The sequence below is a fragment of the Pseudacidovorax intermedius genome, from assembly GCF_001476815.1.
Lineage (GTDB): Bacteria > Pseudomonadota > Gammaproteobacteria > Burkholderiales > Burkholderiaceae_C > Xenophilus > Xenophilus intermedius_A.
This window is the reverse complement of sequence record NZ_LDSL01000056.1, coordinates 1-56,100: the sequence shown is the minus strand read 5'-3', so window position 1 is coordinate 56,100 and position 56,100 is coordinate 1. Positions and strand designations below refer to the sequence as shown.

The 56,100-nt window shown below is 70.2% G+C and carries 50 protein-coding genes, 3 tRNA genes and 1 pseudogene (1 of these 54 only partly in view); 16 read left to right on the top strand and 38 right to left on the bottom strand.

The genetic code is table 11. From position 1 onward, the window contains the following. On the bottom strand, positions 1-534 hold the 5' portion of the coding sequence (locus NS331_RS09585; protein WP_242873706.1) for a tannase/feruloyl esterase family alpha/beta hydrolase. The gene continues 2,283 nt to the left of window position 1, outside the view; the window shows 534 of its 2,817 coding nt (coding positions 1-534); it begins with the start codon at positions 532-534; its stop codon lies beyond the left edge, outside the window. Positions 535-656: 122 nt separating this feature from the next. Here NS331_RS09585 and NS331_RS09580 point away from each other — a divergent pair, with 122 nt between their 5' ends. Both NS331_RS09580 and NS331_RS09575 read left to right on the top strand, forming a co-directional pair. Further along, positions 657-1,658, top strand: coding sequence for a LysR family transcriptional regulator (locus NS331_RS09580; protein ID WP_058641771.1), 1,002 nt, complete (start codon positions 657-659; stop codon positions 1,656-1,658). Next, entirely contained in the window at positions 1,655-2,707 is a 1,053-nt protein-coding gene (locus NS331_RS09575; RefSeq protein WP_242873705.1) for a Bug family tripartite tricarboxylate transporter substrate binding protein, read from the top strand. The genes NS331_RS09580 and NS331_RS09575 overlap by 4 nt, the downstream gene beginning before the upstream one ends. An 83-nt stretch (positions 2,708-2,790) precedes the next feature. Here NS331_RS09575 and NS331_RS09570 read toward each other — a convergent pair whose 3' ends face one another. Next, the gene (locus NS331_RS09570) at positions 2,791-3,156 is read right to left on the bottom strand and encodes a type II toxin-antitoxin system HicB family antitoxin (protein WP_153012795.1); all 366 of its coding nucleotides are present in this window, start codon (positions 3,154-3,156) and stop codon (positions 2,791-2,793) included. Continuing rightward, positions 3,153-3,416 (bottom strand): type II toxin-antitoxin system HicA family toxin, encoded by a 264-nt coding sequence (locus tag NS331_RS09565; RefSeq protein ID WP_242873704.1) that lies wholly within the window; start codon positions 3,414-3,416, stop codon positions 3,153-3,155. Before NS331_RS09565 ends, NS331_RS09570 begins: the two co-directional genes overlap by 4 nt. A gap of 110 nt (positions 3,417-3,526) precedes the next feature. On the opposite strand from NS331_RS09565, the gene dinB reads away from it, so the two are divergent. Together dinB and NS331_RS09555 are read left to right on the top strand one after the other, a co-directional pair. Next, positions 3,527-4,789, top strand: coding sequence for a DNA polymerase IV (gene dinB, locus NS331_RS09560; protein ID WP_440589377.1), 1,263 nt, complete (start codon positions 3,527-3,529; stop codon positions 4,787-4,789). A 132-nt stretch (positions 4,790-4,921) separates the two neighbouring features. Then, positions 4,922-6,100, top strand: coding sequence for a DNA topoisomerase IB (locus NS331_RS09555; protein WP_058641767.1), 1,179 nt, complete (start codon positions 4,922-4,924; stop codon positions 6,098-6,100). Here NS331_RS09555 and NS331_RS09550 read toward each other — a convergent pair. The 6 genes from NS331_RS09550 to yaaA all read right to left on the bottom strand — a co-directional run bounded on the left by NS331_RS09550 (position 6,054) and on the right by yaaA (position 10,727). After that, a complete protein-coding gene (locus NS331_RS09550) occupies positions 6,054-6,737 on the bottom strand; it encodes a hypothetical protein (RefSeq protein WP_058641766.1) in 684 nt (227 codons plus the stop codon). The genes NS331_RS09555 and NS331_RS09550 overlap by 47 nt on opposite strands. After that, the gene (locus NS331_RS09545; RefSeq protein WP_082702360.1) at positions 6,734-7,096 is read right to left on the bottom strand and encodes a response regulator; all 363 of its coding nucleotides are present in this window, start codon (positions 7,094-7,096) and stop codon (positions 6,734-6,736) included. The genes NS331_RS09550 and NS331_RS09545 overlap by 4 nt, the downstream gene beginning before the upstream one ends. 181 nt (positions 7,097-7,277) lie before the next feature. After that, on the bottom strand, positions 7,278-8,135 hold the full coding sequence (queF, locus tag NS331_RS09540) for an NADPH-dependent 7-cyano-7-deazaguanine reductase QueF (protein ID WP_058641764.1): 858 nt from the start codon (positions 8,133-8,135) through the stop codon (positions 7,278-7,280). Then, positions 8,132-9,055: an alpha/beta fold hydrolase gene (locus NS331_RS09535; RefSeq protein ID WP_058641763.1), complete on the bottom strand. Its 924-nt coding sequence runs from the start codon at positions 9,053-9,055 to the stop codon at positions 8,132-8,134. Before NS331_RS09535 ends, queF begins: the two co-directional genes overlap by 4 nt. Before the next feature lie 16 nt (positions 9,056-9,071). Continuing rightward, a complete protein-coding gene (locus tag NS331_RS09530; protein WP_058641762.1) occupies positions 9,072-9,902 on the bottom strand; it encodes a 2OG-Fe(II) oxygenase in 831 nt (276 codons plus the stop codon). 45 nt (positions 9,903-9,947) lie between these two features. Next, entirely contained in the window at positions 9,948-10,727 is a 780-nt protein-coding gene (gene yaaA, locus NS331_RS09525) for a peroxide stress protein YaaA (protein WP_058641761.1), read from the bottom strand. A 299-nt stretch (positions 10,728-11,026) separates the two neighbouring features. Here yaaA and NS331_RS09520 point away from each other — a divergent pair, with 299 nt between their 5' ends. Together NS331_RS09520 and galU are read left to right on the top strand one after the other, a co-directional pair. Beyond that, on the top strand, positions 11,027-13,912 hold the full coding sequence (locus NS331_RS09520) for a valine--tRNA ligase (protein ID WP_058641760.1): 2,886 nt from the start codon (positions 11,027-11,029) through the stop codon (positions 13,910-13,912). A 66-nt stretch (positions 13,913-13,978) separates the two neighbouring features. Then, positions 13,979-14,866, top strand: coding sequence for a UTP--glucose-1-phosphate uridylyltransferase GalU (galU, locus tag NS331_RS09515; RefSeq protein WP_058641759.1), 888 nt, complete (start codon positions 13,979-13,981; stop codon positions 14,864-14,866). A gap of 72 nt (positions 14,867-14,938) precedes the next feature. Here the strand turns inward: galU and NS331_RS09510 are convergent, their stop codons facing one another. Genes NS331_RS09510 through cysM form a run of 3 tightly spaced genes read right to left on the bottom strand, consistent with a single transcriptional unit; the run spans position 14,939 to position 16,714 of the window. Beyond that, entirely contained in the window at positions 14,939-15,175 is a 237-nt protein-coding gene (locus NS331_RS09510; RefSeq protein WP_440589376.1) for a sulfurtransferase TusA family protein, read from the bottom strand. Between the two features lie 23 nt (positions 15,176-15,198). Beyond that, positions 15,199-15,753, bottom strand: coding sequence for an NUDIX domain-containing protein (locus tag NS331_RS09505; RefSeq protein WP_058641758.1), 555 nt, complete (start codon positions 15,751-15,753; stop codon positions 15,199-15,201). Positions 15,754-15,811: 58 nt separating this feature from the next. Next, the gene (gene cysM, locus NS331_RS09500; RefSeq protein WP_058641783.1) at positions 15,812-16,714 is read right to left on the bottom strand and encodes a cysteine synthase CysM; all 903 of its coding nucleotides are present in this window, start codon (positions 16,712-16,714) and stop codon (positions 15,812-15,814) included. 94 nt (positions 16,715-16,808) lie between these two features. Between cysM and NS331_RS09495 the strand changes: the two genes are divergently transcribed. Together NS331_RS09495 and NS331_RS26105 are read left to right on the top strand one after the other, a co-directional pair. Beyond that, positions 16,809-16,893, top strand: a tRNA-Leu gene (locus NS331_RS09495). A gap of 195 nt (positions 16,894-17,088) precedes the next feature. Further along, positions 17,089-17,292, top strand: coding sequence for a hypothetical protein (locus tag NS331_RS26105; protein ID WP_153012794.1), 204 nt, complete (start codon positions 17,089-17,091; stop codon positions 17,290-17,292). A 22-nt stretch (positions 17,293-17,314) separates the two neighbouring features. Here the strand turns inward: NS331_RS26105 and NS331_RS26610 are convergent, their stop codons facing one another. The 12 genes from NS331_RS26610 to NS331_RS09435 form a co-directional block, all read right to left on the bottom strand. Continuing rightward, complete coding sequence (locus NS331_RS26610; RefSeq protein ID WP_193758068.1) at positions 17,315-18,493, bottom strand: CMD domain-containing protein; 1,179 nt, start codon at positions 18,491-18,493, stop codon at positions 17,315-17,317. Beyond that, positions 18,490-19,800, bottom strand: a complete 1,311-nt coding sequence (locus NS331_RS26605; RefSeq protein WP_058641757.1) for an acyl-CoA thioester hydrolase/BAAT C-terminal domain-containing protein — start codon at positions 19,798-19,800, stop codon at positions 18,490-18,492. Before NS331_RS26605 ends, NS331_RS26610 begins: the two co-directional genes overlap by 4 nt. A 3-nt stretch (positions 19,801-19,803) precedes the next feature. Next, complete coding sequence (locus tag NS331_RS09480; RefSeq protein WP_058641756.1) at positions 19,804-21,378, bottom strand: ABC transporter substrate-binding protein; 1,575 nt, start codon at positions 21,376-21,378, stop codon at positions 19,804-19,806. A 37-nt stretch (positions 21,379-21,415) separates the two neighbouring features. Then, a complete protein-coding gene (locus NS331_RS09475; protein ID WP_058641755.1) occupies positions 21,416-22,459 on the bottom strand; it encodes an ABC transporter ATP-binding protein in 1,044 nt (347 codons plus the stop codon). Between the two features lie 53 nt (positions 22,460-22,512). Beyond that, positions 22,513-23,505, bottom strand: coding sequence for an ABC transporter ATP-binding protein (locus tag NS331_RS09470; protein ID WP_058641754.1), 993 nt, complete (start codon positions 23,503-23,505; stop codon positions 22,513-22,515). Then, positions 23,502-24,422, bottom strand: coding sequence for an ABC transporter permease (locus tag NS331_RS09465; RefSeq protein ID WP_082702359.1), 921 nt, complete (start codon positions 24,420-24,422; stop codon positions 23,502-23,504). Before NS331_RS09465 ends, NS331_RS09470 begins: the two co-directional genes overlap by 4 nt. After that, positions 24,419-25,393: an ABC transporter permease gene (locus NS331_RS09460; protein WP_058641753.1), complete on the bottom strand. Its 975-nt coding sequence runs from the start codon at positions 25,391-25,393 to the stop codon at positions 24,419-24,421. Before NS331_RS09460 ends, NS331_RS09465 begins: the two co-directional genes overlap by 4 nt. Further along, positions 25,390-26,898, bottom strand: a complete 1,509-nt coding sequence (locus NS331_RS09455; protein ID WP_058641752.1) for a SidA/IucD/PvdA family monooxygenase — start codon at positions 26,896-26,898, stop codon at positions 25,390-25,392. The genes NS331_RS09460 and NS331_RS09455 overlap by 4 nt, the downstream gene beginning before the upstream one ends. Before the next feature lie 13 nt (positions 26,899-26,911). Next, positions 26,912-27,916: a LysR family transcriptional regulator gene (locus tag NS331_RS09450; RefSeq protein ID WP_058641751.1), complete on the bottom strand. Its 1,005-nt coding sequence runs from the start codon at positions 27,914-27,916 to the stop codon at positions 26,912-26,914. Positions 27,917-28,029: 113 nt separating this feature from the next. After that, positions 28,030-30,396, bottom strand: a complete 2,367-nt coding sequence (locus tag NS331_RS09445; protein WP_058641750.1) for an ATP-binding response regulator — start codon at positions 30,394-30,396, stop codon at positions 28,030-28,032. After that, the gene (locus tag NS331_RS09440) at positions 30,393-30,977 is read right to left on the bottom strand and encodes a hypothetical protein (RefSeq protein WP_058641749.1); all 585 of its coding nucleotides are present in this window, start codon (positions 30,975-30,977) and stop codon (positions 30,393-30,395) included. Before NS331_RS09440 ends, NS331_RS09445 begins: the two co-directional genes overlap by 4 nt. 69 nt (positions 30,978-31,046) lie before the next feature. Then, positions 31,047-31,766, bottom strand: coding sequence for a response regulator transcription factor (locus NS331_RS09435; protein WP_058641748.1), 720 nt, complete (start codon positions 31,764-31,766; stop codon positions 31,047-31,049). A 1,177-nt stretch (positions 31,767-32,943) separates the two neighbouring features. Between NS331_RS09435 and NS331_RS09430 the strand changes: the two genes are divergently transcribed. Continuing rightward, on the top strand, positions 32,944-33,567 hold the full coding sequence (locus NS331_RS09430; RefSeq protein ID WP_058641747.1) for a hypothetical protein: 624 nt from the start codon (positions 32,944-32,946) through the stop codon (positions 33,565-33,567). Here NS331_RS09430 and NS331_RS09425 read toward each other — a convergent pair. From NS331_RS09425 to uvrC, 7 genes are all read right to left on the bottom strand, one after another. Beyond that, positions 33,555-35,693, bottom strand: coding sequence for a PAS domain-containing protein (locus tag NS331_RS09425; RefSeq protein ID WP_058641746.1), 2,139 nt, complete (start codon positions 35,691-35,693; stop codon positions 33,555-33,557). The genes NS331_RS09430 and NS331_RS09425 overlap by 13 nt on opposite strands. Before the next feature lie 307 nt (positions 35,694-36,000). Continuing rightward, positions 36,001-36,076: transfer RNA gene (locus NS331_RS09420), tRNA-His, on the bottom strand. Positions 36,077-36,134: 58 nt separating this feature from the next. After that, positions 36,135-38,063, bottom strand: coding sequence for a peptidyl-prolyl cis-trans isomerase (locus tag NS331_RS09415; RefSeq protein ID WP_058641745.1), 1,929 nt, complete (start codon positions 38,061-38,063; stop codon positions 36,135-36,137). Between the two features lie 377 nt (positions 38,064-38,440). Further along, positions 38,441-38,516: transfer RNA gene (locus NS331_RS09410), tRNA-Val, on the bottom strand. A 12-nt stretch (positions 38,517-38,528) separates the two neighbouring features. After that, positions 38,529-38,801, bottom strand: a complete 273-nt coding sequence (locus NS331_RS09405; protein WP_058641744.1) for an HU family DNA-binding protein — start codon at positions 38,799-38,801, stop codon at positions 38,529-38,531. Between the two features lie 258 nt (positions 38,802-39,059). Continuing rightward, positions 39,060-39,635: a CDP-diacylglycerol--glycerol-3-phosphate 3-phosphatidyltransferase gene (gene pgsA, locus NS331_RS09400; RefSeq protein WP_058641743.1), complete on the bottom strand. Its 576-nt coding sequence runs from the start codon at positions 39,633-39,635 to the stop codon at positions 39,060-39,062. Positions 39,636-39,713: 78 nt separating this feature from the next. Continuing rightward, entirely contained in the window at positions 39,714-41,783 is a 2,070-nt protein-coding gene (uvrC, locus tag NS331_RS09395) for an excinuclease ABC subunit UvrC (protein WP_058641780.1), read from the bottom strand. Positions 41,784-41,918: 135 nt separating this feature from the next. Here uvrC and NS331_RS09390 point away from each other — a divergent pair, with 135 nt between their 5' ends. Beyond that, positions 41,919-43,934, top strand: coding sequence for a gamma-glutamyltransferase family protein (locus NS331_RS09390; protein WP_058641779.1), 2,016 nt, complete (start codon positions 41,919-41,921; stop codon positions 43,932-43,934). Between the two features lie 111 nt (positions 43,935-44,045). Here NS331_RS09390 and NS331_RS09385 read toward each other — a convergent pair. The 4 genes and pseudogenes from NS331_RS09385 to NS331_RS09370 form a co-directional block, all read right to left on the bottom strand. Then, positions 44,046-45,026: pseudogene (locus tag NS331_RS09385) on the bottom strand (Bug family tripartite tricarboxylate transporter substrate binding protein). 44 nt (positions 45,027-45,070) lie between these two features. Next, positions 45,071-46,069, bottom strand: coding sequence for a tripartite tricarboxylate transporter substrate binding protein (locus tag NS331_RS09380; RefSeq protein ID WP_058641742.1), 999 nt, complete (start codon positions 46,067-46,069; stop codon positions 45,071-45,073). A gap of 43 nt (positions 46,070-46,112) precedes the next feature. Then, complete coding sequence (locus NS331_RS09375) at positions 46,113-47,096, bottom strand: hydroxymethylglutaryl-CoA lyase (RefSeq protein WP_058641741.1); 984 nt, start codon at positions 47,094-47,096, stop codon at positions 46,113-46,115. Then, positions 47,093-48,316, bottom strand: a complete 1,224-nt coding sequence (locus NS331_RS09370; protein WP_058641740.1) for a CaiB/BaiF CoA transferase family protein — start codon at positions 48,314-48,316, stop codon at positions 47,093-47,095. The genes NS331_RS09375 and NS331_RS09370 overlap by 4 nt, the downstream gene beginning before the upstream one ends. Positions 48,317-48,445: 129 nt before the next feature. On the opposite strand from NS331_RS09370, the gene NS331_RS09365 reads away from it, so the two are divergent. From NS331_RS09365 to NS331_RS09340, 6 genes are all read left to right on the top strand, one after another. After that, a complete protein-coding gene (locus tag NS331_RS09365) occupies positions 48,446-49,339 on the top strand; it encodes a LysR family transcriptional regulator (protein WP_058641739.1) in 894 nt (297 codons plus the stop codon). After that, on the top strand, positions 49,336-50,412 hold the full coding sequence (gene earP / locus NS331_RS09360; RefSeq protein ID WP_058641738.1) for an elongation factor P maturation arginine rhamnosyltransferase EarP: 1,077 nt from the start codon (positions 49,336-49,338) through the stop codon (positions 50,410-50,412). The genes NS331_RS09365 and earP overlap by 4 nt, the downstream gene beginning before the upstream one ends. 164 nt (positions 50,413-50,576) lie before the next feature. After that, the gene (gene efp, locus NS331_RS09355; protein ID WP_058641737.1) at positions 50,577-51,131 is read left to right on the top strand and encodes an elongation factor P; all 555 of its coding nucleotides are present in this window, start codon (positions 50,577-50,579) and stop codon (positions 51,129-51,131) included. Between the two features lie 99 nt (positions 51,132-51,230). Continuing rightward, entirely contained in the window at positions 51,231-51,800 is a 570-nt protein-coding gene (locus NS331_RS09350; RefSeq protein WP_058641736.1) for a nucleotidyltransferase domain-containing protein, read from the top strand. Continuing rightward, positions 51,784-52,236, top strand: coding sequence for a hypothetical protein (locus tag NS331_RS09345; protein ID WP_058641735.1), 453 nt, complete (start codon positions 51,784-51,786; stop codon positions 52,234-52,236). The genes NS331_RS09350 and NS331_RS09345 overlap by 17 nt, the downstream gene beginning before the upstream one ends. Before the next feature lie 67 nt (positions 52,237-52,303). Continuing rightward, positions 52,304-53,179: an LOG family protein gene (locus NS331_RS09340; protein WP_058641734.1), complete on the top strand. Its 876-nt coding sequence runs from the start codon at positions 52,304-52,306 to the stop codon at positions 53,177-53,179. A 245-nt stretch (positions 53,180-53,424) separates the two neighbouring features. Here NS331_RS09340 and NS331_RS09335 read toward each other — a convergent pair whose 3' ends face one another. From NS331_RS09335 to NS331_RS09325, 3 genes are all read right to left on the bottom strand, one after another. Then, a complete protein-coding gene (locus NS331_RS09335) occupies positions 53,425-54,147 on the bottom strand; it encodes a GntR family transcriptional regulator (RefSeq protein ID WP_058641733.1) in 723 nt (240 codons plus the stop codon). An 85-nt stretch (positions 54,148-54,232) separates the two neighbouring features. Then, the gene (locus NS331_RS09330) at positions 54,233-54,934 is read right to left on the bottom strand and encodes a maleate cis-trans isomerase family protein (protein ID WP_058641778.1); all 702 of its coding nucleotides are present in this window, start codon (positions 54,932-54,934) and stop codon (positions 54,233-54,235) included. Positions 54,935-55,008: 74 nt separating this feature from the next. Next, on the bottom strand, positions 55,009-56,064 hold the full coding sequence (locus tag NS331_RS09325) for an ABC transporter substrate-binding protein (protein WP_058641732.1): 1,056 nt from the start codon (positions 56,062-56,064) through the stop codon (positions 55,009-55,011). Positions 56,065-56,100 lie beyond the last annotated feature (36 nt).

The window sequence follows — 56,100 nt, the reverse complement described above, 5'->3', positions numbered from 1 at the left end:
GCCGCCGCCGCCGAAGTGGATGGTCTTGCCGTTCCAGGCCAGCGGCAGGTTGAGCGCGAACTGGATGGACTGGGCCGTGGCATCCACCGGTGCGATGGTGCCGCGCACCTGGCAATAGGCGCCCAGGCTGTTGCCCGTGGCGTCGGCGGCGATGGGCGTGGCGCTGGTCACCGTGGCGCCGGTGGTCGGCAGGCTGATGGTGCTGGCCGCCAGCGTGCGGCCGGCCAGCGCGGCGCAGTCGAGGGCGGGCGCATAGGGCGGCGCCGCCGGCGCGGGAGGATTGGCCGCGATGGGCGCGGGCGCCGGCGTACTGCCGCCGGCCGCTGGCGGCGTTGTCGTGCCGCTGCCGATCGCGCCGGGCAGGAAGGCGAAGCCGTTGCCGCCGCCACCGCCGCCGCAGGCGGCCAGCACCAGCATCAGCGTCAACGAGAGCGCGCAGGCCGCACCGCGGTGCAGGCCGCGGGGCGCCGGTGCAGGCGCAGGAAGGGGAAAGGATGCCGGCGCAGCGGCGGTGCAGGGGCCCTGTGGGCGCATGGTGCGTGTCTCCGGAAGAATGGCAGCCGCGGCGGCGAGGCCACGGGTCGGCTGCGGCACGATAGGCAGCCGCGCTCATAGGGTCAAATAAAATAACCGGGCACTTCCGATACGAAAAAGATATGGAGACACGGGCGTTGCGCTATTTCCTGGCCGTCGCGCAGGCGGGCCACATGACGCGCGCGGCGGAGCAGCTGGGCATCCAGCAGCCGCCGCTGAGCGTGCAGATCAAGGCGCTGGAGCGGCAGCTGGGCATGACGCTGTTCCGCCGCCATCCGCGCGGCGTGGCGCTGACCGAGGCCGGCCGCGCCTTCCAGGCGGAGGCGCAGCGCCTGCTGGACGACATGGCCGCCATGCGCGAGCGCATGGCCCGGCTGGCGCGCGGCGAGGCGGGCCGGGTGGCCGTGGGCTTCACCAGTTCGGCCGCGGCGCACCGCTTCGTGCCGCAGGCCCTGCGGGCCTTCCGCCGCAGCCATCCGGACGTCGAACTGCAGATCAGCGAGAACAACGCCGCCGAGCTGACCGAGGCCCTGGCCGCCGGCCGGCTGCACGCGGGCCTGCTGCGCATGCCGGTGGCCCAGCCGCCGGGCCTGGTCTTCGAGACCCTGCTGCGCGAGCCCATGCGGGCCGCCCTGCCCATCGACCATCCGCTGGCGGCGAGTCCCGCCGAGCAGGCCGCCCTGCCGCTGGCCGCGCTGTGCGCGGAACCGCTGATCCTGGTGCGCCGCGCCGGTGCGCCGGGCCTCTACGCCGAGCTGCTGTCGCTGGCCCATGCGCGCGGCCTGCGCCCGCAGGTGGTGGCCGAGGTCGAGCGCATGATGACCAACCTCAACCTCGTTGCGGCGGGCGTCGGGCTGTCGGTGGTGCCGGCCTCGATGGCGGGTGTGCATGCCCATGCCATCGCCTACCTGCCGCTGGCCGATGCCGCGGCGCTGGACGCGCCGCTCACCCTGGTCTCGCGCGCAGAGGAAGACAACCTGCCGGCCCGCCATTTCACGGCGCTGCTGCGCGAGATGGCCGCGCAGCCTGAAGAAGTGCCGACGGCACAGGCACCCGTGCCGCCGCCATCACCGGCGCCGCGCGGTCGCACGACGCCGCTCGCCACCCGCAAGGCGGCACGATGAGCCTGCGCCCCGGGCCCTTCCTGCCGGCCGACGCCAGCGGCGCCGGCGGCCCCATGCTGCGGCGCCGCCGAGTCGCCGCGGCGCTGGCCGTCGGCGCACTCGGCGTCGCCGGCGCAGGCACCGCCGCCACCGCGCCAGCCCCGCCGGACTGGCCCCGCCGTCCGCTGCGCCTGGTCGTGGTCTATCCGCCCGGCGGCGTCAGCGACGGCATGGCGCGCGCGCTTGCCGAGCCGTTGTCCCATGCGCTCGGCGTGCCGGTGCTGGTCGACAACCGCGCGGGTGCCGGCGGCAGCGTGGGCCTGGGCCTGCTGGCCCGCGCGCCGGCGGACGGCCACACGCTCGCCTTTTCGGCCATCAGCCCGCTCACCCTGCAGCCGCTGGTGGGCCGCGTGCCCTACGACCCGCTGCGGGCCTTCGCGCCCGTGGCCGGCGTGATGCACACGCCGGTGCTGGTGGTCGGCACGCCCGCCTTCGCCGGCCGCGGTTTCGACGCCCTGATCGCCCAGGCGCGCGCGGCGCCCGGCACGCTGCGCTGGGCCACTTCGGGCGTGGCCACCATCGGCCATCTCGTCCTGGCCCAGGTGCGCGCGGCGAGCGGTGTGGACATCGTGCACGTGCCCTACCACGGCGGCGGGCCGCAGCTCACCGATGCGCTGGGTGGGCAGTTCGAGGCGCTGTCCACCAACGTGGCGGCCCAGCAGCTGCAGTACATCGCCGACGGCCGCCTGCAGGCCCTGGCCGTGGGTGCGCCGCGGCGCATCGACGCCCTGCCCGAGGTGCCCACGCTGGCCGAGCTGGGCTACCCCGAGGCCAACCGCGACTCGCTCTTCGGCCTGTTCGCCCCGGCGGACACGCCTGCGGCGGTGGTGGCGCGGATCAACCAGGAAGTCGACCGCCTGCTGCGCCAGGACGACACCCTGCGCCGCCGCCTGCGCGAAGCCCACAACCTGCCGGCCGGCGGCAGCGCCGAGGACTTCGCGCGCGAGATCGCCGCCGACCGGCGACGCAACCGGGCCCTGGTGGCGGCGCGGCCCGCGGCCTTCGATTGAGCCGGCGCGCTCCGCAAGCAGCCGGCGTCGCCCCGGATGAACGGCAGGACGCCGGACAACGCTCCGGGTTCGCTCACACCCGCTCAGCCCGCCGACGCGAGCCCCTCGTCCTCCAACGCCACCTGGCTGCGGATGGCCTCCTCCGCCAACTGGTTCAGGCTCTTGCCTTCCGCCGCGGCCTTCGTTGCCGCAATCTCGTGCAGTTGTGGATCGATGCGCAGCATGAATTTGCCTGAGAAGGTCTTGCGCGGGGCGATGCCCTGAGCCGCGCATTCCTCCAAAAAGACACGCAGCGAGACCCTGCCCTCCTTCTGCAGGCTGCGGACATCGGCCGCATAAAAGTCGGCCCCGCCGTTGAGCCCGAGGAATTCGCCCCGGAACATCTCGATCTCCGGGTCGTAGCTGATGACGGCCTTGTAGCCGTCGACATCCATGATGTTCCTGGTCATGGCAATACTCCATTGCTTTCGAGCCATTTGCGAACGGCCGCGACGGCGCCCTTGTCGACGTCGTTGCCGGGATGCGGCCGGTGCATCACCTGCACCTGATGGAACAGGAAGAAGGCCACCCGCGATCCTTCGCGCTCCGTCATGGTGGCGCCGAGTTCCAGCAGCAGCGCCACGAGGTCCGGCCACTTGAGGCTGCCTGGCACGGGCCTGGAAAAGATGAGCGCAAGGGTCTTCCGCTGCTTCGTCTTCAACGCCGCCACGATGTCACTCCCTTTTTGGGAATGATATCTAAATTCGATATCACGACGCGGCGCCGGTCCTTCCGCCTCCCGGCATGCGCCGCGGGGACCCGGCATCGGACAATCGCTCCGTGTCCAGTCCGCCACCGGCCGCTCGTCAGAAGGCCACCCCCATCCGCCGCATCGCCCACCTCGACATGGACGCCTTCTTCGCCTCCGTCGAGCTCTTGCGCTATCCGCAGCTCAAGGGCCTGCCGGTGGTGGTCGGTGGCGGCCGGCGCCGGCTGGAGGAGCTCATCGGCGGCCTGCCGCCCGACACGCCGCTGGACCGCATTCCCGTCTCGGCCTTCCCGCGCCTGGCCGACTACACCGGCCGCGGCGTGATCACCACCGCCACCTACCCGGCGCGGCAGTTCGGCATCGGCTCGGCCATGGGCATGATGAAGGCGGCCAAGCTCTGCCCGCAGGCGCTGATGCTGCCCACCGACTTCGACGAATACCGCCGCTACTCGCGCGCCTTCAAGAAGATCGTGACCGACATCGCGCCGCTGATGCAGGACCGCGGGGTGGACGAGGTCTACATCGACTTCACCGAGGTGCCCGGCGGCCAGCGCGAGGGCGGTCGGGTGCTGGCGCGGCTGATCCAGAAGTCGATCTTCGACGCCACGGGGCTGACCTGCTCCATCGGCGTGGCGCCCAACAAGCTGCTGGCCAAGATGGCCAGCGAGTTCGACAAGCCCAACGGCATCACCGTGCTGTACGCGCACGAACTGGCCGAGCGCATCTGGCCGCTGCCGGTGAGCAAGGTCAACGGCATCGGCCCCAAGGCCGAGGCCAAGATGGCGGGCCTGGGCCTGCACACCATCGGCGACCTGGCCAAGTGCGAGCCGGCCTGGCTGGTGCAGCGCTTCGGCAAGGCCTACGGCGCCTGGCTGCACGAGGTGGCCTGGGGCCGCGACGACCGGCCGGTGGAAACCGAGAGCGAGCCCGTCTCCATGAGCCGCGAGACCACCTTCGAGCGCGACCTGCATGCCGTGCGCGACAAGGCCGAGCTCGGTGCCATCTTCACCCACCTGTGCGAGAAGGTGGCCGAGGACCTGCAGCGCAAGGGCTACGTGGGCCGCACCATCGGCGTGAAGCTGCGCTATGCCGACTTCAGGATCGCCACGCGCGACCAGTCGCTGGAGTTCTACACGGCCGATGCGAAGCTGATCCGCCGCACGGCCGGCCTGGCCCTCAAACGCGTGCCGCTGGACCGGCCGCTGCGCCTGCTGGGCGTGCGCGTGGGCGCGCTGGTGAAGGCCGGCAGCGCCGAGGCCCAGGCACCGGTGCGGCGCAGCGGCAGCCGGCCGCCTGCGGCGCCGGCGGGGCCGGTCACCGCCTCGCTCTTCTGAGAAGGCGCGGACCGGGCCCGTTGCCACGCCGCCGACGCGTGCGGCGATGCTGCAACGGACCAGGCCCCACCCCGGCGTCCTACATCCACGGCGGTGCGCGCATGGCAGCTTGCCCATCCATCGCCCAACGCCATGCTCGACGCCACTGCCTCCACCTCCCAGGACACCCCCGCGGCTGCCGCGGCGCCCACGCCCATCGGCAACGGCCTGCTCTATGTCTCCAGCGAGATGCCGGGCATCCAGCGCGTGCGCAGCGGCGGCGGCGCGGCCGACTTCCGCTACCGCGACGCCAAGGGCCGCTGGATCCGCGACGCCGCTGAAATCACGCGCATCCGCAAGCTGGCGATTCCGCCGGCCTACGAGCAGGTGTGGATCTGCCCCCTCGCCAATGGCCACCTGCAGGCCACCGGGCTGGACGCGCGAGGCCGGCGGCAGTACCGCTACCACCCGGACTGGCGTCTGCTGAAGGACGAGGCCAAGTTCGAGCGCCTGGAGCAGTTCGGCCAGGCGCTGCCCCGCATCCGTGCCCGCGTGCGGCGCGACCTGGACAAGGCGCGCGGCAAGCCTTCCCGCGAAGCCGTGCTGGCCGCCATCGTGCGCCTGCTGGACACCACCTACCTGCGCGTGGGCAACGAGGAATATGCCCGCACCAACAATTCCTTCGGCCTGACCACACTGCGCAACCGGCATCTGCAGACCGCGGGCGGGCAGTTGAAGCTGCGCTTTCGCGGCAAGAGCGGCGTGATGCACGAAGCCAAAGTGGACGACAAGCGCGTGGCCCGCGTGGTGCGGCAATGCCAGCAACTGCCCGGCCAGGCCCTCTTCCAGTACGTGGACGAGGACGGCGAACAACGGCACGTGAGCTCCGGCGACGTCAACGACTACCTGCGCGAGGCCACCGGCGGCGAATTCACGGCCAAGGACTTCCGCACCTGGCACGGCTCGGTGCAGGCCCTGGAACTGACACGCCTGGCCTGCGACCGGCAGGTGGACGAACCCGCCGGCCTGCGCATCCGCGCCAAGGAAATCCTGGGCGCAGTGGCCAAGCAGCTGGGCAACACGCCGGCCGTCTGCCGCAAGGCCTACATCCATCCTGCCGTGCTGGCGCTGGGCACCAAGCTGTCGGCAGACGCTCAGGCCATGGCGGAGGTGTGGGACGGCCTGGGCACCGCGCGCACGCGGCGCGGACTCCTGTCGGCGGAGGGAAGGCTGATGGAATTCCTGCGCCGCCATCGCCTCGCGCTGCAGCGCGAGGCCCGAAAGCTCAAGCGGGCTTCAGCGACAGGCGCACCCCGTCCGGCTCGGTCGTGATCTCGCGGCCCAGGTCCTCGGCCAGGCTCTGCAGGCACACGGCGTCGATGGCCAGGCTGCGCGGCGCGCGGTGCTGCAGCAGCTCCGGGTCGTCGCGGCCGTCGAGCCTGGGACCCACGCGCACCCGCAACTCGTGCGCCTGATCGCTGGGCTCGATGCGCACGATGGCCGGCGCTTCCTGCTGGTCGTGCAGATGGCCCAGGGCGCCGAGCAGCAGGTAGCGCAGGGCGGCGCCGTCCGGCCAGCGCGGCGCATCGTCACCGTCGGCTTCGAGTCGGGGATCGATCTCCAGCGACAGGCCATTGAGGTCGAAGGCGGCGCGCATCAGCGCCGCGCACTGGCGCACGAGCTCGCTGCGGCCCAGGCCCTCGTCGGTGGTGGCCAGCTCCCAGTCGCGCAGGGCGCGTACCGAATCGACCAGCAGCGCCAGCTGGTCGCTGGCCTGGTCCACGCGCTGCAGGCAGGCGGCGCCATCGACCGGCGTGGCGCCGGCATGGCGCTTGAGCATCAGCAGCGTCATGCGCAGCAGCGACACCGGCCCGGCCATCTCGTGGCGCAGCGCGGGCAGCGCGCGCATCAACAGCTCGTGCCGGACGCCGGCGGCGATCCAGCTACGGGCGCTGGGGGAGGCTTTCATGCGGTGGCGGGCGGTGCCAGCAGCCGGTCGAGCGCGTCGAAGTCGATCGGCTTCTGCAGATAGTGGTCGAAGAAGGGCATGGCCTGCGCGCCGGTGGCGTCGCCCGCGCCGTAGCCCGAAATAGCGACCAGCAGCAGTGGCCGGCCGGCGGCCTGGCTGCGGAAGTGCTGGGCCACTTCGGCGCCCGGGCGGTCGGGCAGGGTCAGGTCGACCAGGGCGATGTCGAAATGCTCCTGCGCGAAGGCGTCGATCGCCTCCTGCGCCGTGAGCGCGCAGCGGGCCTGGTGGTCCTGCAGGACGATCAGCTCCTGCAGCAGCTCGGCGGCAGAGGCGTTGTCGTCGACGATGAGAACGTTCAAGCGGAGATCCTCGCGCGATGTGGGTGTTGGGGTCAGGGGCGGCGTCAGAGGCCGCCGTCAGCGGCTGGCGGGCCTGCCGGCGGCTGCGCGGGCAGGGGTCGGCCGCAGCTGGCGCAGTATGCGCGGGGCGGCCCCAGGCGGCTGTAGGAGCATGCCGACGGCTCGCCGGCCGGGGCCGGGCCTACTGGCGCGCGGTGCGCAGGTTGGGCGGCAGCGCCTGCGGCCAGCTGGTGCGGAAGGGGTTGATGTCCAGCCCGCCGCGGCGGGTGTAGCGGCAGTACACGGCCAGCCGGGTGGGCGCGCAGCGCTGCCAGATGTCCGTGAAGATGCGCTCGGCGCAGGGCTCGTGGAATTCGTTGTGGTTGCGAAAGCTCACGATGTAGCGCAGCAGCCCTTCCTGGTCGATGGGCGCGCCGCTGTAGCTGATCTGCACGCTGCCCCAGTCGGGCTGGCCGGTTACGCGGCAGTTGCTCTTGAGCAGGCGGCTGGCGAGCGTCTCGTTCACGGCGGGCTCGCCGGGCACGGTGCGCAGCAGCTCGGGGCGGGGCTGGTAGTCGGTGCAGTCGACGTCCAGCCGGTCCAGGTCCAGGCCCTCCAGCTCGGCCACGCGCTCGGCCGCGAACTGCGCGGGTGCCAGCAGCTTGACGCCCACGCTGCCGGCCCGCTCGCTGCCGCGCCACAGCGCCTCGGCCAGGTCCGCCCGCAGCCGCTCGCGCACCGCCTCGGCATCGGCGAAGGTGCTGCTGTTGAAGCTGTTGAGGTAGAGCTTGAAGGACTTGCTCTCGATGATGTTGGGCGTCTCGCAGGGCACGGTGAAATGCACGATGGCCAGCTGCGGCTTGCCGCGCGGGTTGAGCCACGACAGCTCGAAGGCGGTCCACAGGTCGGCGCCGAAGAAGGGCAGGCGCGGGCCGTCAATGCCCATCTCGATGCGCTGCGGCGCGCGCGGCAGGGGAAAGAGCAGCGCGGGGTCATAGCGGTCGGCATAGGCCGAGGCCCGGCCCAGCTGCGACTGCTCGGGGGTGGTGTCCAGACTCATGCCGCCGATTGTCGGCGGGCGTCGGCATCCTGCAGGAAGGGAAGGACTTCGGCCAGCAGCCGGTCGGCCACGCCCGGTGGCCAGTCGTGGCCCATGCCGGGAATGCCGACGAAGCGCGCACCGGGAATGCGCCGGGCCGTGTCGCGGCCGCATTCGATGGGCAGCAGCGGGTCGGCCTCGCCATGCAGCACCAGCGCCGGGCAGGCGATGCGGCCGAGCAGCGCAGGCCGGTCGGTATCGGCCCAGATGGCCATCAGCTGGCGGCGCGTGCCGGCAGGGTCGTAGTTGCGGCGCAGGGCCGTGCGCACCTGCTCGGCCAGCACCGCCTCGTCCTGCGCCTGGGCGAAGCCCGGGCTGCCGATGAGGCGCAGCAGGCCGACCGCATGGGCGACCAGCGCCGCCTCGCCGGCATCGCGCCGCGGCGGCCGCCGCACCATGGCGGCGGCGACGTCGGCGCGCGGACCCGGCAGGTGGCGGGCGCCGCTGCTGCTCATGACGCTGGTGAGGCTGCGCACCCGCTGCGGCGCGCCGGCCGCCATGCGCTGGGCGATCATGCCGCCCATGGAAACGCCCAGCACATGCGCCTCGCCGATGCCCAGGGCGTCGAGCAGGCCCAGCGCGTCCTGCGCCATGTCCTGCAGGCCGTAAGGCACGTCCAGCGGCAGGCCCATGCGCTGGCGCAGCGCCTGCCACAGCAGGTTGCCGCTGTCCGCGCCCTTGAAATGGGTGGACAGGCCGGCATCGCGGTTGTCGTGCCTCAGCACGCGGTAGCCGGCGCCGGCGAGCGCGTCGACCAGCGCGGCCGGCCAGGCGATCAGCTGCATGCCCAGGCCCATGACCAGCAGCACCACGGGGCCGCTGCCGCCGCTGTCCTCGAAGGCGATGTCGATGCCGTTGGCGCGGACGGTGCCGGCGCTCATCGGCGGCGCTCCCGGCTCACTTGAACTCGCCCTCGCGCAGCCACTTGGTGGCGACCCATTTCTCGCCCGCCTCCACCGGCGCGCCGCCGTGCAGCGTCTTGGTGGTGGGATGCGGCCGGTCGTAGGAGAAGAACACGGCGGAGCCGCGCACCGGCGCCACGGCCAGGCCGACGTCGGGGAAGGTGGTGGCGCCGCCGCGCTCGGGCTCATGCAGGTACATCACCAGCGTGCCGACGCGCTGACCACCGCGCTTGAGAATCGTGGGCGTGCCGGGCTCGCCCGGGTCGAAGTAGTCGTAGTGCGGCCGGTACTGCGCGCCGGGCGAATAGCGCAGGATCTGCAGGCCCTCGCCGCGCTCCACCGGCCAGTTCAGCAGGCGGGCGATGCGGTCCTCGATCCGGCTGACGAGTTCGTTTTCGCCGCGCTGGAAGAACATGCCGTCGCTGGTGCGGTCGGCGTTGACGGCCTCGCCGCCGGTCTTGGTCTCCACCGTGAGCGAGCGCGCCAGGCGGCTGCGGGCGGCGGCGATGAGCTGCTCGCATTCGTCGTCGCTGAGCAACTGGCCGAAGACCACCACGCGCGGCTGGGCCAGGGTCTGCATGACCTGCACCCGGCGGTCGCCGGCGTCGAGGTAGAGCGGGTCCCCGGCCAGGGCGGGCTCGGGCATCTCGGTGCGGGCGGGCGGCAGTTCGGGTGCCGCGCCGCGCTCGAGCTCGGCCAGCGCCATGTCGGTCGCGTCGTCGCGCCAGCCGGCCGCGTGCATGGACGCGCGCAGCGTGGCGACGGAATGGCCGGCAGCGAGCTGGGACTGGATCCACTGCCGGAGCTCGGGGGTGAGGGCTTGCATGCGCTGGGACTCCCTGGGCTGGCGCCCAATGCGTCAGGATAACGTTCAGCCGCGGCGGAACACCAGCCGGTCCGGCTGGGACACCGCGGGGGCGAAGGCATAGCCTTCCAGGTTGAAGGCCTCCAGCCGTTGCGGCGTGGCCGCCTTGTGCAGGATGGCCCAGCGCGCCATGAGGCCGCGGGCACGCTTGGCGTGGAAGCTGACGATCTTGTAGTCGTCGCCCTTGCGCTCCTGGAACACGCACGCCACCACGCGCGCCTTGAGCGTCTTCAGGTCGACGGCCTTGAAGTATTCCTGCGAGGCCAGGTTGACCACCACCGGCGTGCGGTCGGCGGCCAGCCGCTCGTTGAGCCACGCGGCGATGCGGTCGCCCCAGAAGTCGTACAGGTCCTTGCCGCGCGGATTGGCCAGGGCGGTGCCCATCTCCAGGCGGTAGGGCTGCAGCCGGTCCAGCGGCCGCAGCACGCCGTACAGGCCGCTGAGCATGACCACGTGGTCCTGCGCCCAGGCCAGCTGCGCGGCGCTCAGGCTGCGCGCGTCCAGGCCGCCGTACACGTCGCCGTCGAAGGCCAGGGCGGCCTGGCGGGCGTTCTTCGCCGTGCCCTTGGGCGCCCAGGCCTCGTAGCGGGCCACGTTGAGGGCGGCCAGCTTGTCCGACAGGTGCATCAGCTCGGCCACCTGCTGCGGCGACTTCTGGCGCATCAGGCCGATCAGCTCGGCAGCAGGGCCGCGGGCGCCCTCGAACACGGGCTGGGTGGCGGGCAGGTCTTCGGGGATCGGCGTGTCGTAGTCCAGCGACTTGGCCGGCGAGAGCAGGAAAAGCATGCGGGAATTATGAAAGAGCATGGACCGGGATTCGATGAAGGAAGAAAGTGCCCGGCCTCGGCGCCCGTGGGCGCGCCGGCCCGCGCGCCGCCGGGCGCTGCGGGGTGCGGCCGGACACGCCCGCCTAAAATTGCCCGTTTCCGCTTCGCCAAGCCTCCGCCCGCCCGTTCGGACCGCGCCTCGCTGCCCTGGCACCGAGCCTCGCCGCACCCGTGGGGACCGGGCCTGCCGAAGTCCCCCATCTTCGAACCGCCCCGCGCGCCAGTCCTCCGGCCGGCGCGCCCTGCCCCATTCCGCCCATGAGCGACACGCCCCTGCAACCCGGCCTCCAGAGCCTCGCCAAGTCCTTCGAACCCGCCGCCATCGAGGCCCACTGGGGCCCCGAGTGGGAGCGCCGCGGCTATGCGAAGGCGGGCTTCCGCGGCACGCAGGCGCCCCAGGCCGGCGCGCCCTCCTTCGCCATCCAGCTGCCGCCGCCCAACGTGACCGGCACGCTGCACATGGGCCACGCCTTCAACCAGACCATCATGGACAGCCTGACGCGCTACCACCGCATGGCGGGCGCGAACACGCTGTGGGTGCCGGGCACCGACCATGCCGGCATCGCCACGCAGATCGTGGTGGAGCGCCAGCTGCAGGGCCAGGGCCAGAGCCGCCACGACCTGGGCCGCAAGAACTTCGTCGCCCGCGTGTGGGAGTGGAAGCAGCAGTCCGGCAACACCATCACCGAGCAGATGCGCCGCATGGGCGACACGGTGGACTGGAGCCGCGAGTACTTCACCATGGACGACAAGCTGTCCAAGGTGGTGACCGACACCTTCGTGCGCCTGTACGAGCAGGGCCTGATCTACCGCGGAAAGCGGCTGGTGAACTGGGACCCGGTGCTGATGTCCGCCGTCTCCGACCTGGAGGTCGAAAGCGAGGAGGAAGAAGGCTTCCTGTGGCACATCGCCTATCCGCTGGAAGACGGCAGCGGCAGCCTGACGGTGGCCACCACCCGGCCCGAGACCATGCTGGGCGACGTCGCCGTGATGGTCCACCCCGAGGACGAGCGCTACACCGCCCTGGTCGGCAAGCAGGTGCGCCTGCCGCTGGTGGACCGGCTGATCCCCATCATTGCCGACGACTACGTGGACCGCGAGTTCGGCACCGGCGTGGTCAAGGTTACGCCCGCGCACGACCACAACGACTATGCGGTGGGCCAGCGCCATGGCCTCGCCATCATCGGCGTGCTGACGCTGGACGCCAAGATCAACGACAACGCGCCCGAGGCCTACCGCGGCCTGGACCGCTTCGCCGCCCGCAAGAAGATCGTGGCCGACCTGGAGGCCGCCGGCGCCCTGGTCGAGACGAAGAAGCACAAGCTGATGGTGCCGCGCTGCGCCCGCACCGGGCAGGTGGTCGAGCCCATGCTGACGGACCAGTGGTTCGTCGCCATGACCAAGGTGAGCGACAAGGACCCCACCGGCAAGAGCATCGCCCAGAAGGCCATCGACGCCGTGCAGTCGGGCCAGGTGCGCTTCGTGCCCGAGAACTGGGTCAACACCTACAACCAGTGGATGAACAACATCCAGGACTGGTGCATCAGCCGCCAGCTCTGGTGGGGCCACCAGATTCCCGCCTGGTACGACGAGGACGGCCGCGTGTACGTCGCCCGCAACGAGGAAGAGGCGCAGAAGCAGGCCCCTGGCAAGACCCTCAAGCGCGATGAGGACGTGCTGGACACCTGGTACTCCTCGGCGCTGGTGCCCTTCTCCTCGCTCGGCTGGCCCGAAGCACTGGACAACAGCGACGCCCTCAAGGACTACGACCTCTACCTGCCCTCCACCGTGCTGGTGACCGGCTACGACATCATCTTCTTCTGGGTCGCCCGGATGATCATGATGACCACGCACTTCACCGGCCGGGTGCCCTTCAAGCACGTCTACATCCACGGCCTGGTGCGCGATGCGCAGGGCAAGAAGATGAGCAAGTCCGAAGGCAACGTGCTGGACCCGGTGGACCTGATCGACGGCATCGCGTTGGAGCCGCTGCTCGACAAGCGCACCCAGGGCCTGCGCAAGCCCGAGACCGCGCCCCAGGTGCGCAAGAACACGCAGAAGGAATTCCCCGAGGGCATTCCGGCCTACGGCGCCGACGCGCTGCGCTTCACCTTCGCGGCGCTGGCCTCGCTGGGCCGCAGCATCAACTTCGACAGCAAGCGCTGCGAGGGCTATCGCAACTTCTGCAACAAGCTGTGGAACGCCACCCGCTTCGTGCTGATGAACTGCGAAGGCCAGGACTGCGGCCTGATGGACCACAGCAAGGCCGACTGCGCCCCCGGCGGCAAGGCCCACGGCTACATGCGCTTCAGCCAGGCCGACCGCTGGATCGCCTCGCGCCTGCAGCGCGTGGAGCAGGAAGTGGCGCAAGGCTTCGCCGAATACCGCCTCGACAACGTCGCCAATGCCATCTACCAGTTCGCCTGGGACGAGTTCTGCGACTGGTACCTGGAGATCGCCAAGGTGCAAATCCAGACCGGCGGCGAGGCCGAGCAGCGCGCCACCCGCCGCACGCTGATCCGCACGCTGGAGACGCTGCTGCGCCTGGCGCATCCAGTGATCCCCTTCATCACCGAGGAGTTGTGGCAGAAGGTCGCGCCGGTCGCCGGCCGCGCCGCCGAATCGATCATGGTCGCCGCCTATCCCGTCGCGCAACCCGAGAAGATCGACGAGGCGGCCGAGGCGCACGTGGCCAAGCTCAAGGCGCTGGTCGCGTCGTGCCGCACGCTGCGCGGCGAGATGAACGTCTCGCCGGCCCAGCGCCTGCCGCTGTACGTGGTGGGCGATGCCGACTTCGTGCGCCAGGCCGCGCCGGTGCTGCAGGCCCTGGCCAAGTTGAGCGAGGTCAAGGTCTTCGACGATGAAGCGGCCTGGACGGCTGCCGCACAGGCCGCACCCGTGGCCGTGGTGGGCGAGGCCCGCCTGGCGCTGCACGTGGAGATCGACGTCGCCGCCGAGCGCGTGCGCCTGGGCAAGGAAATCGCGCGCATCCAGGGCGAGATCGCCAAGGCCCAGGCCAAGCTCGGAAACGAGGCCTTCGTGGCCAAGGCGCCGCCGGCCGTGATCGCGCAGGAGAACAAGCGCGTGGCCGATTTCGGCGCTTCGCTGACACGCTTGCAGGAACAACTCGTGCGTCTCGGCTGACAGCGCGTTCAGGTCGGTGCAGTAGCATCGACCGGTTCACGAATCACAACTTCCGTTCGAATTCGCATGCCCACCAACAATCGCATCCGCAAGGCCGTCTTTCCGGTGGCCGGCTTCGGCACCCGCTTTCTGCCTGCCACCAAGGCGCAGCCCAAGGAAATGCTGCCGGTGGTGGACAAGCCGCTGATCCAGTACGCGGTGGAAGAAGCCTACGCCGCCGGCATCCGCGACATGATCTTCGTGACCGGCCGCAACAAGCGCGCCATCGAAGACCACTACGACACCGCCTACGAGCTGGAAAGCCAGCTCGAGGCCAGCGGCAAGAACGCGCTGCTGCGCATCGCCCGCTCGGTGGCGCCCGAGGACATGACCTGCTCCTACGTGCGCCAGCCGCGCATGCTGGGCCTGGGCCATGCGGTGCTGTGCGCCGAACACCTGGTGGGCGACGAGCCCTTCGCCGTGCTGCTGGCCGACGACCTGATGGTCGGCCCCGAGGGTGGCGAGGGCGTGCTGTCGCAGATGGTGCGCACCTACAACAACCTCGGCGGCTCGGTGCTGGCGGTGCAGGAAGTGCCGCTGGACCAGGTCAAGCGCTACGGCATCGTGGCCGGCGACCCGATGGGCGACGGCCTGACGCAGGTGCGCGCCATGGTCGAGAAGCCCGCGCCCGAGAACGCACCCTCGCGCCTGGGCGTGGCCGGCCGCTACGTGCTCACGCCCGGCGTGTTCGACGAGATCCGCCGCCAGACCAAGGGGGCCGGCGGCGAGATCCAGCTGACCGACGGCATCGCCTCGCTGATGAAGAAGGAAAGCGTCTACGCCTATGCCTACAAGGGCACCCGCTACGACTGCGGCAGCAAGGAAGGCTTCCTGCAGGCGACGGTGGAACTGGCGCTGGCGCACCCCGAAGTGGGCGGCTATTTCAAGGACTATCTCAAGGGCCTGGCGCTCTGAGAGGCTTCGTCCTTCCATGAAGCAGGAAGGGGCCGAGAGGCCCCTTTCTTCTTTCGAGCGCCCGGCGCCGCGTCAGCGGCGTCTCAGCACGTGAATGAACTCCGCCCCCACGGTCTCCTGCGACACCAGCCCGTGCCCCGTCTGGCGCGCGAAGGCCTGGAAGTCGCGGGTGGAGCCCGGATCGGTGGCCACCACCTTCAGCAACTGGCCGCTGGCCATGTCGTTGAGGGCCTTCTTGGCCTTGAGGATGGGCAGCGGACAGTGGAGCCCGCGGGTGTCGATTTCCTTGTCGATGGCGATGTCGGTCATGGCGTTCTCTGGCGCGGCGCGGTTCAGGTGGACAGGCCGCGGCGCCGTTCCTCGTTCTCTTCGGCGGTGAAGAATACGGGCTCGTGCCCGCGGGTGCGCAGCCAGTCGGCCAGCGCATAGCCGGTGCCGGCGGGCCAGCATTTGAGGTCGGCCAGGTCGTACAGGCGCCAGTCCACCAGTTCGGGCGAGAGCTTCACCTCGCCCTCGGCCACCACGTGGTAGGCGATGATGACCTGGTTCATGCGCTGGAAATCGTAGGCGCCCACGATGCCGCAGCTGATCACGTCGAGGTTGGTCTCTTCCTTGACCTCGCGCGCGATGCCCTCGGTGGGCGACTCGCCGGCCTCCATGAAGCCGGTGATCAGCGCGAACATCTTCGGCGGCCAGGCCGCATTGCGTGCCAGCAGCACCTGGCCCTTGTATTCGACGATGGCGGCCAGCACCGGCGTCGGGTTGTTCCAGTGCGTGTGGCCGCAGGCCGGGCAGCGCAGGCGGGCCTTGGGGCCGCCGTCCTCCATCAGCTCGATCCATTCGAGCGGCGTGGCGCAGGCCTGGCAGAACTGGGGCAGGTTGTTCATGGTGGGTCGTCTCCGCGTGTCTTGTCGTTCGTTGTCGTGGGCGGCGCGCCGCGGGGGCTCAAGCGGGAAACACGCCGGTAGAAAGATAACGGTCCCCGCGGTCGCAGACGATGAAGACGATGGTCGCGTTCTCCACCGTGCGTGCGATCTCCAGCGCCACCCACAGCGCGCCGGCGGCCGAGATGCCGCCGAATATGCCCTCCTCGCGCGCCAGGCGGCGGGCCATTTCCTCGGCGCTGTCCTGGCTCACGTTCACCACCTGGTCGACACGCGAGGGGTCGAAGATCTTGGGCAGGTATTCCTGCGGCCACTTGCGGATGCCCGGAATGCGCGAACCTTCGGCCGGCTGCGCGCCGACGATCTGGATCGCTGGGTTCTTCTCCTTGAGGAAGCGCGACACGCCGGTGATGGTGCCGGTGGTGCCCATGGCGCTCACGAAGTGGGTGATGCGCCCACCGGTCTGCTCCCACAGCTCGGGCCCGGTGGTCTCGTAGTGGATGCGCGGGTTGTCGTCGTTGGCGAACTGGTCGAGCACGCGGCCCTTGCCCTGCGCCACCATCTGGTCGGCCAGGTCGCGGGCGTATTCCATGCCGCCGCTCTTGGGCGTGAGCACGAGCTCGGCGCCGTAGGCCTTCATGGTCTGGGCGCGTTCCACCGACAGGTCCTCCGGCATGATCAGCACCATGCGGTAGCCCTTGATGGCGGCGGCCATCGCCAGCGCGATGCCGGTGTTGCCCGAGGTGGCCTCGATCAGCGTGTCGCCGGGCCTGATCTCGCCGCGCTCCTCGGCGCGCCGGATCATCGACAGGGCCGGCCGGTCCTTCACCGAGCCCGCGGGATTGTTGCCTTCGAGCTTGCCCAGGACGACGTTGCCGCGTGCGGCGTTGGCCTCGGCGTCGATGCGTTGCAGGGCCACCAGCGGCGTCTTGCCGACCGCGTCTTCGATCGTCGGATAGGAAATGGTCATGGTTCTTGAATGAAAGGCCGGGCGGCGCCGGAGCGGCGCACTCGTCCAGGGCACTGTGCCATAATTTTGGGCTGTCTCGACGCTTCGTGCCGGAGTGGTGAAATTGGTAGACGCAGGGGACTCAAAATCCCCCGCCGCAAGGCGTGCCGGTTCGATTCCGGCCTCCGGCACCAACGACTGGACGCACTGCCGCTGGCCGTGCCGTTCCGGGTCGTGTCCCCCGTCCTCCCTGTCTTGAGCCGCACGCGCGGCTGTCCGTTGGGGTTGGCCCCGTTCCGCAATGCGCCGCGCCGGCCCAACCTCGGGAACATGCCCCCGCCTTCAACGCATTGACCGATCCACGCGATTCCGTTCCGCCGCCTTCGGACTTGACCGAGCCAGACGCCGCGCCTGCGCCCCTTCCCTCCCCGTCCGCCCGGCCCGCACACGCGGGGGCCGATGCCGACAGCCCGGACGCGCTGCGCCACCGCTTCGGCGCCGCCGCCGCCCAGTTCGGCAAACTGGACACCCGGCCTCTGGGCGAGCGCGACCGGCCGCGGCCCTGGTGGATACGCTGGCTGGGCCTGCGCTGAGCGACGGCGTTCGGCCTGTCCGTCAGCCCTCGCCGCCGTACACCGGCTCGCCCAGGTTGAGCATCAGCCGGTTGGCCCAGGCGAAGATGGCGATGGCGTGGATCAGGTCCAGGATCTCCAGGTCCGACAGGCCCGCGGCGCGCAGCGGCGCGATGTCGTCGGCGCCGAAGCCGGCCGGCGTCGCCGTCAGCGTGATCGAGGCCTGCACGATCGCCCGCTCGCGCGCGTTGGTGCCGGCGCCCTGCGGCTCGTGGAACACCTGTGCGATCACGTCGTTGCGCTTGGCCAGTTGCTCGAAGCGCTGCGCATGCACCGACGCGCAGTACACGCAGCCGTTGATGCGCGAGACCACCGCGCTGGCCAGTTCGCGCTCGGCCCGCGACAGGCCGCCGGGCGCGTACATGATGGCGTTGAAGACCGTGGAGCGCTCCTGCAGGATGGCCGGCTGCTGCACCAGCAGCAGGTAGTAGTCGCTGGTCTTGGCCTTGGGATGGCTGCTGTCCAGGACGGCCATCTGCTCGGGCGTGGCCTGGGCCAGGTCGAGCACGGGCAGCCAGGCCTTCCAGCCCAGCGTCTCGCTGGTGAAGCCGTTGATGCGGATGGGCTCGCCCGGCTTGGGCAGGTTGGCGGGATGCACGAAGGGCGCCGCCTCTTCCTGTGCCGTGGGTGCCACAGACTGCGCATCGCCTGCGGCGGCCAGCGCCTCCAGGCCGGCCAGCACGCGCACCTGGTAGGCCACGTAGGCGATGAGCTGGGCCAGGGCCACCACGGCCGGCGTGTCGATGCCGGCGGCGGGCAGGCGCAGCAGCGCGGCCTGGTCGCCTTCCACCGGCTTGTCGGCGAGGGCGATCGCAAACCGCAGGATTTCGGCCAGGCGGGCGTCATCCGCCGGCACGGCCTGGCCATCCAGCGCGGCCTGCTGGGCGGCGGTGGGCGTGCCCAGCGCCAGCAGCTGCGTGCGGTAGTGGTCGGCCAATGCCGTCACGCCGGCACGGCGCGCGATCTCGTGCGCGGCCAGCAGGCGCTCGGCCAGGCTCAGGCCGGGCAGCGCCGGATCGAACAGCCGCGCATGGCTGCCCTGCGTCGCGGTCACCACCTTGTCGCGCTGGTGGCGCACGGCATGCAGCGGCGCGCCGTCGGCCAGCGGCACCAGTGCATCGATCAGGTCAGGGACGACGGGGTTGGAAACGGCAGAGGTCATGGCTGGGCCTTGGCCGCCGAAGCGGCGTGGTGGAGGAAGTCGCGCACGCCGGCCCAGGAGGCCTCGTCGGCATGCGCATTGGCGGCGGGCGTGCCGCCGCTGGTGCTCAGCCGGCCCGAGACCGGATGGGCATAGGCCAGCTGCGTGGTCGGCACGTAGGGAAAGACGATGGAATGGCCGGCGCCCTCGAAGTCGAGGTGCTCGACCGGCCAGGGATGTTGATGCACGGCCAGGCGCTCGACCACCATTCGGCCATACAAGCTGGACGGCCAGGAGCCGTCGTCCGTGGCCGACAGCAGCATCACCGGCCCGCAGATGCGCTCGACGTGGATGCGGGCGCTCGCCACGGCCTCGTCGTCCTGCAGGGCCGTGAGCAGCGCGTTGGCATGGCGGCGCGGCTCGGGGCCTTCGTCCCAGGGCGCCCAGGTCGCGGTGCGGTTGTCCTGCCACAGGTGCGGCAGCGGGCGGCCGCGCCACCACCAGGCCGGGCCGTTGCGGCTGTGGGGGCCGTTGGCCGGGTTGCAGGCGTTCTGCGCGCTGTGCACCACGGCGCCGGGCACGTAGCCGATCACGGCCGAGACGAGCTCGGGCATCAGCGTGGCCAGCAGCAGCACCAGCTCGCCGCCGCGCGACTGGCCCGACAGGGCGACGAAGCCGCCCGCGGGCTTGAGCTGCGCATGGATCCACTGCAGGGCCGTCTCGAAGTACTCCAGGTGCGTGTCGGAGATGTGGTCCGGCCGGCCGGGCGACTTGAAGTAGCCCACCGCCAGGGCCGCGTAGCCGTGCGAGGCGTACAGCGCCGCCCGCGGCTCGTTGATGCCGCCGCCGCTGCCGTTGAGCACCATCACCGCCAGATGCGGACCCGGCCCCGGCGGCAGGAAGAGCGTGGCCGACAGGCCGTCATCGCGCACCTCGCGGCGCGTCACACCCTCGCCCATCAAGCGCTGCATGAAGCTGGCCTGCCAGCGGCTGCCGTCGGCGCGGGTGAGCACCAGTTCGGTCGTGAGCGCTGCGGCGGGCTTGGCCGCGAACACCTCGCGCGGCGCGCCGGTCCGCTCCGGCACCTGCGCCCAGACCAGGCCCATGGGCGACATGCCCTCGTAGCTGCCCCCAGGCAGCGGCGCATCGCGGCCCAGGTCGACGATGCCATCGGCATCGGCGACCAGTTCGACCTCCGCCGTCCAGGCGATGCCCGGCCCGCGCACGGTGCGGCTCTCGATGCGCACCCGCTCGCCGGGCGCGAGCCCGTCGGCCGCGATGCGGCGCGGCACGTCGATGAGCGCATCGGCGGGCGTGACGTGCAGCATGGATCAGTTCGTCCGCGTGACCTGCATGGCCGTCGTGCGGTCGCTCAGCAGCGGCACCACCTTCAGGCCCTTCTTCGCGGCCCAGATGTTCTGGTAGTGGAAGAGCGGGATGTGGCCCACGTCGTCCGTCACCAGCTTGGCGGCGTGGCGGAAGATGGCCTCGCGCCGGCGGGCGTCGAACTCGACCGTGGCAGCGTCCAGCGCCTTGTCCACGTTCTCGTTGCTGTAGCGGCCCCAGTTGTTGATGCCGCGGCCGCGCTTGGGGTCGTAGCTGGCCAGGGTCTGCAGCAGGCCGTAACCGGCCTCGCCGGTGCCGTTGCCCCAGGCGATCACGCTCACGGCGTATTCGTTCTTGGACGCGCGGCCAGAGTACACCGACCACGGCACCACCTCCACCTTGGTCTTGACGCCGATGCGCGACCAGAACTGCGCCACGGCCTGCACCGTCTCGGGCGCCTGCGGATAGCGGTCGCCCGGCACGTGGATGCTGATCTGAAAGCCCTGCGGATAGCCCGCCTCGGCCAGCAGCTTCTTGGCCTGCTCGGCGTTGTAGGCGATGTCCTTGACCTCGGGGTTGTAGCCGAAGCTGTTCTTGGGCATCCACTGGTTGGCCTCGGTCACGGTGCCCTGCAGCACGCGGTCGACGATGGCCTTGCGGTTGATGCCCATCGACAGCGCCTGGCGCACGCGCAGGTCGGTCAGCGGGTTCTTGTCCAGCACCTTGCCGGCGTTGTCGGTGATGAACTCGTTGGGGCCTTCGCGCAGCGTGGGCTGCAGCAGCAGCACGCGCAGGCCGGGATAGGTGTAGACGCTGACCTTCGGGTCCTTGCGCAGCTTCTCGACGTCGGTGACGGCCACCTTGTCGATCACGTCAACGTCGCCAGCGAGCAACGCCGCGGTGCGGGCCGCGCCGTTGTTGATGAAGCGGTAGGTCACCTTCTCCCACTGCGGCTTGGGGCCCCAGTACGTGGGGTTGCGCTCGAACACCGTGCGGTCGCCCGGCGTGTACGAGATGAACTTGTACGGGCCGGTTCCCACCACGGCCTTGCCGCTGTTGTAGTCCTCGGTGCGCGACTTCTCGCCCACGTGCTTGCTCACCACGTAGATGGAGGCGATCTCCAGCGGCAGCATGGGGTTGGGCGTGGCGGTCTTGACGATCAGCGTGCCGGGGTCCTTGGCGGTGGCCGATTCCACCGAGCGCAGCGCGCCCGAGTACGAGGCCACCGAGCCCGGCACGCTGCGCGCGCGCTGGAAGGAATAGACGATGTCCTCGGCCGACACCGGCGTGCCGTCCTGCCACTTGATGGCGGTGTTGATCTTGAATTCCCAGGTCTTGTCGTCCAGCGACTTCCAGCTGGAGGCCAGGCCCGGGTCCAGCTTGCCGCCGTCGCGCGAGGTGACCAGCGAATCCCAGAAATGCAGCGCCAGCGAGCGGTCGCCCGCATGGTTGTTGAGCTGCGGGTCCACCGACGAGACGGGGTCGGCGAAGCCGATGGCGAGGTTCTGCGCCGCGGCGCCGGCAGCGGCGATCAGGGCGGCGGCCGCGACGGCCGCGGTGCGCGAGTTGAAGTGGGTCATGGCGATCCTTTCGTCAGGGAACAGCGGGAATGGGGATTCAGAGCGCGTCCCGGTGGCAGGCGCTCTGGTGGTGGATGGCGATGCCGCGCAACTGCGGCACCTCGGTGCGGCAGCGGTCCATGGCCTGCGGACAGCGCGGATGGAAGTGGCAGCCGCTGGGCGGCGACAGGGGGCTGGGAATCTCGCCGCGGATGGGCGCGAATTGCGCACGCCGGGCGTCGATGCGCGGAATCTCCTGCAGCAGCGCGCGGGTGTAGGGATGGTGCGGCCGGGCGAAGAGTTCCTCCACCGGCGCGGACTCGACCACGCGGCCCAGGTACATCACCACCACGCGGTCGCACAGGTGCTCGATCACGCCCAGGTCGTGGCTGATGAACAGGTAGGCCAGGCCCAGTTGCTCGCGCAGGTCCATGAACAGGTTGAGGATCTGCGCCTGGATCGATACGTCCAGCGCGGCCACGGCCTCGTCGCAGACCAGCATGCGCGGCTGCACCGCCAGCGCGCGGGCGATGCCGATGCGCTGGCGCTGGCCGCCGCTGAACTGGTGCGGATAGCGGTGGCGCAGCGAGGGGTCGAGCCCGGCGCGTTCGAGCTGGGCGCAGACGTAGTCGTCCTCGCCGGCCGCATCCGTCAGGCCATGGAGGCGCGCCGCCTCGCCGACGATGCGGGCCACGCGCAGGCGCGGATTGAGGCTGCCGAAGGGGTCCTGGAACACCATCTGCACCTTCAGCCGCGCGGCCAAGCGAGCGCGGGCATCCATCTGAGTGATGTCCTGGCCGTCGACCAGCACCTGGCCCTCGCTGGGCGGCAGCAGGCCGGCGGCGATGCGGCCCAGCGTGGACTTGCCGCAGCCGGATTCGCCCACCAGGCCGACCACCTCGCCGGGCTGAACCTGCAGGTCCACGTGGTCCACGGCATGGGTGATGGCGGGTGCATGACCCAGGCCGAGGGCGCGCAGGCGGCGGTCGAGCCAGCCTTCAGCGCGCTCGCCGAAGCGCCTGGAGATGTCGCGCAGGTCGACCAGCGGGACGCCGGCGGGCTTCGTCGTCCGCGTCGTGGCGGAAGGCGGAGTGGCGCCCATCGGCAGGCCGCCATCTGCCGCATCGTGACTGGGCGTGACGATGGGATGCCCGCTCATGCCGCTGCTCCCGGATGGATGCACCGCGCCCGATGCGCCGGCATGCCCACCCGTGGCGCCACCAGTTCGGGCACCGCGGCCTGGCACCCGGCCGTGGCACGATCGCAGCGCGGCGCAAAGGCGCAGCCCGCTGGCAGCCGCGCCAGGTGCGGCGCCATGCCCGGGATCTGCCGCAGGCGCGCCCCACGCCGGTTGGCGCTGGGCAGGCTGCCGATCAGGCCCTGCGTGTAGGGGTGCTGCGGATGATCGAGCACGTCGTCCACCGCGCCGATCTCCACGATGCGGCCGGCGTACATCACGGCAATGGCATCGGCCAGGCCCGCCACCACCGACAGGTCGTGGCTGATCCAGATCATGGCCGTGCCGCTGTCCTTCACCAGCTTCTGCATCTCCGACAGGATCTGCGCCTGGATGGTCACGTCCAGCGCCGTCGTCGGCTCGTCCGCGATGATCAGCGCCGGCTTGTGCAGCAGCGCGATGGCGATGGCCACCCGCTGGCGCATGCCGCCCGAGAGCTGGTGCGGATAGGCGCGCAGCCGCTCCTCCGGGCTGGAGATGCCCATCAGCGCCAGTGTGTCGGCCGCTTGGCGGCGGGCGGCGGCGGCATCCACGTCGCGGTGCGCACGCACGGCCTCGACCATCTGCACGTCGATGCGCAGCACGGGGTTCAGCGTCGCCATCGGATCCTGGAAGATCATGGCGATGCGGTCGCCGCGCAACTGCCGCAAGGCTTTGGGCGGCAGCGTGCGCAGGTCCTGGCCCTGGAACAGCACCTCGCCGCCTTCCACGCGCCCCGGCGGGTCGACCAGGCCCATGACCGAGAAGCCGGTCACCGATTTGCCCGAGCCCGATTCGCCGACCAGGCCCAGCACCTGGCCCCGGCCCAGCGTGAAGGAGACGCCATCGACCACCGGCAGCACGCCGTCGCGGGTGTGGAAGCGGGTGCGCAGGTCGCGCAGTTCCAGCACGGGAGTGGTATCGCCGCTCACTTCTGCAACCTCGGGTTCAACACGTCGCGCAGCTGGTCACCGACCAGATTGATCGCAACGATGGTGGCCAGCAGCGCCAGGCCGGGGAACAAACTGATCCAGTATTCGTTGGAGAGCAAATACTGGTAACCGTTGGAGATCAGGAGCCCCAGCGAGGGCTCGGTGATCGGCACCCCCAGCCCCAGGAAGGACAGTGTCGCCTCCAGCGTGATGGCCCGCGCCACCTGCAGCGCGCCGATCACCAGCAGCGGCGGCAGGCAGTTGGGCAGGACGTGGCCGATCAGGATGCGCCAGGGCGCGATGCCCTGGCCGCGTGCCGCATCGACGTACTCGCGCCGCGTTTCCACCAGCGCCTGGCCGCGGGCCGTGCGGGCGTAGTAGGCCCATTCGAGAAGCACCAGCGTGAGCACGACGTTGGTGATGCCCTTGCCCAGGTAGGCCAGGATCATCAGCGCCATCAGGATGGTGGGAAAGGACAGCAGCAGGTCCACCAGCCGCATCAGCAGCGCATCGACCCGGCCGCCGGCATAGGCGGCCAGCAGGCCGACCAGCGTGCCCAGCACGGCGGCGATCAGGGCCGAGCCCACGCCCACGCCCAGGCTGATGCGCAGGCCGTAGACGATGGCCGAGTACAGGTCGCGGCCCTGGCCGTCGGTGCCCAGCCAGTAGGTGTAGCCGCCCTCGCTGCTGGGCGAGCCCGGCGGCAGGCGCGCATCCAGCACGTCCAGCTGCAGCAGGTCGTAGGGGTTCTGCGGCGTGATCCAGGGCGCGGCCAGGGCGACGATGACCACCGCGGCCAGCATCACCAGGCCGGCAACGGCCACGCGCGAGTGCAAAAAGTCGGCAGCCGCGCGCCACCAGATGCCGCGCTCGCGCGGCGCCGGCGCCGTGGCGTGGGCGATCGGACGCGCACTCATGCCGCCCCCTCCAGCCGCACCCGTGGATCGAGCAGGCGGTAGAGCAGGTCCACCACCAGGTTGAGCGTCACGAAGATCACGACCACCACCATCAGGTAGGCGACCACCACCGGGCGGTCCAATGAATTGATGCTGTCCAGGATCAGCTTGCCGGCGCCCGGCCAGGCGAAGATGGTTTCGGTGACCACGGCATAGGCGATGGTCGAGCCCAGTTCCAGCCCCAGCACCGTGACCAGCGGGATCAGCGTGTTGCGCAGCACGTGCACGCCCACCACCCGCACCGGCGACAGCCCCTTGGCCCGCGCGAATTTCACGAAGTCCTGCGGCAGCACCTCGCGCACGCCGGCGCGCGTGAGCCGCAGCACCAGCGAGATCTTGAACAGCGCCAGGTTGAAGGCCGGCAGCAGCAGGTGCTTGAGCCCGTCGAGCGTGAGCCAGGACCATTCGATGCCGAACAGGCTGCGCGTCTCGCCGCGGCCGCCGGCCGGCAGCCAGCCCAGTTGCACGCTGAACACCATGATGAGCATCAGCGCCACCCAGAAGGCCGGCAGCGAGAAGCCGACGATGCTGGTGGCCATGATGGCGCGCGCGGCCGGATGCTCCGGCTTCATGCCCGCAAACAGGCCCAGCGGCACGCCGATGAGCACGGCCATCAGGAGCGCCGCCACGGCCAGTTCCATGGTCGCCGGCAAGCGGCCCAGGATGATGTGGATGGCCTCCTCGTGGTAGACGAAGCTGCGGCCCAGCTGGCCCTGCACCGCGCCCTCGAGGAAGGCCAGGTACTGCCGCCACAGCGGCTGGTCCAGCCCCAGGCGCGCGATGGCAGCGGCCCGCTCGGCCTGGTTCATGTCGTCGCCGATCAGGATGTCGATCGGGTTGCCGATGGCATGCAGCCCGATGAAGACGATCAGCGTCATCAGCCACACGACCAGCAGCGCCTGGCCGAGCCGGCGCAGCAGCCAGCCGGTCATGGCGCCGCCCCTTCGCGCGCGGTGGCCGCTTCCTCGTAGGCGGGGAAGGACGCCTCGGTCCACTCGTGGCCTTCCAGCTCGGGCTCGGCATAGCGCTGCATGGCGGCGAAATGCGCGTCGGCGTCCTCCACCATCAGGCAGCCGGCCAGGCCGCGTGCCAGGCGCTGCGAGCCGTCGGTGATCTGCGGAATGTCGCCCGCGCCGGCACCCTGCGACAGCGCGGCGGCGTAGTTGTAGCAATGCACCCGGTCCAGGCCGGGACAACTGCCCGGCTCGCGCTCCTGGAACTCGAACAGCGGGCCCAGATCGGGCGACTCGGCCAGTTCCTCGTCGTCCTGGCCCGCGGGTGCGGCGAAGCGGTCGCGCCAGAGCCGCACGTGCGGCTGAAGGCCGGCGAACTCGGGCCGCTGCGCCCAGTCGATGCGAAAGCCGGTGCAGAAGATCACGAAGTCAGCCGCCAGCGGCCCCTTGGCCGTGTCGAGGCGGATGACGCCATCGGGCCGCACCGTGGCGCCCGTGGCGCCGGCGCCCAGGTGGAAATGCGCCTGTGCATGGCGCGACACGCGCAGCGTGCTGCCCTGCGGCGGCGGCACCTGCTGCAGGTTGAGGTAATGGCGGAAGCGCCACTTCCATTCGTCCGGCAGCATCCAGTAGCCATGCGCCATGCCGGGGCTGCCCGAGCCCTTGCCCTTGTTGATGCGCGGCAGCTCGCGCCGGCGGATCAGCAGGTCGACCCGGGCGGCGCCGTTCTCCAGCGCCGTGGCCGCGGCGTCCATGGCCGAGGCCCCGCCGCCGATCACAGCCACGCGCTTGCCGCGCAGCATGGCGCCGTCCCAGGCGTGGGAGGAATGCACCCAGCGTTCGCGCGGCAGCGCATGGGCCCAGGCCGGCACCCAGGGGCCGCCCAGGCCGTCGCGGCCGGTGGCGATGACCACGTGGCGGGCAAGCACGGTGTGGGCGCGGTCGCCCTCGCCTTCGTCGACCAGGTCGAGCTGCACCACGCCGTCGGCGCGCGGGCGCAGCGCCGCCACGCGCTGGCGGTTGCGCACGTCCAGCCGCAGCACCTGGCGGTACCAGCGCAGGTAGTCCATCCACTGGAGGCGCGGGATCTTGTCGAGCGCCCGCCAGGCATCGAGCCCGAACTGCGACTCGAACCAGGCGCGGAAGGTCAGCGCCGGCAGGCCCAGCGCCGGGCCGGTCAACTCCTTGGGCGAGCGCAGGGTCTGCATGCGCGCGGTGGTGGCCCAGGGGCCTTCGAAGCCGGCCGGCGCCTGGTCGAACACCACCGCCTGCACGCCCAGGTGCAACAGCGAGGCCGACAGCGTGAGCCCCGCCATGCCGCCGCCGATGACGGCGACGTCGATCACCGGCTGGCCGTCGCGCACGCTGGGCGGCACCCAGCGCTTGGGCGGCAGGCCGAGCCAGAGCAGGTCCTGGCGCAGCCGCTGCTCCAGCTGCGGCAGGCCGGCCGGGGGCGTGAATTCTTCGGGGGCAGGCGAACTCATGGGGCGCTTTCTGTCAGGGGCGGGAAGAAGAGGAGGACGGCCCGGCGCCCTGGGCGGCCTGCAGCAGCCGCGCATGGGCTTCGGGCGGGTGGGCGACGAAGCCGGGAAGCTGGGCGGCCGCCCGCTGCAGCGCATCGGCCAGGGCCTGCACGCGGCGGGTGACGGGCCGGCCCTGCGGCACGACGGCGCCGAAGAAGAAGGGAATGTGCACGTCCAGCGGGCGCACCTGCACACCGGCCATGGGCACGCCGTGCACGGTGAGCGGGTCCAGCAGGGCGATGCCCAGGCCGGCGCGCACCAGGGCCTGGGCGTTGACGGAGGAATTGGTGTCGATGACGTCCGCGCCGCGCGCGCCGCCCTCGCCCTCCGGCGCGCCGCCCCCCAGCAGCGCGTCGATGCGGTGGCGCAGCCGGAAGGGATTGCTCAGGGTGACCAGCCGGCGCCCGGCCAGCGCGGCAGCCGGCACCACGTCGTGCGCCGCCAGCGGATCGCCGTCGGGCAGCACGGCCACGCAGGGGGCCTCGCCGATCCACAGCACCTGCAGGCCGCGATGCTCCAGCGGCAGGCTGGAGACGCCCAGCTGCACGGCGCCGCCCAGCACCGACTCCATCACCCGTTCAGGCGAGCCGCTGACCAGGCGCACCGCGCCGGTGCCCTCGCCCGCTTCCAGGGCCTGCAGGGCGGCAGGCACCAGTCCCAGCGCGGCGGCCGAGGTGGCGGCCAGCACCAGCGGCTGGGCGCCGCCGCGGCCGATCTCGTCCACCCGCTGCTGCAGCCGCCGCCAGTCGCCCAGCAGCTGCTGCACTTCCTCGAAGAGCTGGAAGCCCTCCGCCGTCGGCGCCACGCGGGGGCCGTGGCGGGTGAAGAGCGCATAACCCGTGGCCGCCTCCAGCTCGTGGATCAGGCGGGTGACGGCCGGCTGCGAACGGGCGAGCAGGCGCGCCGCGCCCGTGATGCTCCCGGAGGACATCACGGCGGCGAAGGCTTCGAGCTGGCGAATATCGAGGTTCTTGATCATCCGATTTGCGAATGATCAAGCATGAAGCATGCAAGCTTCAAATACTTTTATCGCGGAAGCTTATTCGGCAGTCCGCGTCATGGCTCGCGCGGGTCGGGCGTGACGGAGGGAAGTCAGTCCCGGACGGCGGGCGCGGCGAAGGCGTCGCGCAGCGCTGCCACGCGCTCGCCGACCCATTCGCGCCCCCGGCCCGGCTCCATGCATTCCAGCTCCCGGCAAAAGCGCCGTGCCGCACCGAAGCCCTGGATGGCCGGGCTGCCCGCCAGGGTATGCGCGGCGCTGCGCAGCGCCCCCATGTCGCCCTGCGCGTAGGTCGCCTCGATGCGGTCGATGAGCGCGCGGCGAGATGCGAGGTAGCCGGGAAAGGCGGCGAGGAAGCCAGCCTCGACCCACAGCCCTTCATTGGGCGCCGCGAGCTCGCGGCCACGGCCCTGCAGCCACACGTCCAGCTCGCAGGCCTTGAGCGGCTTCTCCAGCCTGCCATCGAAGCCGGCCTTGTCGATCGCCGCCAGGGTCTGCGGATCGTCACGGCCGGTGAACGCCAGCACCACGGAAGGCGCCTCGTGTGCCTGCTGCTGCATCTCGCGCAGGGTGCCCAGGGCCTCGAAGCCGCCCATCACCGGCATGGTGAGGTCCATGACGACGATGTCCGGGCGCCGTTCGATCAGGGCATCGATCGCCGCCTGGCCGTTGGGGGCGTAGCGGGCGTTCACGCGCTCGCCCAGTTGCGCCTGGAGCTGGATCCAGTGGGATTCGTCGTCGTCGACGAGCAGCAGTTCCGGCCGCGTCCCGGAGGCGTCGTCGGCAGCGGCGCCCGCCGGCGCGCCATCGGCCAGCGTCTGCGGTGGCGGCGCGGGTAGCCACAGCAGCAGTTCCGTGCCCTCCACCGGGCCGGTGCGCATGGTCAGGCGACCGGCCTGCGCACGGGTGGCGAGCTGTGCCGAGTAGCCCCCGAGGCCGCTGCCGCCCGGCTTGCCGTGGGTCGCATACTTTTCGAAGAAGCGGTCCCGCACCTCGGCCGGCACCTCGCCCTGGTTGTGGATGGCGAGTTCGACCCCGCCGTCGGCGGCGGCGCGTGCGCACAGCGAGACGCGGCTGCCCGCCGGCGCCGCCTCGATCGCATTGCGCGTCAGGTTCTCCACGATGGACATCGTCAGCAGCTCGTTGCCGCTGACCGGCAGCACGGGCTGGTCGTGCAGCAACTCGACCGCCACACGCTTGGAGGCGGCCTGCTGCCGCAAGTCGTCTATCACCTGCCCTACGAGCGCGACGGCGTCGAAGGGCTCCGGACGAAGCTGGTACAGGCCTTCTTCCATGCGGTACAGATCCAGCGACAGGCTGGTCATGGCCAATGCGCGCGTCGCCGTCCGCTCGACCGCGGCCAGCAGTTGCTGGTGGTCGGCGGGCAAGTCCGTCCGGCCGCGTGCCATCTGCAGCGACGCGCGGATGCTCTTGAGCGGCGCACGCAGATCATGGCGCGCCAGGCGCTCCATGTCGTCGCGCACACGCATGGCATTGCGCGTTGCATCGAACTGGTCCTGAAGCTCGCGTTCCTGCACGGCCAGCCGGTGGCTCGCCTCGTCCAGCGCCAGCTGCGCGGCATGCCGCTGCTGCACGTTGTCGAGGGCCACGAGGCGGCCGGCCTCGCTTGATTGCAGCAGGTGCACGTCGACCCAGGCGGTGACGTCCTCGCCGAGCATCATGCGCACGGTGGCGCGGCCGGTGCCGCCGACCGGCGCACCGGCGGCGGCCGTCAGCAGCTCGTGCAGCGCCTCGCGGTAGCCGGCGACCAGGGTGTCGGGCAAGGGCCGGTGACGCCAGGCTGCCAGGCGCTGCACCAGTGCCGAGGTGCGCAATGTCCCGGGCAGCACCAGCTTCACGCGCTGGCTGCTGTCGAGCCAGACGAGCGCGGTGTCGTGCAGCGCCAGCGCCTGCTGGGCCGAGTCCAGCCGGAGGCGGTACCAGCTCGCGACCTGTATCGCCTTGAATCGCACCAGCGCCATGCACACGCCGGCACTCAGGATGCACACCACGAAGACCAGGCTGCGGTCCGGCCAGCCGGCCAGCGACGCAAGGACAGCGGCACCGGCCAGCAGCAGCGGCAGGCGCCGCAGCCGCACCATGGCCACGACCAGCGCACAGGCCGGGAAGAACCAGAGCGGTGCCACCAGGGAGTCGGACAGGCACAGCTCGGCGAGCCACAGCAGCAGCGCCCCGAGTAGCGCCAGGCGCACGGGCTGGCTGTCCCGCCGCGGCCCAGCCAGCCAAAAGACGGTCAGCACCGCGAGCAGGCCCAGATCGAACGCCAAGCCGCGCGGATGCCCGGGACGCAGGTCGACCGACGCATGGGCCAGGGTGGACAGCGCCACACAGAAGCTGACGGCCAGTTCCATCCGCTGGTGCAGCCGCGCCGGGGTGGCGCCCAGGCGGAGGGAGCGCAGCAACTCGGCCACGCCGTCGCGCGACGATGCGGCCGTCATCGCGTGTGCGGATCGACCACGACGTAGCCGTCTTCCGCGGTGCGCGCGTGGAGATCGGCGCGCACGCACAACCGGGCGCGACCGGCCGAATCGGTGCACTCACGGAAGGCGAGGTTGGCGCCGCGGCTCTCCAGTTGGCTGACCTTCGCCTGCATCACGGCCACCTGTTCGCCCAGCGCAGCCGCCTCCGCGTGCACACGCGCGAACCAGGCCACCACGCCGATGCTGGCGGCCATGCTCAGCGAGACGAGCAGTACCGCCAGACGCTGCGCGGTACGCAGCAGCGTCGACGCGTCGCTGTTCATGCGCGCGCCCAGCATCTCGAGCTGCCGCATCGACACTTCGAGCCGGCCCCGGATGTCCTGCAGGTCCACCGCGGCGGCCGAGGGGCCGCGGGTCTCGGCCAGCTGCTTCAGCTCCGTCGCCAGGACGTCCAGCTTGGCCATGGCCCGGCCCGTCGTGAATGTCAGGTTCAGACGCATGACTTCGGCGTCGGCGTGATAGCGACGGACCTCGTCCAGCAACTCCGTCGCGCGGTCGTTCCAGGCCGCCTGCTGCTCTGTGGTGCTGCAGCTTTTCATGAGAACTCCCTTCCTGCATCGCTGCGGCAATCGCGCCGCATGCTGATCGGGGGGCCGGGCCGCCAAGCCTCAAGGCTCGCCGCTCAGCCGGTAGCCCTGCCCGTAGACCGTCTGCAGCTTGACGCTGCGGGAGCCGTCGAGCGCGAGCTTGTTGCGCAGTCGATAGATGTGGATGTCGAGGGGCCGGGTGGGAAACTCCTGGGAGCTGCCACCCGCCGCCGTGAGCAGATGGCCCCGCGACACCGTGCGGTTGAGATTGCGGAACAGCGCGAGGGCGAAGCGGAACTCACGCTCGGTCAGCAACACCGTCTGGTCGGGCTCGCCGCCCTGGCCGGCGATGCGCACCGTCTTGCTGACCGCATCGAAGGCCCAGCGGCCGAAGGTGCTCTGCAGTTCGGTGCGCGAGCGCGCGGCACGCTGGTACACCCGCGCAACCCGCGCTCGCAGTTCCAGTGGACGGAAGGGCTTGAGCACGTAATCGTCCGCACCGGCATTGAGCGCCATGGCCACGTCCCGCTCGGCACCGCGCACGCTCAGCATGATGACCGGTGTGGTGTCCAGCCGCTCCATGCGCAGCCACTTGAGCAGGTCGAGCCCCTCCAGGTCGGGCACCATCCAGTCAAGCAGCAACAGGTCGAAGGTCTCGGTGCGCAACGCGCGCCTGAGGGTCTCGCCACTGTCGTAGCAAGTGCAGGCGTTCTCGTCTTCTTCCCGGCTGAACGGGCTGCTCAGCGCACGCTGGAGCTGGGTGGTCTGTGCTTCGTCGTCTTCCAGGACTGCAATCCGCATCGGTGAATTCCGGATGAGTCCTCGGGGAGCTCATCGCCTCAAGTGGAACGTTGGGAGTAACATTTTTTCATTAAGTTAAGCCGTACGAACGCCCCGGAATCTGAACATTCCTCGCGATCATCGGCACGAAAAGAAGCCGAACCCGAGCTCGCGCTGGCATGCCAGGGATCAGAGGCGAGCGTTTCCTCGCCGTGCGCGAAAGGCGCGTACGAGCGCCCGGGGTCGAGGCGCGAAGCGCAACCGTCGCGCTAGTCATGGCGCGCATTTATAGCGAAGCGGCGGGGTGTTGGGACGTGCATGGCCCATCGGGCATCCAGGGGCAATGCAAACTGCGCGCGCAGCCGCTGATGGCGGCCAGCAGTCGGGCCTTGGGCAAGCCCAGCGAGGCAACGAACGCGCGCATGCTCGGCCTCGCTGCCACATCACCGATGCCGTCTCTGGAGCGCGTCGCTCAAGGCGACTCCTCGCTCATGCCCCCGGTGCACAAGGCCGCCACCAGAATGCCCAGTGCGCCCCCTGCCACCAGCCCCAACAAGAATGACAACCAAGTCGTCATAAGCTCTCCCTGTTTTCCCACCTCGTGGGTGCCTTGCTGCGCGATCCTGGTCGACCGTCCTGTTCCTCCCGAAGCAGGAAAGCGGCCTCGGCCCTGCTCGGCAGGCGCCAGGTCACAGGTGCGCCACTGCAAGGCCACCTGATCGAAAAGCCACCCCGCACGAGCCGCCGTGGAGAACAGGGCTGGCCGTCGGCGTGGGCGTCCGTCACGCAGCCTGTGCGCGACACGGTTCACATTTTTCAGTCCATGCCCCGGGGCACCGCCGAGCATTCAGATTTATTCAGCGGCGCAGCCACCTGTCGCAGACGCACATCGCTGCGAGAAGCGGGGACATTGTTCAGAGTCAGGGCGTCGGCAGATCGACAGAATCCTGCCGCACCGCCGTCTTCGATCGCTTCTCTTGTCCGCCCGCGCCGCTTCGCCCCCAGCTCCTGCCCGTGGCAGGTGCACACCGGCCCAACCGCCGTGCGTTCGGAACGATGGCGTGCGTGCCGTCGCCATGCGCGGCGCCCTGGCGTGGCCACACAGGCGCGGTTGCTTTGTTGCGGCAGGAGGCCAGGTTCGGAGGCGCCGCTGGATCAGCGCGCTGGCGGTGCCCTTCGACCCTGCAGCGTCGCGGTGATGGCCAGCGCCGACGCCCCGCGCCGGGCCGCCTTTCAGGCCGCCGTGGCCTTCGCCTGCATCGCCTTCGTCTTCCTGCCGCGTCATCACGCCCCCCCCGCTCAGGATGCCGCGCCCGCAGGCTGCGGCCCCGCAGCCTGGCAGGAGGCGCGGGCATGGCGCGACAAGATCGTCCGGCACGCGCCGCGAGAGGTATCCGGCGCGCTCGCCTGGGTCGGCCCATTCTGGAACCAGACGCTGCCGCAACCGGATGCGCCGTCCCCGTCCTCACTCGCCGACCAGCGCCTTCATGCGCAGCTCCGCTACCTGACGCTGCGCGCGCTTGGTGTGCCAGCCTCGCAGCTTCGTCTGATCTATGGCGTCGTGCGCGACGCCAATGGCAGCAAACGACACCCGGCCATGGCGCTGGCCTATACGCCAGACAGCACAGGGCCGATATGGGTCCTGCCCGCTCACCAGGACGCCGTGGTGTCTTCAGCAGCGCTGCCGGAGTGGACCCCCGTCATCCACAGCGAAGGCCCGGCATGGACCGATGCGGCTCCTGCGCAAGCCGATGCGCTGCCGGCCGCGCTTTGCGCCCTGATCGAGGCGACACCCCGCGCTCTGGGCGCTCACAGGCCCTGAGTCGACTGCGCGCGCGCCTGCTCCGCCTGCGGCGCAGTCACCAGCTCCTGGACGCGCGTGCACAACTGGTCCATCGCGAAGGGCTTGGTCATGACGGCCATGCCGGACGCCAGCTGGCCGCTGCCGATCAGGGCGTTCTCGGCATAGCCCGTGACGAACAGCACCTTGAGGTGCGGCCGGGTGGTGCGTGCCGCGTCGGCCAATTGCCGACCGTTCATGCCGCCGGGCAGGCCCACGTCGCTGACCAGCAGATCGATGCGCGCCTCGGAGGCCAGCAGGCGCAACGCCGAAGGCCCGTCGCCGGCTTCCAGCAGGGTGTAGCCCAGCTCGGTCAGGCACTCGACCATCAGCCGCCGCACCGCCGGCTCGTCGTCGACCACCAGCACCGTCGCATGCGGTGGCGCCTGTTGTGCCGCCATGGCGACCGCGGCGGCCTGGGCCTGCGGCATGCCGAGATGCCGCGGCAGTTCGATGCACACCGTGGTGCCCACCCCGACTTCGGAGTGGATGCGCACGTGGCCGCCCGACTGCTGGGCGAAGCCGTAGATCATGGACAGCCCAAGCCCCGTGCCCTGCCCGATAGGCTTGGTGGTGAAGAAGGGGTCGAAGGCCTTGGCCTGCACCTCCGGCGTCATGCCCGTGCCGGTGTCGGTCACGCTCAGCGAGACATAGGGGCCGGGCTGCATGCCGCGCGCCTCGGCGGTCTGCGCGTCGATCCAGCGGTTGGACGTCTCGATCGTGATGCGGCCGCCGTCGGGCATGGCATCGCGCCCATTGATGCACAGGTTGAGCAGCGCACTCTCGAGCTGGGGCACATCGACGAGGGTGGTCCACAGCGCCGCCGCGCCCACCGTCTCGAGCGCGATGGCCGGGCCCACCGTCCGGCGGATCAGATCCACCATGCCGGCGACGAGTTCGTTGACGTTGACCACCCTCGGGTCCAGCGTCTGGCGCCGCGAGAAGGCGAGCAGGCGGTGCGTGAGCGCGGCGGCGCGGCGCGCCGCACCCTGCGCCGTCGCGACGTAACGGTCGATGTCGGCCCAGCGGCCGCGTGCGGCATGGCGCTGGATCAACTCCAGCGAACCGGTCACGGCCGTCAGCAGGTTGTTGAAATCGTGGGCCAGGCCGCCGGTGAGCTGGCCAACGGCCTCCATCTTCTGCGAATGGCGCAGCGCCGCCTCGGCGGCCATCAGTTCGCGCACGGTGCTCTGCACCCGCTGCTCCAGGTTGCGGTTGGCCTCGGCCAGCAGGCGCTGCGCACGCACGCGCTCGGTGACGTCGTAGCCGCCGACGAAGATGCCGCTCACCTGGCCGGCAGGGTCGCGGATCGGCTCGTAGAGGAAGTCGATGAAGCGCTCGGCATCCCCCGGCGCGCGGTGCGCCAGCTGGATCGGCATCGCCTGGCTGGCGTAAGGCGTGCCCGACGCATAGACCTGGTCGAGCAGTTCGTAGAAGCCCTGGCCCTGCAATTCCGGCAGCACCTCGCGCACGGTGCGGCCGATGAACTGGCGCGGGCCGGCGATGGCCACGTACGCATCGTTCACGTAGTCGAAGCGGTGTTCGGGACCGCTGAGGATGGCGATGAAGCCAGGCATCTGCTGCAGGGTCTGGCGCTGGCGTTCGGTGCTCTCCCGCAGCGCGGCATCCGCCTGTACCTTGGCCGTGGTTTCGTTGGTGAAGATGAACAGACCCGCCACCTCGCCCTGCGCGTCGAGGATGCGGGAATAGGAGAAGGTCCACCAGGTGTCGGCCTGCCCGCGGTCGGTGGCCAGCTTCCAGTGCAGGTCGTTGAAGCGCTGGCTGTGGCCGGCCATGGCCTGCGCGATGATGGGGTGGGCCTGCTCGAGCGCGTCCGCCCACACCTCGTCGAAGGGCGCGCCCATGGCCCAGCCCACGCGCGGGCCCAGCAGCGGGATGTAGGTGTCGTTGAAGAAGAAGTGCAGCGCCGGCCCCCAGCACAGGATCATCGACTCGGGTGAATTGACGACCAGGCTGAGCGCGACCTTCAGGCCTTCCGGCCACTCGGCCGGCGGCCCCAGCGGATGGTCGGTCCAGTCCCGAGCCAGGATCAACTCGGTGGCGCGGCCGCCGCCGGCGAGAAAAGGTACAGGGGTCGGATCGTGCACGCGAGGTCTGGAGGAGTGATGCCCGGTTCGAACGAGGGCATCGCCCTGCCAGTGGCCGACCCAGCCGTCCAGCGGCCAGAAACGGCGGGCACGATGGTCGGTTTGGGCCGGGGCACCGTCCAGCGTCGAACAGCGCGTCTCGGCGTAGCGGCGGTCCTACGCGGAGGCAGAACCTCCAATCGTTTGGCTTTGCAACGACGGTTACCGCGTCGGGAACGTCTGGGCCGCTTCGGGCCAAACGGTCCGGCTGCAAAATGTCGGGACAAGAAAAAAGCCCCTGGAGTCAGGGGCTTAGTTCGAAGTTCTTTGGGGTGGCTGATGGGACTCGAACCCACGACGACAGGAATCACAATCCTGGACTCTACCAACTGAGCTACAGCCACCAAGTCAGCCGCGCAGTATAGCGGAAAAATTCACCGCACCACCACGCTGCCGTCTTCGTCAGTTCGCGACGACCGCAGTACCGTCCTTCGGACGCGGCACCTTGATCTGCGCCTTGAAGCGGTCCTTGAGCATGTTGTAGTACGCCTCGGCCTCCGCACCGGCCACGGCCTGCGCCAGCTGGCCCCTTTCCTGCTGGGCCTGTTCGGCAGGCACCTGGCCCGGCGGCAGCACCTTGTCGACGCGCACGACCGCATAGCCCTCCGCGCCCAGGTCGACGCCGACCCAGGCGGGCAGCTTGGAAGGATCGGCCCGCAGGGCTGCCTCGACGAGCGCGGGCGGCTGGTTGGCGGCGTTGTCCACGCGGGAGACGGTCACCGGCTGCCCCAGGCCAGCGGGCGTGGCGCCCGCAGGTTCGGCGCGCCAGGCGGCGAGCTTGGCCTCGCCTTCCTTGCGGGCGGCCTCGGCGGCGCGCTCCGCGACCAGTTGCTCGCGCACGCGCGCCTTGACCTCGTCGAAGGGCTGCACACGGGCCGGCAGGTCGCGCGTCACGCGGCCCACGGCCAGCTGGTTGCCGCCCAGGTCGATGGCTTCGGTGTTGTGCTTGCGCTCGCGCGTGTCGGCGGCGAACAGCGCATTCAGGAAGTTGCGGTTGGCCAGAGGCCCCTGCGCGCCCGGTGCCGGCGTGCGGCCGACGCCCTGCGCCTTCTGGATGCTCAGCTTGAGCGCATCGGCCGCCGGCTGCAGGCTGTCGGCGTTCTGGTAGACCAGGTCGGACAGCGTCTCGGCCTGCTTGGCGAAGGCCTGCGAGGCGTGCTGCGTGCGGATCTCGTCCTCCAGGCGCGCACGCACCTGTTCGAAAGGCTGGACCACACCAGGCTTCACATCGTCCAGGCGGATGATGTGGTAGCCGTAATCGGTCGGCACCACGTCGCTGATCTCGCCCTTCTTGAGGGCGAACATCGCGTCCTCGAAGGGCTTGACCATCGCGCCGCGGGTGACGAAGTCGAGCGCGCCGCCCTGCGCGGCGGAACCCGGGTCCTGCGAATTCTTCTTCGCCAGTTCGGCGAAGCTGCCGGGCGACTTGCGCAGCTCGGCCAGCAATTCCTCGGCACGGGCCTTGGCCTTGTCGCGCTCCGCGGCCGGCGCGTCCTTGCCGGCGGCGATCAGGATGTGGGAGGCCTTGCGTTCTTCCTTGGTGCCGAAGCGTTCCTTGTTCTGCTCGTAGTAGGCCTTGAGGTCGGCCTCGGGCACGGTGATGCCCTTCTTCACGGCGTCGGAATTGAGCACGATGTACTCGACATCCAGCTGCTCGGGCAGGCGGTAGCGGTCCTCGTGGCTCTTGTAGTAGGCCTCGACGTCGGCATCGCTCACGCTGACGTTCTTCGCGAAGTCGGCCGGCAGGAAGCGGGCCACCTGGATCTCGCGGCGCTCGCGCAGGGCGTTGAGCACCACGTCCAGCGGTGCGGCATTGGTGGCGGCCGAGCCGGTCACGCCGGACAGCAGCTGCTGCGTGGCCATGTCGGCGCGCACGGCGGCCTCGTACTGCTCGGGCGTGCGCCCCGTGGCCAGGATGAAACGCTGCCGGTCGAAGTTGCCCTTGTCGTCGCGGAAGCTGGCGAGGCCCGGGTCTTCGGCGAAGAGCCGCGCGAGCCGGTCGTCGGACACGGTCATGTTGGTCTTGAGCGCCGCGGCGGTGAGCACGCGGTTGCGGACCATGCGCTCGAGCGTGCTGTAGCGGGCGGCGTCGGAGTCGAAGATCGACGCGTCCAGGCTGGGCATCTGCTGGCGCAGGCGGTCGGTTTCGTTGCGGTGCTGCTGGTCCCACTCGGTACGGGTGATGGACTGGCCGTCCACCGTCGCCACGACGTCGCCCCGGTCACCGTTGCTGTTGTAGCGATCGACGCCGAACAGGACGAAGGAAGGAATGATCAGCAAGAACAGGAAGATCATCACGATCTTGTTGTACTTGCGGAAGAAATCGAACATGCCAGCACACCTCTAGGACCGGGCACTGCATGCCCGTGGAGACGACGAGAAGCGGCACGCGAACAGGCCGCGCCGCAACTCATGGGGGAATGGATGCAAACAGGCCGCCACCGGCCTCTTCGCTGGCAAGAGATGTTGTTGTGTGTACTCCTGCAGCGCCTGCCCTGATGCCTGCCCGAGGGCAAGCCGGCGGATTCTAGCCGCCGGGCACCGCCAAGCCTGGGCTGCGCACGGCTGCTTGCAAGTCGTTCAGAAAGGGGAATGCCCCGGCTCGCCGATGCGTGGGGTCGCTGCCGCCGAGCGGCGTCTTTCATTCAGGGGCAGCCCGACGATGAAAAAGGCCCGGCTCATGCCGGGCCTTCGTCGGGATCATCGGGTGGTGGGTGCTGACGGGCTCGAACCGCCGACCTACGCCTTGTAAGGGCGCCGCTCTACCAACTGAGCTAAGCACCCCGATGTTCCGCTTCAGTTCAGCGTGTCCTTGAGCGCCTTGCCGGGACGGAACTTGGGAACTTTCGCGGCCTTGATCTTAATCGCAGTTCCGGTGCGCGGATTGCGGCCGGTGCGCGCGGCACGCTTGCCCACCGCGAAGGTACCGAAGCCGACCAGCGAGACCGAGCCGCCCTTCTTGAGCGTGGTGCGGATCGCGCCGAGCGTGGACTCCAGCGCGCGCGTGGCGGCGGCCTTGGAGATGTCGGCATTCTTGGCGATGTGTTCGATCAGTTCGGACTTGTTCACAGAGGCCTCTAGGCGAAAGGTTGATCAGCGGGTCGGAAGTCGAAAGCGCGGGCAACCCTACGGGCGCGCGGCGCGTCGATCAAGGAAGGGGGAGGAGCGGTTCCGAGGACATCGGCCAGGCGGCCGAGCGAGGAATTACAACCACGCGGTCAGTGGGTGTCAATCACGACATTGCAACCTGAAGGCGCAGACACAACCGGTTGTATACGAACTTCTCACAGGCCGCCCGCGGGACTGCGGCCGCGGTGCTGCCAGTGCTCAGCCGCGCGCCTCGGTGCGCGCGCGGATCTCGGGAATGGCCTTGCGCAGGTAGTAGACCATCGACCAGACGGTCAGCACCGCCGCCGCCCAGATGAGCCATCGGCCCCAGAGCCCCGTGTCGATGACGCCGAACAGCTGCCCCTGGTAGAGCAGGAAGGGGATGGCCACCATCTGTACGGTGGTCTTGACCTTGCCGAGCATGTGCACCGCCACGCTCTTGCCGGCGCCGAGCTGGGCCATCCATTCGCGCAGGGCCGAGATGGCGATCTCGCGGCCGATGATGATGAGCGCCACGAACACGTCGGCACGGTTCAGGTGCACGAGCACCAGCAGCGAGGCGCACACCAGGAACTTGTCGGCCACCGGGTCGAGGAAGGCGCCGAAGGCCGATGTCTGGTTGAGCCGCCGCGCCAGGTAGCCGTCGAGCCAGTCCGTGGCCGCGAAGACGATGAACATCACCGTGGCGATGAGGTTGCGCATGCCTTCGGGCAGCGGCAGATAGAAGATGCCCACGATCAGGGGAATCGCGACGATGCGCGTCCAGGTCATGATGGTGGGCAGGGTCCAGAACATGCGGGGATTGTGGCATGAGGCCACGCGGCGCCTGCCGCGGCCCGGGCCAGTGCCCACAGTGGCGCGCGGGGCCCCGGATCAGTGCAGGGCGCGGTAGATTTCTTCCGCGAGATCGCGGGCGATGCCGTCGACGGACGCGAGATCCTCGACGCTCGCCGCCGCCACGCCGCGGATGCCGCCGAAGCGCTGCAGCAGCCGAGCGCGGCGCTTGGGACCGACGCCGGGAATGTCCTCCAGCTGGCTGCCGCCCACGCGCACCTTCGCGCGCTTGGCGCGCATGCCGGTGATGGCGAAGCGGTGGGCCTCGTCGCGGATCTGCGCCACGAGCATCAGCGCCGCCGAGTCGCGGCCCAGGTAGACCTTCTCCCGGCCGTCCGCGAAGACCAGTTCTTCCAGGCCGACCTTCCGGCCCTCGCCCTTCTCCACGCCGACGATCAGCGACAGGGGCAGCCCGAGTTCGGTAAACACCTCGCGCGCCATCGACACCTGGCCCTTGCCGCCGTCCACCAGAACCAGGTCGGGCATGCGCGCGCCGACGGTGCCGGGGGGCGCATCGGCACCGCCGCCGTCGCCGGGCGTGGGAGCCTGGGCCTCGGCCGCGATGGCCTCGGCGATCTTGCCGTAGCGGCGCATCAGCACCTGGCGCATGGCGGCGTAGTCGTCGCCGGGCGTGATGCCGTCGATGTTGTAGCGGCGGTACTCGCGGTTCTGCATCGCATGGTCCTCGAACACCACGCAGGAGGCCTGCGTGGCCTCGCCCGCCGTGTGCGAGATGTCGAAGCATTCGATGCGGAACTGCGCCAGGTCGTCCGGCGCCAGCTCCAGCGCGTCCACCAGGGCGCGCGTGCGGGCCTGCTGCGAGCCTTCCTCGGACAGCAGCCGCGCGAGTTGGATGTCGGCATTCTTCTGCGCCATCTCCAGCCACAGGCGGCGCTGCGAGCGCGGCTGGAAGACGGCCGTGACGCGCACGCCCGCATGCTGGGCGATGGCCTCGATCAACTCGCGGCCGACGACCTCGCCCAGCACCAGCGTGGCCGGCGCGGGCGACTCGATGTAGTGCTGCGCGACGAAGGCTTCGAGCACCTGGCGCTCGACGCTGGGCGCGGCATCGGCCGCCGGCTGCGTCGTGGCGCCCTCGGTCTCGATGGCCAACTCGGCCGCGGCCTCGCCTTCTGCCAGGACGGCGGGCGAGGCCTGCGCCGCTTCGTCGTCCATGGCCTCCTGCTGCAGCAGCGAGGCATCTTCCACATGGGCCGGGAAGTAGGCGCGGTCGCCCAGGTGCCGGCCGCCGCGCACCATGGCCAGGTTGACGCAGGCCTTGCCGCCCTGGACCTTGACGGCCAGGATGTCCACGTCCTTGTCGCCGACGATCTCCACCGATTGCTGGTGCAGCACGCGCGACAGGGCCGACATGCGGTTGCGCAGCTCGGCCGCCTGCTCGAACTCGAGCTGCTCGGCATGCTGCATCATGCGGCCCTCCAGCTCGGCCAGCACCTGCTGCGTCTCGCCGCGCAGGAAGGCCTCGGCATTGGCCACGTCGTGGGCATAGGCCTCGGGCGCCACATGGCCCACGCAGGGCCCGCTGCAGCGCTTGATCTGGTAGAGCAGGCAGGGCCGCGTTCGGTTGCCGTAGACCGTGTCCTCGCAGGTGCGCAGCTTGAACACCTTCTGCAGCAGCTGGATCGACTCCTTCACCGCCCACGCGCTCGGGTACGGCCCGTAGTAGCGGTGGCGCCGGTCGGTCGCGCCGCGGTAGTAGGCCAGGCGGGGAATGCTGGCAGGCGTGAGCCCGTCGCCGCCGTCGCGGTCGCGCACGCCGGTGATCTTGAGGTAGGGATAGCTCTTGTCGTCGCGGAACAGGATGTTGTAGCGCGGCTTGAGCGTCTTGATCAGGTTGTTCTCGAGCAGCAGCGCCTCGGCCTCGGAACGCACGACCGTCGTCTCCATGCGCGCGATCTTGCCGATCATGTGGCCGATGCGCGTGCCACCGTGGTTCTTCTGGAAGTAGCTGGAGACGCGGCGCTTGAGGTTGCGCGCCTTGCCCACGTACAGCACGGCGCCCGCCGCGTCGAAATAACGGTAGACCCCCGGGAGAGAAGGCAGCGCGGCCACCTCGGCCAGCAGTTGTTCGGAATGCACCTCGGACATGGGCACCATTGTGGCGCGGCGTCTCGGTACGAATCCTGCAGTGTCAAAAATTGCAAGATCAAGCATCATTGCAATTTCATACACAACAAGAGTCGGAGCGTTTCCGTGAAATTTCCCCTACCTCCCCATCGCATGATGGCGCTGGCGCCGCTGGCCCTGGCCGTCTCGGTTGCCGCCTGCGGCGGCGGCTCGGACAACGGCCGCGACCAGGCCGTGCTGGCCGCCCTCATCGCGGCCAACACCGCGCCGCCCGCGGCCGCACCCTCCCCGGCGCCCGCACCGGCACCGGCCGCGCCGGACTACAGCTGCCAGACCAGCACCACCGGCTCGCCCGTGGTGGTCGGCTCCGGCCTGCAGGGCGACCCGGCCGCGCCGGAGCCGGCCTCGGGTTACGTGCCCGGCAAGAAGGTCGTCTATGCCAAGACCTACATGGTGGTGGCCAACCATCCGCTGGCCACCAAGGCCGGCTGCGACATCCTGAAGGCCGGCGGCAGCGCCGTCGACGCGGCGGTGGCCGTGCAGGCCGTGCTGGGCCTGGTCGAGCCCCAGTCCAGCAGCCTGGCCGGCGGCGCCTTCCTGCTGCACTACGACGTCAAGACGAAGAAGGTGCAGGCCTACGACGGCCGCGAGACCGCGCCCGCCGCCGCCACGCAGGACTATCTGCGCTACATCAGCGACAGCGTGAAGACCACGCCCCTGCCCAATGCCCGTGCCAGTGGCCGCTCCATCGGCACGCCCGGCGTGATGCGCATGCTGGAGATGGCCCAGGCCGACCACGGCAAGCTGGCCTGGAAGGACCTGTTCGGCGAAGGCACGAACCTGGCCACCAACGGCTTCAAGATCGGTGGCCGCATGGCGGCCGCCATCACCGGCTCGGCCACCAACCTCAAGCGCGACGACGAGGCCCTGGCCTATTTCTTCGACGCCTCCGGCAATCCCAAGGGCCTGGGCACCACGCTGACCAACCCGGCCTATGCCGGCGTGCTCAAGGCCATGGCCGCCCAGGGCGCCGATGCCATGTACACCGGCCCCATCGCGCAGGACATCGTCGCCAAGATCCGCGTGACCCAGGGCGTGGACGGTTCGGTCATCACCCCCGGCCTGACCACGCTGGACGACCTGAAGAACTACCGCCCCAAGCGCCGCGATCCGGTGTGCGTGACCTACCGCGCGTACTACGTCTGCAGCATGTCGCCACCCTCCTCCGGCGGCATCGGCGTGCTCTCCACGCTGGGCATCCTGGAGAACTTCAACATGGGCCTGCATGCGCCCACGGCCGTGGACCTGGAAGGCGGCAAGCCCAGCGTGATGGGCGTGCATCTGGTTTCCGAAGCCGAGCGCCTGGCCTATGCCGACCGCGACAAGTACGTGGCCGACACCGACTTCGTGCCGCTGCCGGGCAATTCGCCCGACACGCTGCTCAACAAGAACTACATGCGCACCCGCGCCAACCTCATCGACTTCACCAAGAGCATGGGCACGGCGCTGGCCGGCGACCTGGGCGCGGTGCCACTGGGCATCGACAAGACGCCCGAGGCCGGCACCACGCACCTGACCATCGTCGACAAGGAAGGCAACGTCGTCACCATGACCACGACGGTGGAAAGCTCCATGGGCTCCTTCCACATGGCACGCGGCATCCTGCTGAACAACCAGCTGACGGACTTCTCGGCCTCGCCGACGGACAGCAGCGGCACGCTGGTGGCCAACCGCGTGGCACCGGGCAAGCGCCCGCGCAGCACGATGGCGCCCACCATGGTGTTCAACGGCAATGCGCCCGGCGACTTCCTGATGGCCACCGGCTCGCCCGGCGGCGGCACCATCATCCAGTACGTGGTCAAGACGCTCGTCGGCGCACTGGACTGGAAGCTGGATGCGCAGCAGGCCACGTCGATGGTGGACTTCGGCGCCGCCAACTCGCCCACCACCAACGTGGGCGGCGAGCATCCCAACATCGACGCGAGCAACAACGGCGCCAACGACCCGCTGGTCAAGGGCCTGCGCGACCTGGGCCACACGGTGTCGGTGAGCGCGCAATCCAGCGGCATCAGCACCGTGATCCGCACCCAGGTCAACGGCAAGACGGTGCTGAGCGGGGGCGCCGACCCGCGCCGCGAAGGCATCGTGCTGGGCGACACCACCACGCCGTGATGGACGCCTGACCAGCCGGCGCCGCAAGGCGCAGGCCCCTGGATGCGACAAGGGCGGTGCCGATGGCAGCGCCCTTTTTTCTTGCGGTAGCGAGGGTGCCTTGGAACGGCTTCAGTCCGCTTCGATCCGCGCCGACTTCGCCAGCTGCGACCAGCGTGCCAGGTCCGCATTCACCCGCGCGGACAGTTGCGCCTGGTCCTGGAAGTCGGCCGTCGCGCCCTGGTCCTGCGCCAGCTTGCGGAAGGACGGCGTGCCGACGACGCGGCCGATCTCGGCCGCCAGCTTCTACACCACCGCGTCGGGCGTCGCGGCCGGCGCGAACACGGCGAACCAGGAGCTGGCGTCCAGCTTCGGCAGACCCGCCTCGGCGGTGGTGGGCACATCGGGCAGGCTCGGCAGGCGGCTGCTGCCGGTCACGGCCAGTACGCGCAGCTTGCCGGCCTGGATGTGCGGCATGAAGGGCGGCGCCGTGCCGAAGGTCAGGTCGACCTGGCCGCCCAGCAGGTCCTGCAAGGCCGGCCCGGTGCCTTTGTAGGGCACGTGCACCATCTGCACGCCGGCCTGCTGTTCCAGCATGGCGCCCGTCACGTGCTGCAGCGAGCCATTGCCCGACGAGGCGTAGTTCAGCTTGCCCGGATGCGCCTTGGCATAGGCCACCAGTTCGGCGAGCGTCTTCACGGGCAGGTCGGCCCGCACCACGATGATCTGCGGCGCTGACAGCACGTTGGCCACCGGACGCAGGTCCTTCTGCGCCCAGGGCAGCGGCGTCTTGCTCACCACCGGCGTGATGACGTGGTAGCCCGAGTACTGCATCAGCAGCGTGTAGCCGTCCGGCTCGGCGCGCTTGACGAAGGCCGCGGCGATGGCGCCGTTGCCGCCGCCCTTGTTCTCCACCACCAACGATTGGCCGAGCGCCGTGCCGAGCGGCTGCGCCAGCATGCGCGCCGACAGGTCGGTGGTGCCGCCGGTGGCGGTCGGCACCACGAGCGAGATCGGCCGCGAGGGATAAGCGCCCTGCGCCAGGCCGACGATCGGCCAGGGCAGCAGGCAGGCGGCAGCGGCGGCAATGAAGCGTTGTCGGGTAGGGGTCATGCGTGTCTCCGTATTCGTCATTCGGTGGGTCGGCAGTCGCCGTGTCAGTCCACCGTCGCGCCGGTGTCCTTCACGATCTGCGCCCACTTGCGCAGGTCGGACTGGACGAGTGCGGCGAGTTGGGCCGAGCTGCCCTTGAAGGGCTCGCAGCCCACGCTGGCCAGCTTCTCCAGCACGTCGGGGCTTTCGAGCGCCTTGTTCACCTCCGACTGCAGCCGCGTGACGATGGCCGCGGGTGTGCCGGCCGGCGCGAAGAGCGCGTACCACGGCGCCTGGCCGAAGCCCGGCAGCGTCTCGCCGATGGTGGGGGAATCGGGCAGCGCCTTGATGCGCTGGGGGTTGACCACGCCCAGCACCTTGAGCTTGCCTGACTTGATGAAGGCGATGACCGAGGGCAGGCTCTGCACCGACAGCGGCACCTGGCCGCCCACCAAGTCGGTGGCGGCTGCGGCCGAGCCTTTGTAGGGCACGTGCTGCAGCTTGATGCCGGCGGCCTTCTGCACCATCTCGCCGATCAGGTGGTTGAGCGTGCCGTTGCCGGCGGAAGCGTAGGAGTAGGCGCCCGGCTGGGCCTTGGCCAACTTGATCAGCTCGGCCATGTTGTTGGCCGGAAAGGACGAGTTGGCCACCAGCACATAACCGGCCGTGGCAATGGGCGCGACGGGCTCGAAGTCCTTCACCGGATCGAAGCCGGGATTGCGGTAGAGCGCAGGGCTCGTCACCTGGGCACTGTCGGCCGTGAGCAGCAGCGTGTAACCGTCGCGCCTGGCGCGTGCCGTCGCGGCCGTGGCCACGGTGCCGCCGGCGCCCGGCTTGTTGTCGACCAGCACGGTCTGGCCCAGCTGCTGCGACAGGCGCTGAGACACCACGCGGGCGATGACGTCGTTGGCGCCTCCCGCGGCCTGTGGCACGACCACGGTGATGGGCTTGCTCGGATAGGCGTCCTCCGCCCAGGCGGGCGCGGCGGCGAGGGCGCTCAGCAGCAGAGCGGCGGCGCCAGCGCCGAAGCGCCGGTGGGCGATGCGGGAAAAGGCGTTGTTCATGGCTTTGTCTCCGTTGTCGTGAAAGTCCTGGGCGGATCGCCGGTCAGGCGCGCGCCAGCGCCCGCTCGCGCACCGCCGCGAAGTCGGCCGGCGGCGGATGCAGGTCGAGCCGGCGGCCGGCCTTGAGCAGCTGGCTGGGCACGTCATGGCCGACGAGGGCTGGCAGCCGGGCGGCGGCGGCCATCACCATCGCCAGGTCCACCGGCACGTGGAAGTCCATGCACTGCAGCGCATGCACGATCTCCTCGGTGCAGACGTTGCCCGTGGCACCCGGCGCATAGGGGCAGCCGCCCAGGCCGCCGATGGAAGCGTCGAAGCGGTCGGCGCCCGCATCGATGGCCGCCAGCACATTGGCGAGGCCCATGCCCCGGGTGTTGTGGAAGTGCAGCGTGAAGGTCTGGTGCGGCCAGCGGACCCGCGCCATCGCCACGACGCGCGCCACCTGCGCGGGATGGGCCATGCCGGTGGTGTCGCACAGCGTGAAACCGTGCACGCCCCGCTGATCGAAGCGCTCGATGAGGTCGAACACCGCGTCGACCGGCACCTCGCCCTCCATGGGGCAGCCGAACACGCAGGACAGCGACACGTTCACCGCCACGCCCGCCGAGCGGCCCAGCGCCACCACCTCGGCCAGCGCGCCGAAGGACTGCGCCCGCGTCATGCGCAGGTTGGCCAGGTTGTGCGTCTCGCTGGCGGACATCACCAGATTCAGCTCGTCCACCTTCGACTCGATGGCGCGCTCGGCGCCGCGCACATTGGGCACCAGCGCGGCGTAGACGACGCCAGGCCGGCGCGCGATCTCGCGCAGCACGATCTCGGCGTCGCGCAGCGCCGGCACGGCCGTGGGTGAAACGAAGGCGCTGACCTCGATCTTGTCCAGCCCCGCGGCCGACAGCTGGTCGACCAGCGCGACCTTGTCGTCGGTGGGCACGAAGGCGGCCTCCATCTGCAGGCCATCCCGGGTGCCGACCTCCTGCATGTGGATGCGGCGGCCCGCGCCCTGCCAGGCATTGCGCACGGCGTTCATTGAATGACCCCCTTCTCGCGCAGCTGCGCGATCTGCTGAGCCGTCAGGCCCACTTCGGCCAGCACGGCATCGGTGTCGTCGCCCAGGCGCGGCGCACTGCTGCGCACGCGGCCCGGCGTGGCCGAGAGCTTGGGCACGATGCCCGGTACGGTGAGCGTATCGCCGTCGCGGGTCTGCTGCGTGAGCAGCATGTCGCGGGCGCGGTAGTGCGGGTCTTCGGCGATGTCGCGGGCGGTGTAGACCTTGCCGGCCGGCACGCGGGCGGCGGCCAGGCATTCCTGCACCTCGTGCACCGTGAAGTCGGCGGTCCAGTGCGCGATGGCCGCGTCGATCTCCTGCACGCGGGCCACGCGGCCGGCGTTGTGCGCCAGGTCGGCTGCGGCGGCCAGGTCGGGCCGGCCGATGGCCTGCATCAGCCGCTTGAAGATGCTGTCGCCGTTGCCCGCCACCAGCACCCAGCCGTCGGTGCACGGGTAGGCATTGCTGGGCGCGATGCCCGGCAGCGCACTGCCCGCGGCCTCGCGCACCACCCCGAAGGCGCTGTACTCGGGGATCAGGCTTTCCATCACGTTGTAGACCGCCTCGTGCAGCGCCACGTCGATCACTTGGCCGCGCCCGCCGTGGGCCTGCCGGTGGTAGAGCGCCGCCAGCACGCCGATGGCGCCATGCAGCGCCGCCAGCGTGTCGCCCAGCGAGACGCCGACCCGCACCGGCACGCGGTCCGGCTCGCCCGTCAGATGGCGCAGGCCGCCCATGGCCTCGCCGATGACGCCGAAGCCCGGCTGGTCACGGTAGGGCCCGGTCTGGCCGAAGCCGGAGATGCGCAGCACGATCAGGCCGGGGTTCGCGGCCTGCAGCACCTCGGGACCAAGGCCCCATTCCTCCAGCATGCCGGGGCGGAAGTTCTCGATGAGCACGTCGGCCTCGGCGATCAGGCGCCGCGCCACCTCCTGGCCTTCGGGCGCGCGAAGGTCCAGCGCCACCGAGCGCTTGTTGCGCGACTGCACCTGCCACCAGACCGAGGTGCCCTTCTGCAGCAGCCGCCAGTTGCGCAGTGGATCGCCGGTGACCGGCGGCTCGATCTTGACGACCTCGGCGCCGAACTCGCCCAGCGTCTTGCCGCAGAAGGGCCCGGCGATGAGTTGGCCCATCTCCACGATGCGCACGCCCTGCAGCGCGTCCTGGCCGATGGGGGATGAGGATGGGTGCCCGCTGTCCACGCGATGTCTCCTGGCGCAGCCCGGCGGGCCGCCTGGAAGCGGATGATGACGGCCGGCTCGTGGCCCGCAAAGCGCTGGTGCGCGAGGCCACCATCGCAATCCGGCATGGCGGGTAGCATCGCCCCACCCATGAACCTCGACCCCGTCTCCCTGCGCGTGTTCGTGGCCGTGATGGAGCACGGCACCATCGCCGCCGCCGGCGCGCAGCACCACATCGCGCCCTCGGCGGTGAGCCGGCGACTGGCCGAGCTGGAAGACGTGCTGCGCGTGCCCCTGTTCGCCCGCAGCAACAAGGGCATGGCGCCCACGCCCGCGGCCTTCGCGCTGCGCGACCTGGCCCGCGGCCTGATCAACGAGATGGAGGGCATCGCCCAGCAGATGCGCGACTATGGCCGCGGCACGCGCGGCCAGGTGCGGGTGGTGGCCAACATCTCGGCAATCACGCAGTTCCTGCCGCGCGAACTGCAGGCCTTCCTGGCACGCCATCCGCAGGTGGACGTGCGGCTGCAGGAGCAGATCAGCAGCGCCGTGGCGCGCAGCGTGGCCGAGAACGCGGCCGATCTGGGCATCCTGAACGACGGCGACTATGGCGACGCCGTGCGCCTGCTGCCCTACCGCGAGGACGAGCTGGTGCTGGCCGTGCCGCAGGGCCACCCGCTGGCCCGGCGCCGTCAGGTGGGCATCGACGCCCTGCTCGGGCACGACGTGGTGGGCATGCATCCGGGCAGCGCGATCAACCAGCAGCTCACCCGCGCGGCGGCCGAGCGCGGGCGGGCGCTGCGGCTGCGCATGCAGGTCAGCAGCTACGACGCGCTGTGCCAGATGGTGGCCGCCGGCCTGGGCGTGGGCGTGCTGCCACGCGGCAGCGCCGCCCTCTTCCGCGGCGCGCTGCCGCTGCGCATCGTCGCGCTCACCGAACCCTGGGCGCGGCGGCGGCTGGCGCTGTGCGTGCGGGCGGACGAAGGGCTGTCGAGCGTGGCGCAGCTGCTGGTCGACCACCTGCGCACCGAGGCACAGGCATGAACTGGGACATCTTCTGCCGCGTCATCGACAACCACGGCGACCTCGGCGTGACCTGGCGCCTCGCCTGCCAGATCGCCGTCGAATGCGGCGAGCCGGTGCGCCTGTGGGTGGACGATGCCAGCGCGCTCGCCTGGATGGCGCCGCAGGGCCAGCCGGGCGTGCAACTGATCGACTGGTCCGACCCCGCGGCCGTGCGGACGGCCGTCGCCGGCGGCCCGGTGCCCGACGTGCTGATCGAAGCCTTCGGCTGCGACCCTGCGCCCGAGCTCGTCGCCCGTTTTGCGAACCAGCCGGGCGGCATCTGGCTCAACCTCGAATACCTGTCGGCCGAGGACTTCGTCGAAGGCCTGCACGGTCTGCCTTCGCCCGTCATGAGCGGTCCCGGCCGCGGCTGTACCAAGCACTTCTTCTACCCGGGCTTCACCGACCGCACCGGCGGACTGCTGCGCGAGGCCGACCTGTTGCAGCGCCAGGCCGCCTTTGACCGCGCCGCCTGGCTGGCCGCGCAGGGCATCGGCTGGCACGGCGAGCGCATCGCCACGCTGTTCTGCTACGAGCCGCCGGCGCTGGCCGACTGGCTCGCTTCGCTGTGCCGTGGCGCGCGGCCGACCCGCGTGCTGGTCGCCGCGGGCCGCAGCGCCGAGGCCGTCCGTGCGGTGCTGCCACAACTGCCCGCTGACCGCGGCGCCCTGCACATCGACTGGCTGCCCCACCTGCCCCAGCCCGACTTCGACCACCTGCTGTGGGCGGGCGACTTCAACGCCGTGCGCGGCGAGGACTCGCTGGTGCGCGCCCTCTGGGCCGGCAAGCCGATGGTGTGGCACATCTACCCCCAGGACGACGGCGTGCACCACGACAAGCTGGGCGCCTGGCTGGACGCCATGGCGGCGCCCGCCTCGGTGCGGGCCTTTCATGCCGCCTGGAACGGCAGTCCAGGTGCTCCCGCACGGCCCGCTTTCGACGACGCCCTGCTGGCCGATTCGGCCCACATGGTGCAGGCCGCCCGCGCCCGGCTGCTCGCGCAGGACGACCTGCTGGCCCGGCTCGTCCGTTTCGTCGTGCAAAAAAGCTAAAATCGCGGGCTTTGCGGAAATCTCCGCCGCGGCGCGTGCACCAGCCGGTGCGCCCCCACGGAGCCGCCAACCCGCCGCGGGAACCTGCTTTTGCCGCCGCCACCGCCGCCCTGCCCGGGCGGGTGTCGGTCCGAGGCACGCCGAGCGGCCTCAACCCCAGCCCTATGAAAATCGCTCAAGAAATCCGCGCCGGCAACGTCATCATGCACGGCAAGGACCCGATGGTCGTCCTGAAGACCGAATACAGCCGCGGCGGCCGCAACAGCGCCACCGTGCGCATGAAGATGAAGAGCCTGATCGCCAACTTCAACACCGAAGTGGTCTTCAAGGCCGACGACAAGATCGACCAGATCGTCCTGGACAAGAAGGAGTGCACCTACTCCTACTTCGCCGACCCCATGTACGTCTGCATGGACAGCGAATACAACCAGTACGAAGTCGAAGCCGAGAACATGGGCGACGCCCTGAACTACCTGGAAGACGGCATGCCCGTCGAAGTGGTGTTCTACGAAGGCAAGGCCATCTCGGTCGAACTGCCCACCAGCGTCGAGCGCGAAATCACCTGGACCGAGCCCGCCGTCAAGGGCGACACCTCCGGCAAGGTGCTCAAGCCCGCCAAGCTGGCCACCGGCTTCGAAGTGTCCGTCCCGCTGTTCGTGAACCAGGGCGACAAGATCGAAATCGACACGCGCACGGGCGAGTACCGCAAGCGCGTCTGAGGCCGACCCGTCTCTGCACAGGGCCGCGAGGCCCTTTTCTTTTGCCGACGGCGAGAGTTCCTTGATCAGGTACGATCATCCTCATTTGAGGAACATACGATGCAGCCGCTCGACGCCCTCCTGTCCAAGCCGGAACAGCGCCTGCTGAGTGTCGTCCTGCCGAATCCAGACCAGGACTTCGGCACGCTGGAACTGCTGGAGCGCATGGGCAGCGGCCGCGGCGGTGGCAGCACAGTGCTGCGGCGCTGGACGGCCTGCGGCTTGCTGCGCGAGCGGCGCGTGGGCAACCAGCGGCGCCTGTCTGCCGATCCGCAGTTCCTGCTGTACCCGGAGTTGCGGCGGATGATCCTCAAGACCGTCGGTCTGGCAGCGCCCCTGGCCGCCGCCCTCGCGCCGCTGGCGGACCGGCTGACCGACGCCTTCGTCTTCGGCTCGGTCGCCGCAGGCACGGACACTGGCGGCAGCGACATCGACGTTGCGCTCGTCGGCAGCATCGGGCTTTTCGACGTCTCTCCCTTGCTGGATCAGGCTCAGGATGATCTGGGTCGCCCCATCCATGCGAGCGTGTACTCGCCTTCGGAGTGGTCGACCGACGATCCCGTGTTGCAAGCCATCAAGACCAGCCCTCGCCTCGACCTGATGCAGGCCATCCATGCCCAGACCCGCTGAATACGACGGCCTGCTCAGGATCGGCAGCCTCAAGCCGGCTGTCGCCGATCCCGCGTCCATCGCCCAATTCCTCAGGACGGCCCACGACATGCACGGCGCTGCCAAGGCGGCCATGCCCGCCTCCGCGCGCTTCCTGCTCGCCTACGAAGGGATGTTCAGCCTCGTCATGGCCGTGCTCGAGCACCATGCCTGCCGTCCAGGCGACTCCGGCGGCCATCGGGCGACAGCCATTCAAAGAGTGGCTGCGGACCTGGCATTCACGCCGGCCCAGCAAAGCGTGCTTGGCCGGATGCATGACGTGCGCAACCGCGTCACGTACCGCGCGCCCATTCCGCCGATCACCCAGGCCGACGCGGAGGCGATGCACGCCATCCTGACCGAGATGCTGCGCGCCGCTGCACCGCTGCTTGACGGCACGGGCCGTGGCGGCGCTTGAATCCATTTCCACGCCGTCCGGGCCACTGGCCCGAAGGTTGCAACGTCCTCCCGACGAAGATCGACTTATGAGCCCCAAAGACAACAGCACGCACGACCTCCAGGAAAAGCGCCTGGCCGACGCCTGGGCCACGCTCCAGGCCCATGCCGACCGCGGCCTGCCCCTCAACCCCGACCCCTCGCGCCTGGCCTTCGCCGATCCCGAGTTCCTGCTGCGCCGCGAGACCCGCGGCCTGCGCATGCAGCTTGAGCTGATGAAGCCCGACATCGAGATGCGCGCCCACGGCATCGAGAACACGGTGGTGGTGTTCGGCAGCGCCCGCTATCGCAGCGAGGAGGAGATGACCGCCCTGATCGCCCAGGCCGAGGCCGCTGGCGACGAGAAGGCCTCTGCCCGCTGGAAGCGCCTGGCCCGCGGCAGCCGCTACTACGAGCAGGCCCGCGCCTTCGGCAAGCTGGTGGCGCACTACAGCAACGACAAGGAGCCCGAGGACAAGCTCTTCGTCTGCACCGGCGGCGGCCCCGGCATCATGCAGGCCGCCAACCGCGGCGCCTACGAAGGCGGCGGCCTGTCGGTCGGCCTCGCCATCGCCCTGCCGATGGAAGAAGCGGCCAACGTCTACGTCACGCCGGCGCTGAGCTTCAAGTTCCACTACTTCGCCATCCGCAAGATGCACTTCATGATGCGGGCGAAGGCGCTGGTGGCCTTCCCGGGCGGTTTCGGCACGCTGGACGAGCTGTTCGAGGTGGTCACGCTGGTGCAGACCCGCAAGGCCAAGCCGGTGCCGATCGTGCTGTTCGGTTCGGAATACTGGAAGCGGCTGATCGACTTCGACTTCCTGGTGGACGAAGGCGTGATCTCGCCGGAGGACGTCAACCTGTTCAGGTACGTCGACACGCCGGAAGACGCCTGGACCGAGATCAAACGCTTCTACGAGCTGTGAGCCGCGGCGCTTGAACAATGCGTTGGCCCCTCTCCCCTCGTGGGAGAGGGGTTGGGGAGAGGGGGTGCGGACGGCGTAACGGTCTTTGCGGGACAAGCGCTGTCGCCCCCTCTCCCCGGCCCTCTCCCGCGAGGGGAGAGGGAGAAAGACCCCGACCAACCAGTCACGGTCACGGTCACGGTACAGCGCCGCAGCTCATTCCACGGCCTCCTGTGGGCGCGCAATAGCCAGTCCTGAACGGACGCTCACCCCAGCAGCGCCTCCGCCAAGTCGATCTCCGGCTCCTCCTCCTGATGCAGGTTGAGCGACTTCTCGATGTGGTGCAGGTGCTCGGCCATCAGCGCGACGGCCTCGTCGCCGCGGCCGGCCTCGATGGCGTCGATGAGCAGGGTGTGCTCGTCGTTGGGGCAGGCGGCGCCGGTGGGCGCCTCGAAGGTCAGGATGGCCAGGCAGGTCAGCGGCGTCAGCTCGCGCATCATGCGCGTGAGCAGGCTGCTGCCGGACAGTTCGGCCAGCACGACGTGGAACTCGCCCGACAGCCGCACGGCCGAGCGCCGGTCGCCATTGGCATGGGCCTGCTGCTCGCGCTTGACCAGCGCCCGCAGCTGCTTGACCGCCTGCGGCGCCTTGCCGGCGGCGATGCGGTCCATCAGCCGGCGCACGATGGCCGGCTCCAGCGTGCGGCGCACTTCGAGCACGTCGTGCGCCTCGTCCACGCTGGGCGTGGTGACGAAGGCGCCGCGGTTGGGAATGAGCGTCACCAGCTGCTCCACCGCCAGGCGCTGCAGCACGCCGCGCACCTGCGTGCGGCTGACCGAGAACAGCTCGGCCACCCGCTCCTCCGACAGCTTGGTGCCGGGCATGAGCCGGTGCTCGACGATGGCGTCGTAGATGCGCTGGTAGATGTCGGCCTTGGAGGCCGACTTGCCGGTAGCCTTCAGGGCCTGGCGAGGGGTGGGAATGGGCATGTCGTCGGGGCTGGCGTTCGGCGAGTGTATGCAGGCAGCGCGGGGAGCGAGGCGCACGCCGGCGCAGGCGCACCTCATGCGCCGCTCACAGCGCGAACAGGCTGCCCCAGCCCGTCACGCGGCGCGTGTCCACCCCGGCGATGCGCAGCGACTTCCACACCGCCGTGGCCACGGTGTCGTAGACCGGCACGCCCAGCGCCGCCTCCAGCTGCGGCACCAGCTGCGCCGCACGCAGGTTGGTGCAGAAGGTGGTCAGGCACTGCACGTCGCCGCTGGCGAGGGCGGCATGCGCCATGGCCTCGATCTGCGCCGGCGTGACTTCGGAGAAGGCAAAGTTGACCGACAGCCCCAGGTGCTGCTCGGCCACGCAGTGGAAGCCGCTCGCGCCGTAGTTGGCCACGATGCGCTGCTGCACCTCGGCCAGGTAGGGCGAGAGCAGGCCGAAGCGCGTGCGACCGGCCAGGCGCATGGCCTCGTTCAGCGCCAGCACCGAGGTGCAGGCGGGGATGCCCGTCTCGGCCGTGATGCGTTCGCACAGCGCCTCGTCGCGCTCGAAACCCAGCCAGCCCGAGGACGTGCCGTTCCAGGCGATCACGTCCACCCGCGCATCAGCCAGCAGGCGCGCGGCCTCCAGGATCGGCGCCTCGTCGAACTGGCCCAGGGCCTGGTCGGAGAGCGAGATCTCGGTGACGCGGAAGCGCGCGAAATGCGCCGACACCTCCGGCAGGCCGGTCACCATGGCGGAGGTGATCGGCTCCAGCGCGGTGTTGGACGAGGGCGTGAGCATGCCCAGCAGCACGCGCCGGGGCGCGGCCCCGGGCGCCTGCGGGGTCGACGACGAGACGATGCCGCTCACCGCGCTCAGACCTTGATCTCGCGGTTGAAGCGGTCGATGTACTCGCCGCGGCGCGGGTTGAGCTTGGCCCAGTCGACGCCGTTCATCTGCTCGATCTCGGCCATGTTCCTGGCGTAGGCCTGCAGGCCGGGGCTGAACTGGGCCTTGGTGCTCACGGGTGCCACGAAGTAGGGCTCGGCGGCCATCTTCGTCTGCACCTCGGGGCTGAGCGCGGCATTGATGTAGGCGGCGGCCAGGTCGGGGTTCTTGGTGTTCTTGACGATGTGCATCACGCTCTTGATGTGGATCCAGCCCGTGTCCGGCCTGGCCAGCGCCACCGGCACGCCCTTGGCCTGCAGGTCGCCCACGTTGTTGTTGTAGTGCACCGAGATGTCGATCTGGCCCTGCTGGAACAGCGTGGCCAGCGAGCCCGGGTTGCTGGCCACGGCGCTCACGTTGGGCAGCAGCTTCTTCACGAACTGGAAGGCGGGTTCCATGTTCTCTTCGCTGCCGCCGTTCAGGCGCGCCATCTCGACCATCCAGGCCGACATCAGCGTGGAGCCCATGCCGGCCAGGCCGACGCGGCCCTTGAACTCGGGCTTGAGCAGGTCGTTCCAGGACTTCGGCGGCGTCTTGATCTTCTCGGTGTTGTAGGCGATGCCGATGATCTGGCCCGACACGAACACGCCCAGGCCGCGCGGATCGACCAGCTTGGCCGGCACGTCCTTGAGGTAGGGCATCTTGTCGGTGGGAATCTTCTCGAAGATGTCCTGCGACAGGGCGGCGAGGTACGGCCCCTCGTCCAGGATGATGACGTCGTAGGGCGGGTTGGCCTTGGAGGCGGCGATCTTCGACACCGTGTCCACCGCCAGCGAGGGCACCAGGCTCACCGAGGCACCGGTGGCCTTGGTGAAGGCCGGCAGCAGGATGCTGCGGTGCGCCGACTCCCAGGCGCCCGGATAGGTGGTGGCCGAGATCGACTTGCCCTGCGCCAGGGCCAGGCCGGCATGGCCGGCGAGTTGGACGGCACCGGCGCCGGCGGCACCCTGCAGAAGACGGCGGCGGGACAGAAGCAGGCTCATGGATGTTTTCCTTTCGGTCGAAGCCGGCCACCTCGG

Bases quoted from the DNA above. Each gene is read 5' to 3' on its own strand.
- NS331_RS09580 (WP_058641771.1), top strand. From the start codon at position 657: ATGGAGACACGGGCGTTGCGCTATTTCCTGGCCGTCGCGCAGGCGGGC.
- NS331_RS09575 (WP_242873705.1), top strand. From the start codon at position 1,655: ATGAGCCTGCGCCCCGGGCCCTTCCTGCCGGCCGACGCCAGCGGCGCC.
- NS331_RS09570 (WP_153012795.1), bottom strand. From the start codon at position 3,156: ATGACCAGGAACATCATGGATGTCGACGGCTACAAGGCCGTCATCAGC.
- NS331_RS09555 (WP_058641767.1), top strand. From the start codon at position 4,922: ATGCTCGACGCCACTGCCTCCACCTCCCAGGACACCCCCGCGGCTGCC.
- NS331_RS09550 (WP_058641766.1), bottom strand. From the start codon at position 6,737: ATGAAAGCCTCCCCCAGCGCCCGTAGCTGGATCGCCGCCGGCGTCCGG.
- queF (WP_058641764.1), bottom strand. From the start codon at position 8,135: ATGAGTCTGGACACCACCCCCGAGCAGTCGCAGCTGGGCCGGGCCTCG.
- NS331_RS09535 (WP_058641763.1), bottom strand. From the start codon at position 9,055: ATGAGCGCCGGCACCGTCCGCGCCAACGGCATCGACATCGCCTTCGAG.
- NS331_RS09530 (WP_058641762.1), bottom strand. From the start codon at position 9,902: ATGCAAGCCCTCACCCCCGAGCTCCGGCAGTGGATCCAGTCCCAGCTC.
- yaaA (WP_058641761.1), bottom strand. From the start codon at position 10,727: ATGCTTTTCCTGCTCTCGCCGGCCAAGTCGCTGGACTACGACACGCCG.
- NS331_RS09520 (WP_058641760.1), top strand. From the start codon at position 11,027: ATGAGCGACACGCCCCTGCAACCCGGCCTCCAGAGCCTCGCCAAGTCC.
- galU (WP_058641759.1), top strand. From the start codon at position 13,979: ATGCCCACCAACAATCGCATCCGCAAGGCCGTCTTTCCGGTGGCCGGC.
- NS331_RS09510 (WP_440589376.1), bottom strand. From the start codon at position 15,175: ATGACCGACATCGCCATCGACAAGGAAATCGACACCCGCGGGCTCCAC.
- NS331_RS09505 (WP_058641758.1), bottom strand. From the start codon at position 15,753: ATGAACAACCTGCCCCAGTTCTGCCAGGCCTGCGCCACGCCGCTCGAA.
- NS331_RS26610 (WP_193758068.1), bottom strand. From the start codon at position 18,493: ATGACCTCTGCCGTTTCCAACCCCGTCGTCCCTGACCTGATCGATGCA.
- NS331_RS26605 (WP_058641757.1), bottom strand. From the start codon at position 19,800: ATGCTGCACGTCACGCCCGCCGATGCGCTCATCGACGTGCCGCGCCGC.
- NS331_RS09480 (WP_058641756.1), bottom strand. From the start codon at position 21,378: ATGACCCACTTCAACTCGCGCACCGCGGCCGTCGCGGCCGCCGCCCTG.
- NS331_RS09475 (WP_058641755.1), bottom strand. From the start codon at position 22,459: ATGGGCGCCACTCCGCCTTCCGCCACGACGCGGACGACGAAGCCCGCC.
- NS331_RS09465 (WP_082702359.1), bottom strand. From the start codon at position 24,422: ATGAGTGCGCGTCCGATCGCCCACGCCACGGCGCCGGCGCCGCGCGAG.
- NS331_RS09460 (WP_058641753.1), bottom strand. From the start codon at position 25,393: ATGACCGGCTGGCTGCTGCGCCGGCTCGGCCAGGCGCTGCTGGTCGTG.
- NS331_RS09455 (WP_058641752.1), bottom strand. From the start codon at position 26,898: ATGAGTTCGCCTGCCCCCGAAGAATTCACGCCCCCGGCCGGCCTGCCG.
- NS331_RS09450 (WP_058641751.1), bottom strand. From the start codon at position 27,916: ATGATCAAGAACCTCGATATTCGCCAGCTCGAAGCCTTCGCCGCCGTG.
- NS331_RS09445 (WP_058641750.1), bottom strand. From the start codon at position 30,396: ATGACGGCCGCATCGTCGCGCGACGGCGTGGCCGAGTTGCTGCGCTCC.
- NS331_RS09440 (WP_058641749.1), bottom strand. From the start codon at position 30,977: ATGAAAAGCTGCAGCACCACAGAGCAGCAGGCGGCCTGGAACGACCGC.
- NS331_RS09435 (WP_058641748.1), bottom strand. From the start codon at position 31,766: ATGCGGATTGCAGTCCTGGAAGACGACGAAGCACAGACCACCCAGCTC.
- NS331_RS09430 (WP_058641747.1), top strand. From the start codon at position 32,944: ATGGCCAGCGCCGACGCCCCGCGCCGGGCCGCCTTTCAGGCCGCCGTG.
- NS331_RS09415 (WP_058641745.1), bottom strand. From the start codon at position 38,063: ATGTTCGATTTCTTCCGCAAGTACAACAAGATCGTGATGATCTTCCTG.
- pgsA (WP_058641743.1), bottom strand. From the start codon at position 39,635: ATGTTCTGGACCCTGCCCACCATCATGACCTGGACGCGCATCGTCGCG.
- uvrC (WP_058641780.1), bottom strand. From the start codon at position 41,783: ATGTCCGAGGTGCATTCCGAACAACTGCTGGCCGAGGTGGCCGCGCTG.
- NS331_RS09390 (WP_058641779.1), top strand. From the start codon at position 41,919: ATGGCGCTGGCGCCGCTGGCCCTGGCCGTCTCGGTTGCCGCCTGCGGC.
- NS331_RS09380 (WP_058641742.1), bottom strand. From the start codon at position 46,069: ATGAACAACGCCTTTTCCCGCATCGCCCACCGGCGCTTCGGCGCTGGC.
- NS331_RS09375 (WP_058641741.1), bottom strand. From the start codon at position 47,096: ATGAACGCCGTGCGCAATGCCTGGCAGGGCGCGGGCCGCCGCATCCAC.
- NS331_RS09365 (WP_058641739.1), top strand. From the start codon at position 48,446: ATGAACCTCGACCCCGTCTCCCTGCGCGTGTTCGTGGCCGTGATGGAG.
- earP (WP_058641738.1), top strand. From the start codon at position 49,336: ATGAACTGGGACATCTTCTGCCGCGTCATCGACAACCACGGCGACCTC.
- efp (WP_058641737.1), top strand. From the start codon at position 50,577: ATGAAAATCGCTCAAGAAATCCGCGCCGGCAACGTCATCATGCACGGC.
- NS331_RS09350 (WP_058641736.1), top strand. From the start codon at position 51,231: ATGCAGCCGCTCGACGCCCTCCTGTCCAAGCCGGAACAGCGCCTGCTG.
- NS331_RS09345 (WP_058641735.1), top strand. From the start codon at position 51,784: ATGCCCAGACCCGCTGAATACGACGGCCTGCTCAGGATCGGCAGCCTC.
- NS331_RS09340 (WP_058641734.1), top strand. From the start codon at position 52,304: ATGAGCCCCAAAGACAACAGCACGCACGACCTCCAGGAAAAGCGCCTG.
- NS331_RS09335 (WP_058641733.1), bottom strand. From the start codon at position 54,147: ATGCCCATTCCCACCCCTCGCCAGGCCCTGAAGGCTACCGGCAAGTCG.
- NS331_RS09330 (WP_058641778.1), bottom strand. From the start codon at position 54,934: ATGCTCACGCCCTCGTCCAACACCGCGCTGGAGCCGATCACCTCCGCC.
- NS331_RS09325 (WP_058641732.1), bottom strand. From the start codon at position 56,064: ATGAGCCTGCTTCTGTCCCGCCGCCGTCTTCTGCAGGGTGCCGCCGGC.